56 protein-coding genes (1 of these 56 only partly in view) are annotated in these 55,062 nt (G+C 66.7%); 12 read left to right on the plus strand and 44 right to left on the minus strand.

All coding sequences use genetic code 11. The features are described 5' to 3' along the window. Window positions 1-1,353: methyl-accepting chemotaxis protein (locus KF871_RS02885; protein ID WP_291138041.1), on the minus strand; the 1,353-nt coding region annotated here is incomplete at its 3' end. Window positions 1,354-1,468: 115 nt separating this feature from the next. Here KF871_RS02885 and KF871_RS02890 point away from each other — a divergent pair. Next, entirely contained in the window at window positions 1,469-1,723 is a 255-nt protein-coding gene (locus tag KF871_RS02890; RefSeq protein WP_291138044.1) for a hypothetical protein, read from the plus strand. 29 nt (window positions 1,724-1,752) lie between these two features. Here the strand turns inward: KF871_RS02890 and KF871_RS02895 are convergent, their stop codons facing one another. The 7 genes from KF871_RS02895 to KF871_RS02925 all read right to left on the minus strand — a co-directional run bounded on the left by KF871_RS02895 (window position 1,753) and on the right by KF871_RS02925 (window position 6,487). Further along, window positions 1,753-1,929, minus strand: coding sequence for a hypothetical protein (locus KF871_RS02895; protein ID WP_291138047.1), 177 nt, complete (start codon window positions 1,927-1,929; stop codon window positions 1,753-1,755). 449 nt (window positions 1,930-2,378) lie between these two features. Continuing rightward, window positions 2,379-2,711: a hypothetical protein gene (locus tag KF871_RS02900; RefSeq protein WP_291138049.1), complete on the minus strand. Its 333-nt coding sequence runs from the start codon at window positions 2,709-2,711 to the stop codon at window positions 2,379-2,381. A 351-nt stretch (window positions 2,712-3,062) separates the two neighbouring features. Further along, window positions 3,063-3,230 carry a hypothetical protein gene (locus KF871_RS02905; RefSeq protein ID WP_291138052.1) on the minus strand — a complete coding sequence of 56 codons (168 nt, stop codon included), beginning with the start codon at window positions 3,228-3,230 and terminating at the stop codon, window positions 3,063-3,065. A gap of 80 nt (window positions 3,231-3,310) precedes the next feature. Beyond that, window positions 3,311-3,571, minus strand: a complete 261-nt coding sequence (locus KF871_RS02910) for a hypothetical protein (RefSeq protein ID WP_291138055.1) — start codon at window positions 3,569-3,571, stop codon at window positions 3,311-3,313. A 442-nt stretch (window positions 3,572-4,013) separates the two neighbouring features. Beyond that, window positions 4,014-4,406, minus strand: coding sequence for a rhodanese-like domain-containing protein (locus KF871_RS02915; protein WP_291138058.1), 393 nt, complete (start codon window positions 4,404-4,406; stop codon window positions 4,014-4,016). A 96-nt stretch (window positions 4,407-4,502) separates the two neighbouring features. Then, window positions 4,503-5,087 (minus strand): methionine biosynthesis protein MetW, encoded by a 585-nt coding sequence (gene metW, locus KF871_RS02920; RefSeq protein WP_291138061.1) that lies wholly within the window; start codon window positions 5,085-5,087, stop codon window positions 4,503-4,505. Beyond that, complete coding sequence (locus tag KF871_RS02925) at window positions 5,084-6,487, minus strand: homoserine O-acetyltransferase (RefSeq protein ID WP_291138064.1); 1,404 nt, start codon at window positions 6,485-6,487, stop codon at window positions 5,084-5,086. The genes metW and KF871_RS02925 overlap by 4 nt, the downstream gene beginning before the upstream one ends. A gap of 372 nt (window positions 6,488-6,859) precedes the next feature. Between KF871_RS02925 and KF871_RS02930 the strand changes: the two genes are divergently transcribed. Further along, entirely contained in the window at window positions 6,860-7,252 is a 393-nt protein-coding gene (locus KF871_RS02930; RefSeq protein ID WP_291138066.1) for an RNA-binding protein, read from the plus strand. A 70-nt stretch (window positions 7,253-7,322) separates the two neighbouring features. Here the strand turns inward: KF871_RS02930 and KF871_RS02935 are convergent, their stop codons facing one another. The 4 genes from KF871_RS02935 to KF871_RS02950 are packed head-to-tail and all read right to left on the minus strand — an operon-like array spanning window position 7,323 to window position 10,354. Beyond that, on the minus strand, window positions 7,323-8,126 hold the full coding sequence (locus tag KF871_RS02935; RefSeq protein WP_291138069.1) for an SDR family oxidoreductase: 804 nt from the start codon (window positions 8,124-8,126) through the stop codon (window positions 7,323-7,325). Then, window positions 8,123-8,806, minus strand: a complete 684-nt coding sequence (gene lptC / locus KF871_RS02940; protein WP_291138072.1) for an LPS export ABC transporter periplasmic protein LptC — start codon at window positions 8,804-8,806, stop codon at window positions 8,123-8,125. The genes KF871_RS02935 and lptC overlap by 4 nt, the downstream gene beginning before the upstream one ends. A gap of 10 nt (window positions 8,807-8,816) precedes the next feature. Then, entirely contained in the window at window positions 8,817-9,356 is a 540-nt protein-coding gene (locus KF871_RS02945; RefSeq protein ID WP_291138075.1) for an HAD family hydrolase, read from the minus strand. Between the two features lie 2 nt (window positions 9,357-9,358). Next, on the minus strand, window positions 9,359-10,354 hold the full coding sequence (locus KF871_RS02950) for a KpsF/GutQ family sugar-phosphate isomerase (protein WP_291138077.1): 996 nt from the start codon (window positions 10,352-10,354) through the stop codon (window positions 9,359-9,361). A 79-nt stretch (window positions 10,355-10,433) separates the two neighbouring features. On the opposite strand from KF871_RS02950, the gene KF871_RS02955 reads away from it, so the two are divergent. Next, window positions 10,434-12,419 (plus strand): cation:proton antiporter, encoded by a 1,986-nt coding sequence (locus tag KF871_RS02955; protein WP_291138080.1) that lies wholly within the window; start codon window positions 10,434-10,436, stop codon window positions 12,417-12,419. Between the two features lie 40 nt (window positions 12,420-12,459). Then, on the plus strand, window positions 12,460-13,005 hold the full coding sequence (locus tag KF871_RS02960) for an adenine phosphoribosyltransferase (RefSeq protein WP_291138083.1): 546 nt from the start codon (window positions 12,460-12,462) through the stop codon (window positions 13,003-13,005). 31 nt (window positions 13,006-13,036) lie between these two features. Here the strand turns inward: KF871_RS02960 and KF871_RS02965 are convergent, their stop codons facing one another. The 7 genes from KF871_RS02965 to rpmH form a co-directional block, all read right to left on the minus strand. After that, window positions 13,037-13,699, minus strand: a complete 663-nt coding sequence (locus tag KF871_RS02965; RefSeq protein ID WP_291138086.1) for a hypothetical protein — start codon at window positions 13,697-13,699, stop codon at window positions 13,037-13,039. Window positions 13,700-13,763: 64 nt separating this feature from the next. Then, the gene (locus tag KF871_RS02970) at window positions 13,764-14,252 is read right to left on the minus strand and encodes a Crp/Fnr family transcriptional regulator (protein WP_291138089.1); all 489 of its coding nucleotides are present in this window, start codon (window positions 14,250-14,252) and stop codon (window positions 13,764-13,766) included. Window positions 14,253-14,358: 106 nt separating this feature from the next. Further along, the gene (mnmE, locus tag KF871_RS02975) at window positions 14,359-15,738 is read right to left on the minus strand and encodes a tRNA uridine-5-carboxymethylaminomethyl(34) synthesis GTPase MnmE (RefSeq protein WP_291138091.1); all 1,380 of its coding nucleotides are present in this window, start codon (window positions 15,736-15,738) and stop codon (window positions 14,359-14,361) included. Window positions 15,739-15,854: 116 nt separating this feature from the next. Then, complete coding sequence (gene yidC / locus KF871_RS02980) at window positions 15,855-17,552, minus strand: membrane protein insertase YidC (protein ID WP_291138094.1); 1,698 nt, start codon at window positions 17,550-17,552, stop codon at window positions 15,855-15,857. Then, window positions 17,549-17,839 carry a membrane protein insertion efficiency factor YidD gene (yidD, locus tag KF871_RS02985; RefSeq protein ID WP_291138097.1) on the minus strand — a complete coding sequence of 97 codons (291 nt, stop codon included), beginning with the start codon at window positions 17,837-17,839 and terminating at the stop codon, window positions 17,549-17,551. Before yidD ends, yidC begins: the two co-directional genes overlap by 4 nt. After that, entirely contained in the window at window positions 17,829-18,236 is a 408-nt protein-coding gene (locus KF871_RS02990) for a ribonuclease P protein component (RefSeq protein ID WP_291138702.1), read from the minus strand. Before KF871_RS02990 ends, yidD begins: the two co-directional genes overlap by 11 nt. Window positions 18,237-18,262: 26 nt before the next feature. Continuing rightward, window positions 18,263-18,397: a 50S ribosomal protein L34 gene (gene rpmH / locus KF871_RS02995; RefSeq protein ID WP_006299042.1), complete on the minus strand. Its 135-nt coding sequence runs from the start codon at window positions 18,395-18,397 to the stop codon at window positions 18,263-18,265. A 226-nt stretch (window positions 18,398-18,623) separates the two neighbouring features. Between rpmH and dnaA the strand changes: the two genes are divergently transcribed. From dnaA to gyrB, 3 genes are all read left to right on the plus strand, one after another. Then, entirely contained in the window at window positions 18,624-20,051 is a 1,428-nt protein-coding gene (gene dnaA / locus KF871_RS03000) for a chromosomal replication initiator protein DnaA (protein WP_291138100.1), read from the plus strand. A gap of 109 nt (window positions 20,052-20,160) precedes the next feature. Further along, window positions 20,161-21,267, plus strand: coding sequence for a DNA polymerase III subunit beta (gene dnaN / locus KF871_RS03005; RefSeq protein WP_291138103.1), 1,107 nt, complete (start codon window positions 20,161-20,163; stop codon window positions 21,265-21,267). Between the two features lie 76 nt (window positions 21,268-21,343). Next, window positions 21,344-23,926, plus strand: a complete 2,583-nt coding sequence (gyrB, locus tag KF871_RS03010; protein ID WP_291138106.1) for a DNA topoisomerase (ATP-hydrolyzing) subunit B — start codon at window positions 21,344-21,346, stop codon at window positions 23,924-23,926. Between the two features lie 119 nt (window positions 23,927-24,045). Here gyrB and KF871_RS03015 read toward each other — a convergent pair whose 3' ends face one another. The 12 genes from KF871_RS03015 to KF871_RS03070 form a co-directional block, all read right to left on the minus strand. Next, window positions 24,046-25,023, minus strand: coding sequence for a tripartite tricarboxylate transporter substrate binding protein (locus KF871_RS03015; RefSeq protein WP_291138109.1), 978 nt, complete (start codon window positions 25,021-25,023; stop codon window positions 24,046-24,048). A gap of 26 nt (window positions 25,024-25,049) precedes the next feature. Next, on the minus strand, window positions 25,050-26,513 hold the full coding sequence (locus KF871_RS03020; RefSeq protein WP_291138112.1) for an FAD-dependent oxidoreductase: 1,464 nt from the start codon (window positions 26,511-26,513) through the stop codon (window positions 25,050-25,052). A 12-nt stretch (window positions 26,514-26,525) separates the two neighbouring features. After that, a complete protein-coding gene (locus KF871_RS03025) occupies window positions 26,526-27,497 on the minus strand; it encodes a tripartite tricarboxylate transporter substrate binding protein (protein ID WP_291138115.1) in 972 nt (323 codons plus the stop codon). Window positions 27,498-27,534: 37 nt separating this feature from the next. Continuing rightward, on the minus strand, window positions 27,535-28,512 hold the full coding sequence (locus KF871_RS03030) for a tripartite tricarboxylate transporter substrate binding protein (protein ID WP_291138118.1): 978 nt from the start codon (window positions 28,510-28,512) through the stop codon (window positions 27,535-27,537). Further along, complete coding sequence (locus KF871_RS03035; protein WP_291138121.1) at window positions 28,509-29,411, minus strand: sugar ABC transporter substrate-binding protein; 903 nt, start codon at window positions 29,409-29,411, stop codon at window positions 28,509-28,511. The genes KF871_RS03030 and KF871_RS03035 overlap by 4 nt, the downstream gene beginning before the upstream one ends. A 12-nt stretch (window positions 29,412-29,423) precedes the next feature. Further along, the gene (locus KF871_RS03040; protein ID WP_291138123.1) at window positions 29,424-30,146 is read right to left on the minus strand and encodes an SDR family oxidoreductase; all 723 of its coding nucleotides are present in this window, start codon (window positions 30,144-30,146) and stop codon (window positions 29,424-29,426) included. Between the two features lie 34 nt (window positions 30,147-30,180). Continuing rightward, entirely contained in the window at window positions 30,181-31,959 is a 1,779-nt protein-coding gene (locus KF871_RS03045) for a thiamine pyrophosphate-binding protein (protein ID WP_291138126.1), read from the minus strand. A 51-nt stretch (window positions 31,960-32,010) separates the two neighbouring features. Next, window positions 32,011-33,471 (minus strand): aldehyde dehydrogenase family protein, encoded by a 1,461-nt coding sequence (locus tag KF871_RS03050; protein WP_291138129.1) that lies wholly within the window; start codon window positions 33,469-33,471, stop codon window positions 32,011-32,013. After that, the gene (locus KF871_RS03055) at window positions 33,471-33,857 is read right to left on the minus strand and encodes a cupin domain-containing protein (protein WP_291138132.1); all 387 of its coding nucleotides are present in this window, start codon (window positions 33,855-33,857) and stop codon (window positions 33,471-33,473) included. Before KF871_RS03055 ends, KF871_RS03050 begins: the two co-directional genes overlap by 1 nt. A 23-nt stretch (window positions 33,858-33,880) precedes the next feature. Next, on the minus strand, window positions 33,881-36,415 hold the full coding sequence (locus tag KF871_RS03060; RefSeq protein WP_291138135.1) for a branched-chain amino acid ABC transporter ATP-binding protein/permease: 2,535 nt from the start codon (window positions 36,413-36,415) through the stop codon (window positions 33,881-33,883). 11 nt (window positions 36,416-36,426) lie between these two features. Next, window positions 36,427-37,302: a branched-chain amino acid ABC transporter permease gene (locus tag KF871_RS03065; RefSeq protein ID WP_291138138.1), complete on the minus strand. Its 876-nt coding sequence runs from the start codon at window positions 37,300-37,302 to the stop codon at window positions 36,427-36,429. Between the two features lie 83 nt (window positions 37,303-37,385). Beyond that, entirely contained in the window at window positions 37,386-38,636 is a 1,251-nt protein-coding gene (locus tag KF871_RS03070) for an ABC transporter substrate-binding protein (RefSeq protein WP_291138142.1), read from the minus strand. Between the two features lie 156 nt (window positions 38,637-38,792). On the opposite strand from KF871_RS03070, the gene KF871_RS03075 reads away from it, so the two are divergent. After that, window positions 38,793-39,728 carry a LysR substrate-binding domain-containing protein gene (locus KF871_RS03075; RefSeq protein ID WP_291138145.1) on the plus strand — a complete coding sequence of 312 codons (936 nt, stop codon included), beginning with the start codon at window positions 38,793-38,795 and terminating at the stop codon, window positions 39,726-39,728. Here KF871_RS03075 and tcuB read toward each other — a convergent pair. The 3 genes from tcuB to KF871_RS03090 form a co-directional block, all read right to left on the minus strand. After that, window positions 39,725-40,894, minus strand: a complete 1,170-nt coding sequence (tcuB, locus tag KF871_RS03080; RefSeq protein WP_291138148.1) for a tricarballylate utilization 4Fe-4S protein TcuB — start codon at window positions 40,892-40,894, stop codon at window positions 39,725-39,727. The genes KF871_RS03075 and tcuB overlap by 4 nt on opposite strands. Continuing rightward, on the minus strand, window positions 40,881-42,293 hold the full coding sequence (tcuA, locus tag KF871_RS03085) for an FAD-dependent tricarballylate dehydrogenase TcuA (RefSeq protein ID WP_291138151.1): 1,413 nt from the start codon (window positions 42,291-42,293) through the stop codon (window positions 40,881-40,883). The genes tcuB and tcuA overlap by 14 nt, the downstream gene beginning before the upstream one ends. Window positions 42,294-42,392: 99 nt before the next feature. Further along, window positions 42,393-43,346, minus strand: coding sequence for a LysR substrate-binding domain-containing protein (locus KF871_RS03090; RefSeq protein WP_291138154.1), 954 nt, complete (start codon window positions 43,344-43,346; stop codon window positions 42,393-42,395). A 242-nt stretch (window positions 43,347-43,588) separates the two neighbouring features. Between KF871_RS03090 and KF871_RS03095 the strand changes: the two genes are divergently transcribed. Then, window positions 43,589-44,083 carry a plastocyanin/azurin family copper-binding protein gene (locus KF871_RS03095; RefSeq protein ID WP_291138157.1) on the plus strand — a complete coding sequence of 165 codons (495 nt, stop codon included), beginning with the start codon at window positions 43,589-43,591 and terminating at the stop codon, window positions 44,081-44,083. A gap of 39 nt (window positions 44,084-44,122) precedes the next feature. On the opposite strand, the gene KF871_RS03100 is transcribed toward KF871_RS03095, so the two are convergent. Together KF871_RS03100 and KF871_RS03105 are read right to left on the minus strand one after the other, a co-directional pair. Next, window positions 44,123-44,521, minus strand: coding sequence for a DoxX family protein (locus KF871_RS03100; protein WP_291138160.1), 399 nt, complete (start codon window positions 44,519-44,521; stop codon window positions 44,123-44,125). A 178-nt stretch (window positions 44,522-44,699) separates the two neighbouring features. Then, window positions 44,700-44,999 carry a flagellar basal body protein gene (locus tag KF871_RS03105; protein WP_291138163.1) on the minus strand — a complete coding sequence of 100 codons (300 nt, stop codon included), beginning with the start codon at window positions 44,997-44,999 and terminating at the stop codon, window positions 44,700-44,702. A 144-nt stretch (window positions 45,000-45,143) separates the two neighbouring features. On the opposite strand from KF871_RS03105, the gene KF871_RS03110 reads away from it, so the two are divergent. Then, window positions 45,144-45,566: a PH domain-containing protein gene (locus KF871_RS03110; RefSeq protein ID WP_291138166.1), complete on the plus strand. Its 423-nt coding sequence runs from the start codon at window positions 45,144-45,146 to the stop codon at window positions 45,564-45,566. Between the two features lie 31 nt (window positions 45,567-45,597). On the opposite strand, the gene KF871_RS03115 is transcribed toward KF871_RS03110, so the two are convergent. Continuing rightward, entirely contained in the window at window positions 45,598-46,653 is a 1,056-nt protein-coding gene (locus tag KF871_RS03115) for a hypothetical protein (RefSeq protein ID WP_291138169.1), read from the minus strand. Window positions 46,654-46,827: 174 nt separating this feature from the next. Continuing rightward, window positions 46,828-47,271, minus strand: coding sequence for a VOC family protein (locus tag KF871_RS03120; protein WP_291138704.1), 444 nt, complete (start codon window positions 47,269-47,271; stop codon window positions 46,828-46,830). 140 nt (window positions 47,272-47,411) lie between these two features. Between KF871_RS03120 and KF871_RS03125 the strand changes: the two genes are divergently transcribed. After that, the gene (locus KF871_RS03125) at window positions 47,412-48,278 is read left to right on the plus strand and encodes a LysR family transcriptional regulator (RefSeq protein WP_291138172.1); all 867 of its coding nucleotides are present in this window, start codon (window positions 47,412-47,414) and stop codon (window positions 48,276-48,278) included. Between the two features lies 1 nt (window position 48,279). On the opposite strand, the gene KF871_RS03130 is transcribed toward KF871_RS03125, so the two are convergent. The 4 genes from KF871_RS03130 to KF871_RS03145 all read right to left on the minus strand — a co-directional run bounded on the left by KF871_RS03130 (window position 48,280) and on the right by KF871_RS03145 (window position 51,782). Then, window positions 48,280-48,888 carry a DNA-3-methyladenine glycosylase I gene (locus tag KF871_RS03130; RefSeq protein WP_291138175.1) on the minus strand — a complete coding sequence of 203 codons (609 nt, stop codon included), beginning with the start codon at window positions 48,886-48,888 and terminating at the stop codon, window positions 48,280-48,282. Between the two features lie 79 nt (window positions 48,889-48,967). After that, window positions 48,968-50,269, minus strand: a complete 1,302-nt coding sequence (locus tag KF871_RS03135) for a TRAP transporter large permease (protein WP_291138177.1) — start codon at window positions 50,267-50,269, stop codon at window positions 48,968-48,970. 12 nt (window positions 50,270-50,281) lie between these two features. Then, window positions 50,282-50,812: a TRAP transporter small permease gene (locus tag KF871_RS03140; protein WP_291138180.1), complete on the minus strand. Its 531-nt coding sequence runs from the start codon at window positions 50,810-50,812 to the stop codon at window positions 50,282-50,284. Window positions 50,813-50,828: 16 nt separating this feature from the next. After that, a complete protein-coding gene (locus KF871_RS03145) occupies window positions 50,829-51,782 on the minus strand; it encodes a PDR/VanB family oxidoreductase (protein ID WP_291138183.1) in 954 nt (317 codons plus the stop codon). A gap of 89 nt (window positions 51,783-51,871) precedes the next feature. Here KF871_RS03145 and KF871_RS03150 point away from each other — a divergent pair, with 89 nt between their 5' ends. Further along, complete coding sequence (locus tag KF871_RS03150) at window positions 51,872-52,813, plus strand: LysR family transcriptional regulator (RefSeq protein WP_291138186.1); 942 nt, start codon at window positions 51,872-51,874, stop codon at window positions 52,811-52,813. A gap of 38 nt (window positions 52,814-52,851) precedes the next feature. Here KF871_RS03150 and KF871_RS03155 read toward each other — a convergent pair whose 3' ends face one another. Beyond that, window positions 52,852-53,910 (minus strand): TRAP transporter substrate-binding protein, encoded by a 1,059-nt coding sequence (locus KF871_RS03155; RefSeq protein WP_291138188.1) that lies wholly within the window; start codon window positions 53,908-53,910, stop codon window positions 52,852-52,854. A gap of 52 nt (window positions 53,911-53,962) precedes the next feature. Further along, window positions 53,963-55,062, minus strand: the 3' portion of a protein-coding gene (locus tag KF871_RS03160) for an aromatic ring-hydroxylating dioxygenase subunit alpha (protein ID WP_291138191.1). Its footprint extends 103 nt past the window's final position; 1,100 of the gene's 1,203 nt are visible here — the last part of the coding sequence; the start codon falls outside the window, past its right edge — the gene reads right to left on this strand; it ends in the stop codon at window positions 53,963-53,965.

Here is a 55,062-nt window from a genome sequence, read left to right on the forward strand (position 1 = left end):
GCGCGCGGCGTCGGCGCTTTGGCGCACCGTGCTGGTGAGCTGCTCCATGCTCGCGGCCGTCTCTTGCAGGTTGCTCGCCGTCTGTTCGGTGCGCGCGCTCAGGTCCTGGTTGCCGGTGGCGATTTCGCTGCTGGCGGTGCCAATGTTGTCGGCCGCGCTGCGCAGCTGGCGCATCATGTCCAGGAAGCGCTGGCGCATGTTTTCCACTTCGCGCACCAGCACGCCGACTTCATCGCGGCGGTCGCTGTGGAAGGTCTTGGTCAGGTCGCCCTGGGCCACGGTGGTCACCGCGGTCGTCAATTCGCGCAGCGGCGCGCTCACGTTGCGACGGATCAGCACGAACAGGCCGGCACCGAGCAGTGCGGTACAGCCCGCCAGCAGTGCCCAGAACAGGTAGATGGTCTGCCAGTGCGAGGCCATGGCCTCGTCGTCAGACACTTCGGCCACGATCCACCAGCCACCGGTCTTGGCGGTTCGCTTGACGGCCCAGGGGCTCTTGATCGAAGCGTTGTACAGCGGCACCGACGACGGCACGAAGGCGTCCTCGCTGGCGCGCATGGCGGCCAGCATGGGGCCGGCTTGCGGGTTGACTTCCAGCACCTTCTTGCCAGCCGCGGTGGGGTGCGACACGAAGATGGCTTCGGCGTCGTTGGCGCGCGGCTCGATGATGACCGTGCCGCCGCTTTCGAAGAAGGTGGTCTTTTCGACCAGTCGGTTGAGCGAGGCCTGGAAGTCGGTGATGTCGAAACCGATGAACAGGATGCCGACGATCTTGCCGGCCGCGTCCTTCACGGGTTCGTAGTGCGTCATGTACGGCTTGCCGAACAGCACGGCGCGACCGGTGTAGGTTTTGCCGGCCAGCGTCAAGGCGTAGGCAGGGTGCGCGCGGGCGAGCAGGGTGCCCACGGCACGGTCGCCGTTTTCCTTCTTGAGCGAGGTGGCGATGCGCTCGAAGTCGTCGCCCTTGCGCATGAAGATGGTGGCCACGCCACCGTTGCTCTTGTTGAAGGTGTCGACTTCGCTGTGGTCACCGTTGAGCAGCATGCCCCAGCTCTTGAGCATGTTGGCCTCGGCGTCCAGCTCGAACACGTCGGCGAACTTTTGACGGAACGGGCGGTACGCGCGCTCGGTCATCAAACGGGCGGTCGCGTCGAACGCGTCCACGGAATCGGCGACAGCGGCAGCCTTGTCCCCTGCACCTTGTACCAATCGATCCCGCGAACGGCCTTCGGCGACCACGGCCATGCCGGTGCTGATCACGGCCAGCGTGATCGCCAGCAGGGCCACCGCCTGCAGGGAGAGACGACGTGCTATCGAGGCGCTGCCGTTTTGGTTATTGCGTTTGAAAAGCATGTCGTGCGTCTCCTTTCGGCGGTGAGGTGTGGGAAGGGCTTACTGCAGCACTTGGGCCGAATCCATCAGGCCCATGTCGGCTGGACATCAGCGTTTGATGTCCATGAGGATCAGCATGCAGTCAACGCTGGCGATGCCGGTGGATGAACGAGGTGTCGACCGTGTGTCTTATCTCGGCGGGACGGATGGCGTCGCCAGCCTCAGCTCGGAGCACGTCGGAGACCGAGTCGACGACGGCGCCGACCACGGCTGCGCACACCGCCGAGGCGCCGATCAGACGACCACCGCGAAACTGTTGTACTCAACCTTGTCGCAACCCAGTTTGATGCGCAGGTCGACGATCGGCGTCATCCACACCAGCGCAGATTGACCACGCCCTTGATGAAGCGTTCGGGCGCGTTAAGTAATGCGGGTCGGCTCTTCATAAGAGCGGGATTTCCTGCACGCGCAGGATGTCGCTGCTGTATTCTCGCCGCCAAGGCGGAAGGTCAGGAATTCGGCGCTGGTCGCCTGGGCAGCGGCTGCGCGCTGGCCTTCCCGGCGGGCAATGTGGGTGGCGTCGTGGCGCATGTCCATGGTCTCGGTCCTCGGTTGAAGGTAAGGCCAATAGGAATATCGGCCAAGCCCTCCGGGCTGAAGGCCGAAACAAAGGGAAGTGGCACGCCAATCCCGACCCGGGGTTGGCAGGGCCCTGATGGGCGGTTGTGGCGATCTGGCAAGCGCCTGCCGACTCGATCAGGTGCGAATGGGCGACGGCCTGCACCAGTCGGTCGGCCTCGCCGCCGCACGGCGGCGGCGGCGCTCTTCCACCAGCGCCGCATTTTGCTGCGGTCTGGATCCATCTGACTGACGCATATCGCCGACCTGCGCCAGACCCGTGCTTTGTTCACGGCTGGCGCCGCTGATGGCGTGCACCACCCGCGCTGATCAGCGGTCGATGGCGGTGCGCACGTCGCCCATGGTTCGCCCGGCCCGCTGGGCCAATTCCACGCCGTGGCCGTGGCTGGGTCTGAAAGCGGTGCCGATCAAGGTCTTGATCTCCTTGGCGGCACATCGGCGCTGCGCTGGCGCCAGCCGCGCACCTCGGAGGCCACCACCGCAGCTGCGGCTCTGTTTTGCCGTGGCACGCGCGCGGCTTCCACGGCGGCATTGCTTTTCGCCGTGATGTTGTCTGAAGGCGATGCCGGTCGATGCACGATGATGCCGATCTTCTGGCTGCTGGCGTTGATGCGCTGCACGCTAACTATGTCGGCCACCACCTCGCTCCCCCTTGGCGCCACGCTGGCGGCCTCGTGGGCCCATTGGCTGGCCTGCTCGGCGTGCCCGGCGTTCTGCGCCGCGCGCCCATCCTGCTCCATGGCAGGAGGCTGCCGTCTGTTGCAGGGCAGAGGCTCATGTTCTTCGGTGCTTGGCTCAGGTCCTGGTTGCCATGCGCGATCTGCGAGCTGGCACTGGCCACCGCGGCGCGTGCGTGTTAGCGAGCACGCGCCGACCAGACCAGATACGCCTCGGCCATGCGTCCGGCGGTCGATATCACACTGGTCGGTCATCGGGTCATGACGGGCACCGTTCAACTCGGGCTGCGGGCGATCGCCCGCACACCGCCTGTACTTCTGTGGGGCTCCTCAGCCGAGCGAGCGCACTGCGACGGATGATCCACCACGTGCGCCAGGGCAGCGCCCACGCAGGTGGCGCGCACCAGCAAAGCGTCACCATGCCGAACAAGGCCTCGCGCGGGCGTATCGCGCGTTCTCTTGATACAGATCGCGCGAGACATCGAGCTGCAGCTGGATCAGATCGCTCAGCACCGACTGCAGGGGATCGGAGCGCGGGTACATCTCGTGCGCCACCGAAACCATCTGTCCATGTCGTTGCACGCCATCAGGGCGTCGATGCGATCGACCGTGGCGTCAGCGGTGACGAACAGCGCTTCCGACTTGTCGATGAGACGCTGCTCTCACTCAGCTCGATCGCCGCAGGTCTTCCAGTGGTGCGAATGCTCGCGCGCTTCGGCCACCGCCGCGCGGGCCTGAGCCACCGTCACCGCCGCCGTCCAGCGCCCAGGCTGGCGTCCACGATGTTCACTGCGTACAGGTCGGACACCTTGGATCTGCGCCAGCGGCACCACGCGATCGTCGTACATGCTGCGCATATACTTTCTTGCATGGAGGAAGCCCAAAGCAACCACGGCCATCAGGGCCAACAGCAGCCCGCACATCAACATCAATCCGGGTACCGACCCGCATCGGCTGGCGCAAGGGGATTCATGTCAAACGCTCCTGGATTGGGGTGGGCCGGTCGCGTCAACATGAAGGAATCTCTTAAGGGCGACGATGACCAGCACGGTAGCAAACAACCGCTGATCGGTCAGAACTCCGCCGCGCTTGACCCGCTTGAGGCCAATCCGACCGCCAAACCGCGAAAACCGCACACCTTGAAGGGGAATTCGCCGCGTCGCCGAAGCGTCCCCTCTGATCGCCCCGTGATTTGCCACGTGCACGGATGCACACACTGATGCCCTGCCGCCTGGCTCCCGCGCCCACGCCCGCCATCGACAGAGCGCTGCCCTGCGGGCCCGCCAAAGCTGATGAAGCCGAGCTTGAGCCAGAAGCGCAGGGCCTGGCCAAGGGGAATGGCCGCGGCGGTGGTCTGGGGCGCGGTCATTGCGCGCCTCCGGCGCGGGGCATGGTGGGCAGCGCCACGGCGCGCCACTGGGCGATGTCTTCGGGCGCGTCCACGCCGTCTTCTCCCCCTTCAATGCCGCCGGCGAGCATCTGCGCCGGCCAGCCAGCCGAGCGCAGCGTGGCCGCGGCTTCGGCGCCCACCTCGTGGCCATACACGCAGTACACCACGACCTCGCGCGGCGCCTGGGTGCGGGCCAGGGCAGCCACGTCCTCGGGCGCGCAGCGCAAGGCGCCGGCCAGCATGCGCGGGCTTTCGGCAAAGCGGGCTTCACGCCGCACGTCCAGCAGCAGCGGGGCGTCGGTCCGGCCCAGGCGGGCCGCCAGTTGCTGGGGGGTGATGACGGAAACGGGATCGCGAGCGGTGTCCATGGGGAAACTCCAGAAGGTGAGTTGCCAGCACTTGGACGGGACACCGTCTATCCGCGAGGATTCGGGAGGCTGAGATCCCGAGTGACGGATGTTATCTCAGTCGCGCTCGAAGCGGAACACCGCCGTGGCGGCCCGCAGGTTGGGCAGCCAGCGCACCTCGCGGCCATCCTGCAGCCCGAAGGCGTCAATGATGTCCAGCGCGTTCTTGCCGGCCAGCACTTCAAAGTCCTTGAAGGTGCCCACGCGGATGTTGGGCGTGTCGTACCACTGGTAGGGCAGGCGCCGCGTCACGGGCATGCGCCCGCGCAGCACCGCAAGCCGGTTGGGCCAGTGCGCAAAGTTGGGGAAGGCCACGATGCCGCGGCGGCCCACGCGCGCGGTTTCGCGCAGCATGGTTTCGGCGTTGCGCAGGTGCTGCAGCGTGTCGATCTGCAGCACCACGTCGAAGGAGTTGTCGTCAAACATGGCCAGCCCCTCCTCGAGGTTGAGCTGGATGACATTGACGCCGCGCTTCACGCAGGCCAGCACATTGGCGTCGGCGATCTCGATGCCGTAGCCGGTGCAGCCGCGCTCGCGCTGCAGCAGGTCCAGCAGCGCGCCGTCGCCGCAGCCCAGGTCGAGCACGCGCGAGCCCGGCGGCACCAGCGCGGCGATGGATTTCATGGTGGCGGTATCGCTCATGAAGAAGCCACCCCCTCGCTTGCCACTTCGTGTGCTGCGCTGCCCCCCGAGGGGGCCTTCGCGCCTTGGGGCGGCCCGGCGTCGCTCAATACTTTTTCAAAGTACGAGCGCACCACGTTGAGGTAGCGCGGGTCTTCCAGCAAGAAGGCGTCGTGCCCGTGCGGCGCGTCGATCTCGGCGTAGGCCACGTCGCGGCGGTTGTCCAGCAGCGCCTTGACAATTTCGCGGCTGCGCCGGGGGCTGAAGCGCCAGTCGGTGCTGAAGCTGACCAACAGGAAGCGCGCATTGGCGCGCGCCAGGGCGGCGCTGAGGTTGCCGTCGAACTCGCGCGCGGGGTCGAAGTAGTCGAGCGCGCGGGTGATGAGCAGGTAGGTGTTGGCGTCAAAGTACTCGGTGAACTTGTCGCCCTGGTAGCGCAGGTAGCTCTCGATCTGGAACTCGACATCCTGCGTGGTGTACTTGTACCCCCACGCTCCACCGCTTTGCGGGTCGCTGCCCCCCGAGGGGGCTGACCCGCCTTGGGGCGGCCCGGCGGCGGTGTCCTGTGCCCCCACGCTCCCCACTTCGTGTGGTTCGCTGCCCCCCGAGGGGGCTGACCCGCCTTGGGGCGGCCCGGCGGCGGGTCGGCTGGCGCTGGCCAGCGCGTCGTTCAGATCAGCCGGCCGCAACGAGCGCCCGAACTTCTCGTTCATGACATCGTCGCTGAGGTAGGTGATGTGGCCGATCATGCGGGCGATGCGCAATCCGCGGCGCGGCAGGGTGCCTTCGCGCAGGTAGTGGCCGCCGTGGAAGTCGGGGTCCGTCACGATGGCGCGGCGCGCCACCTCGTTGAACGCGATGTTCTCCGCTGTGAGGTTGGGCGCGCTGGCCACCACCACCGCATGGCGCACCCGCTCGGGGTACTGCAAGGCCCAGCTCAGCGTCTGCATGCCGCCCAGGCTGCCGCCCATCACCGCCGCCAGCACATCGATGCCCATGGCGTCGAGCAGCCTGGCCTGCGCCTCGACCCAGTCCTCGACCGTCACCACCGGAAAGTCCGCGCCCCAGGCCTGACCGGTGGCCGGGTTGACATGGGTCGGCCCGGTCGAGCCGAAGCAGGACCCCAGGTTGTTGACGCCAATGACGAAGAAACGGTTGGTGTCGACCGGCTTGCCCGGGCCGATCATGTTGTGCCACCAGCCCTCGCTGCGCGGCAGCGGCTGGCCCTGGGCGTCGGCGTGGTGCCCTGCGACGTGGTGCGAGGCGTTGAGCGCGTGGCACACCAGTACGGCGTTGGATTTGTCGGCGTTGAGGCTGCCGTAGGTCTCGACCACCAGCTCGTAGGCGGGCAGCACCGCCCCGCTGCGCAGTTGCAGCGGCTGGTCGAATCGGTAGGTAACGGGGGTGACGATCAAGCGCATTCCCTGCGCAGGCAGGGCCAGAAAACAAAAACCCGGCACCACCAAAAGGCAGGCCGGGCGTCTCCGAGCTCCCCTTTAGCGGCATTTGTTGAGCGCCCGCAATCTGGATCAAATCGGCGCTGGGGCGGCAGTATACGCCCCGATTCGGGGCATTTGGGGGTGCCGGGCCTGTTGTACGCACGCATCGGGCGACGAGCCGTACAGCGCCGGCCCGCTTTTTGTCACCTTCGACGCGACAAACGGCGCATAATGCCCCGGCGTCCGTGGTAACCGGCCGCATGTCAAGTGATCGGTTGGTTTCGCGCGCTGCATTTGTGTGCCGGACGACGGGGCTCCATCGCTTCCTTCCAGTGTTTTGAGGAGTCCCTTTTCATGGGCAACAAGCTTTACGTCGGCAACCTGCCGTATTCCGTGCGTGACGAAGACCTGAGCCAGGCTTTTTCCGCCTATGGTTCGGTCAACAGCGCCAAGGTCATGATGGAGCGCGAGACCGGCCGTTCCAAAGGTTTCGGCTTTGTCGAGATGGGCAGCGACGCTGAAGCGCAATCGGCGATCGAAGGCATGAACGGCCAGTCGCTCGGCGGCCGCAGCCTGGTGGTCAACGAAGCCCGCCCGATGGAACCCCGCCCGCCCCGCACCGGTGGCGGTGGCTTCGGTGGTGGCCGTCGCGAAGGCGGCTTTGGTGGCGGCGGCCAGGATGGCGGCTTCCGCAGCCCCTATGGCAACGGTGGTCGCCGTGATGGCGGTGGCCGCGGCGGCTACTGATCCGTCAAGGCACCTGCCTGAAACAGGCCCCAAGGCTTCGCGCCTGGGGCCTTTTTGTTGCCTGCATGGTTCAGTGGCGACCCTCGCCCTCGCGGTGCTTGCGCGGGCGACCCGCCAGCAAACGGTCGAACCAGGCGTTGGGCAGTGCGCGCAGCAGCTTGGCCACCACACCCATCTGCCACGGAATCACCCGGTAGCTCATGCCCGCTTCGATGGCCTTGAAGGCCCGATCGGCAAAGACCTCGGGTGAGAGCAGGAAGGGCATGGCATACCGGTTCTCCTGCGTGAGCGGCGTATCGACATAGCCGGGCAGCAAGGTGACCACCGCCACGCCACTGCCACGCAGTTCGCCACGCAGGCTTTCGCAATAGGCCACGACAGCGGCCTTGCTCGCGCAGTAGGCCCCATGTCCGGGCAGGCCACGGATGGCCGCCACGCTGGCGATGCCGACCAGCGCGCCCTGACCGCGTGCGCGCATGGCCGCCACGAAGGGGTGAAAGGTCGCCGCCATCCCCACGTTGTTGGTGGCAAAAGTGCGCGAAAGCACCGAGATGTCCTCGCGCTGCGCGGTGTCCATACCCACGCTGATGCCGGCGTTGGCGATCACCACCTGGGGCACCCCCATGTCGGCCAGGCAGCGCTGACCCGCCTGCACGACCGCATCGACGTCGGCGACATCGGCGCGGTAGACACCGCAGGCCCGCTCGTCCAGCCCGCGCTCGGCGGCCCACCGACGCAGTTCTTCGTCACGCCGGGCGAACAGTGCCAAGCGGTAGCCCGCGCGCAGGTACCGGTCGGCCAGCGCCTGACCAATGCCGCTGGACGCGCCCGTGATGACCGCCAATGGACGAGAGTCGGTGTGTGAAGTCGTCATGGTGCGTTGCGTGGGGCCAGTTGCATGCGCACGCGGCCGTTGAATGTGGCCAGACGCGTCTGACTGTCATAGACCATGCGATCGGCGGTGATGCGATCGCCTTCGCGAATGACCAGCACGGGTTGATCGGAGCTGATGCGATCGTGCGGCTCCAGCTCGATGAGCAGGTACTCGCCCCGGAATTCGAGACGGGGCAGCGCGCCGCCACTGGCGTCGGTGCCGCCTTCACGGACCACCACCGCGTCGCCTTCGAGCACGAAACGCGTGTTGTCGTCGTTGGTGGTCAGGCGCTGCGACCGCGCGCTGGTGATCGATCCGTTTTCGGCCAGGTTGCGCAAGCGCGCGTTGTCGATTTCGACCCGGTCGTCGTCGGGGTGATGTCGCGCCTCGTCACCCAGCACCTCGGCGCGCAGGTTGCCATTGACGTCGAACGACTTCACCGAAAAACGGCGCATGAAATAGTCGGGCTCGCCGGTGACCGGGCGCTCGGGTTCCGGCTCGGGCGCGCTGGGCGTGGCCCGCAAGAGCCAGTACGAGCCCAGGGCCAGCAACCCCATGAGCAGCATCGGCAGGTAGATGGACAAACGGTCCCACCAAGGGGCACGTCGCAGCGTGGCAGTGACGGGCGGCGCGCTGCGATCGAGCCCGGGAATGAGGTCGAAGTCGTCCTCGGCGTGCACCGCTGCGCCTTCAGAGCCCGGCCAATTCGGCCGCGTAGGCGCCGCGCGCCATCAGCAACAGATCGCAGAACTCGCGCACGGCCCCCTCGCCAGCCGCCCGGCGGGTGACATGGTGGGCCATGGCACGCACTTCGTCGTGCGCCGCTGGCGGCGCAACCGCCAGTGCAGACTGGCGCATCACGGGCAGGTCGGGCCAGTCGTCGCCCATGGCGGCCGCCTCGTGCCAGCCGGCATCCAAGGCGGCGAGGATGGCTTCAGCGGCCGGGCGCTTGTCTTCGGTCCCCAGGTGCATGTGGGTCACGCCCAGGGCCTGCAGCCGCATGCGCAGGGGCTTGCCGTCGCGGCCGCTGATGACCGCCGGCACGATGCCGTGGCGCTGCAAGAGCTTCAAGCCATGGCCATCCAGCGTGTGAAAGCGCTTGATGGTTTCACCGGCTTCGGTGAAATAGAGCCCGCCATCGGTCAACACACCGTCGACATCAAAGAAGGCCACTCGCACGGCTTGCGCCCGCAGCAGCAAGGCCGGAGAGAACTGCAGCACCGGCGTCATGCTCAGATCACCTTCGCGCGCATGAGGTCGTTGCTGTTGACTGCGCCCACCAAGCGGCCGTCGCCATCGACCACCAGCACGCTGGTGATGCGGTGTGCCTCCATGAGGTCTGCCGCCTCGACGGCCAGGGCCTCGTCGCGGATGGTGCGCGGCGAAGGATGCATCACGTCGCGCGCGCACAGGGCACGCAGATCCACGCTGCTGCCGCTGCGCTCGATCAGGCGTCGCAGGTCGCCATCGGTGAAGATGCCCACGATGGCATTGCCGTCGACCACCGCGCACATGCCCAGGCCCTTGTCGCTGATCTCGCGCATGAGCGTCATCAAGGTGGCCTCGGGCGTCACGCGGGGCACATCGGCACCACCCCGCATGACGTCGCTCACGTGGGTGAGCAGCTTGCGCCCCAACGCGCCACCGGGGTGCGAGCGCGCAAAGTCGTCGGCCCGGAAACCTCGCGCATCGAGCAGCGCCACCGCCAGGGCGTCGCCCAGCGCCAGCTGGGCGGTAGTACTGGCCGTCGGCGCGAGGTTGTGCGGGCAGGCCTCCTTGGCCACCGAGGTGTCGAGCACCACGGCGGCGTGACGGCCCAGCGTCGATTCGGCCCGGCCGGTCAGCGCCACCAGTGGCACCCCCATGCGCTTGATCAGCGGCAGGATGGCGGTGAGCTCTTCGCTCTCGCCCGAGTTGCTCAGCGCCAGCACGGCGTCGACCTCGGTGATCATGCCCAGATCGCCGTGACTGGCCTCGGCCGGATGCACGAACATGGCCGGCGTGCCGGTGGAAGCGAGGGTGGCGGCCAGCTTGCGGCCAATGTGGCCACTCTTGCCCATGCCCATCACCACCACCCGACCGCGGCAGGCGAGCAGCAACTGCACCGCCTCGGCAAATCGGGCGTCCACGCGTTGCGCCAGCGCCTGGACGGCATCGGCTTCGATCTGCAAAGCCTCGACGGCGAGCTGCCTGACCCGTTCGAGGTCGATCTGGGGTGCGACTGACATGCGCCGGATTATCGCTGCGGGCACGCAAATCCCCGGCTGCTGCGGGCCAATGAACCGACCCGGCCCTTACCATCCGCCCATGACTTCGCTCGATCTGGCCTTGCTGTACCTGTTGGCTGCGGTGCTGGCCGTGGTGGCCTGCCGCAGCTTCAAGCTGCCGCCCATGCTGGGGTATCTGGCAGTGGGCGTGGTGATCGGTCCGAACGCGCTGGCCCTGGCGCAGAACTCCAGCGGGGTGCGCTACCTGGCCGAGTTCGGCGTGGTCTTCCTGATGTTCGTCATCGGTCTCGAGTTCAGCCTGCCCAAGCTGCGCGCCATGCGGCGCTTCGTGTTCGGCCTGGGCTTGTCGCAGGTGGTGCTCACCGTCGTGCTGACCACGTTGGCTTCACTGGCCATGGGCCTGCTGTTACCAGCGTGGTGGAACCTGTCGTGGCAGGCAGCGGTGGCGCTGGGTGGTGTGATGGCGATGAGCAGCACGGCCATCGTGATCAAGCTGGTGGCCGAGCGGCTGGAGCTCGAGTCCGAGCACGGCAAGCGGGTGCTGGGCATCCTGCTGTTCCAGGATCTGGCCGTGGTGCCGCTGCTGGTGCTCATCCCGGCGCTGTCGGCGCCGCCCGAGGAGCTGATCATGGAGCTCGGTCTGGCGGTGCTCAAGGCCGTCGTGCTGCTGGGCCTGCTGCTCACAGGCGGGCAACGGCTCATGCGCTGGTGGCTGACGCTGGTGGCCAGGCGCAAGAGCGACGAGTTGTTCATGCTCAACCTGTTGCTCATCACGCTGGGGTTGGCCTGGATGACCGAGCACGCGGGTCTGTCGCTGGCCCTGGGCGCTTTCGTGGCCGGCATGCTGATTGCCGAAACCGAATACAAGCACCAGGTGGAGACCGACATCCGCCCGTTCCATGACGTGCTGCTGGGCCTGTTCTTCATCACCATCGGCATGTTGCTCGACTGGCGGCTGGTGCTGGAGCGCTGGCCGCTGGTGCTGCTGATGCTGGTGGCTTCGCTGATGTTCAAGCTGGTGCTCATCACCACACTGACGCGGCTGTTTGGCGCACCCATGGGCACGGCCATGCGCACCGGCCTGTACCTGACCCAGGCGGGCGAGTTCGGTCTGGTGCTGCTCACGCTGGCTTCGCAGCACGATCTGGTGCCGCCGGCCTTGTTCAACCCGATCCTGGCGAGCATGGTCATCTCCATGCTGCTCACGCCGTTCCTCATCCTGTACAGCAACCGCATCGTCACGCGCCTGGTTGGCAGCGACTGGTTGATGCAGTCGGTGCAGATGACGGCAATTGCACGCAAGGCGATCAACGCCGACAAACACGTGATCATCTGCGGCTATGGGCGCTGTGGTCAGAACCTGGCGCGGCTGCTGGAAGCCGAGCACATCCCCTACATGGCCCTGGACCTCGACCCCGATCGGGTGCGGCAGGCGGCAGCGGCCGGCCATTCGGTGGTATTCGGCGATGCGGCTCGGCTTCAGGCCTTGATGGCGGCGGGTCTGCACCGGGCCAGCGCCGTGGTGGTCACCTACCTCGACACGCCCAGCGCACTCAAGGTACTGCACCATGCCCATGAGCATGCGGCGCATGTGCCGGTGGTGGTGCGCACGGTCGACGATGTGGACATTGACCGCTTGCGCACGGCCGGCGCCACCGAGGTGGTACCCGAAGCGATCGAGGCCAGCCTGATGCTGGCCAGTCATGCACTGGCGCTGGTGGGGGTGCCCATGCGGCGCGTGATCCGCGTGGTGCAGGATCAGCGCGACGCGCGCTACGAGCTGCTGCGGGGCTACTTCCACGGCGCCGACGACGATTCTGCCGACGAGTTGCTGCACGAACGCCTCAACAGCGTGACCCTGCCCGGCGCCGGCCGCTGCGTTGGCAAGACCGTGGGCAGTCTGGCACTGCCGGCAATGGGCGTGCGGGTGGTGAGCCTGCGCAGGGCTGCGGGCCGCCACGTGACGGTCGACGACGACACGGTGCTGGCGGGGGGCGATACGCTGGTGATCAGCGGGCAGGCACCCGCGCTGGCGCTGGCCGAGGACAAGTTGCTGGGAGGCTGAGCGGATGACGCCAGGGCGGCGGCGTCGATAATCCGACCCCATGGACACCGCCGCCTACCTTCGCTCCCACATCCGCACCGTCCCCGACTGGCCGGCCCCCGGTGTGATGTTTCGCGACATCACGCCCTTGCTGCAGGACCCCAAGGTGTTTCGGGTGTTGATCGATACCTTCGTGCACCGCTACATGGACCCGGCGTTGCGGCCCAGCGTGGTCGCGGGCCTGGACGCGCGGGGCTTCATCATCGGCTCGGTGCTGGCGTACGAACTGGGCGTGGGCTTTGTGCCGATCCGCAAGAAGGGCAAGCTGCCCTTTCACACCGTGGAAGAAACCTACGAGCTGGAGTACGGCAGTGCCACCGTCGAGCTGCACACCGATGCGGTCAAACCGGGGGACCGCGTGCTGCTCATCGACGATCTCATCGCCACCGGCGGCACCATGATGGCGGGGCGGCGATTGCTGGAGAAACTGGGTGCCACGGTGACCGAGGGCGCTGCGATCGTCGATCTGCCCGAACTGGGCGGCTCAGCCCGGCTGCGCGACAGCGGTCTGGCGCTGTTCACCCTGGTGGATTTCGAGGGCCATTGACCCTCCCAACTCAACAGGGCCGCAAGCCCCGTCAGAGCTTGCCGTGCTGGGTATCGCTGAGCGCAGCGAAGTCGCTCACGGCCTCGGGCATCGGCAACTGCGGGTCCAGCGGATGGCGATACACCGCCGGCGGGGGCGCAGCGATCGCGTTGCGAAAGGCCTGGACTTCGTCCGCACTGACGCGCTCGCCCGGGCCCTTGGTGGTCGACACGGGTGGACGCGGAATCGAGGTGTCTGCCGAGTCACGGCGGGTCTGCGCAACCATCGATGCACGCAACGCCTGGCCCACCTGTTCCGGGGTGGGCTTGCGTCGCCAGTAGATGGCGCGCACGTCCATGGTGTGGCGCGCCTTGGCGCTTTGTTGCACCCAGCGTTCGATCTCCAGCAGAAACTCGTCGGGCAGCGATTGCGCCGGCAGGGCAAGGTCGACCAGCACGATGAAGCTGTCGCCGTTGCTGTCGAGATTGAGCACCTTGAAGGTGTAGCTGGTGGACAGCACGCCACCGCGGATGAGGGATTCGCGCACCACGGCAAACAGCTGTTCGCGTCGCAGCAGGCGCCGTCCGCGGCGTGGCGAAATCAGCGGCATGGTGGTGGTGCGAAACGCATTGCGCGCGCGCGCCAGGGCACCTCGGCTGGAGTGGTTCTTCTTGGCCTTGAGCCAGCTCATCAGGGACATGGTCAGTGCGTGCACGCAGTGGCGAATCGTTGATGAAGCATTCGGCCGGCGCCTGGGCGCGTGGCCGCCGTCCGGGCTGTCAGGTGACCGCCACGCGCTTCGGTTTGTTGTACATGCGTCGGGCCAACACAGCCGACATGGCAATGGTGACGTCGAGTGCGATCTGCGGGTGGCGCACCCCCAGCTCGCGAAAACGTAGAGGTGTCATGCACCACAGGCGGCAGTCGCTGCCCGCATTGACGGTGGCGCTGCGCGGCAGGTGGCTGAAAAACGCGCCCTCACCCAGCAAGGAGCCAGCGCCAACCACTGCAATGCGCACCCGCTCCTTGGAATCTTCGTAATGCACGGTGAGCGTGCCGCTTTCAACGAAGTAGACGGTGCGGTCCTTGACGCCTTGCTCAATCAGCACATGCCCCTGCTGCAGCGCGACGGGCTGCAGGTAATTGGCCAGCGTCACCCAGTGCGCGTCGCTGAGGTTGAGGGGCACGGCGTCCAGCGCACTGCTGTGTCGCATGGCCTGCGACAGGTGCTGGATATCGAACCGTGTGGACGTGCTCGGGGCATTCATGAGCGAAGTGAACCGCAAGCCATGCCCCCGCGCAAGGCGCCCGGAACTGGTGGTTACAGTTCGGCTCCCAGCGGCACGCGGTAACCCCTGGGCGGCAGGTTTTCGCTCACTTGCCGATGCAAAAACGCGAAAAGATGACGCCCAGCAAATCGTCGGCGGTGAACTCGCCGGTGATCTCGCCCAGGTGGTGCTGGGCCAGGCGCAACTCTTCGGCGAGCAGATCGAGGTGTTCGCCGGCATGCGCCAGCAACTGATCGGCCTGTTGCAGATGCTGGCCGACTTGGTCGAGGGCGCGCAAATGGCGCTCGCGCGCCATGAACAAACCCTCACCACCACTTTGCCAACCCGCCAGTTGAAGCAGCCGTTGGCGCAACGCGTCGAGGCCCGTCCTGTGTTTGGCGGACAGGGCGATGTCATCGTCGCCGGCGGGTGCCCCTTCGGCCTGGTCAATCTTGTTCCAGATGTGCAGCACTGGCACACCCTCGGGCAGGCCGCGCAGGATGTTGGCGTCACCGTGCCGATAGCGCGGCTCGCCCCAGCGCGTGAGGTCGTGCAGGAACAGCACCGCATCCGCGCCGCGAATGCGTTGCCAGGCACGCTCGATACCGATGCGCTCTACTTCGTCGATGCCGGGCGTGTCGCGCAGCCCAGCGGTGTCGGTGACGTGCACTGGCACGCCTTCGATCTGGATGGTTTGTTGCACCACATCGCGCGTGGTGCCCGCGATGGGGGTCACGATCGCCAGCTCGGCGCCAGCCAATGCGTTGAGCAATGAGCTTTTGCCGGCATTGGGTTGGCCGGCAATCACCACTTGCAGTCCGTCGCGCAGCAGCGCGCCCTGTTGTGCCTCGGCCTGCAAGGTGGACAGCGATTGCCGCAAGCGCTGCAACTGGCCCTGGGCGTCTGCCTTCTGCAGGAAGTCGATCTCTTCTTCGGGGAAATCCAGTGTGGCCTCGACCAGCATGCGCAGGTTCACCAATGCGTCGCGCAGCGCGTGTACCCGTGCCGAGAAGGCGCCCGCCAGGGACCGGGCGGCACTGCGCGCCGCAGCTTCGGTGCTCGCGTCGATCAGGTCGGCGACGGCTTCGGCCTGTGCGAGGTCGAGCTTGTCGTTGAGGAATGCGCGTTCGGTGAATTCACCCGCACGCGCCAGGCGCAGGCCGGGCAAGGCGTCGCTGGCCACCTCCAGGCAGCGCGCCAGCAACAACTGCAAGACCACCTGACCACCGTGGCCCTGCAGTTCGAGCACGTCTTCACCCGTGTAGGAATGCGGCGCCGGAAACCACAGCGCCAGGCCGGTGTCGATGGGTTGGCCGTCGGCGGTTCGCCAGGGCCCCAATGTCGCTTCCCGGGGCCTGAGATCGCGCCCCAGCAGGGCGCGCACAAAGGGCGCCAGTCCCTTGCCAGACACTCGAACGATGCCCACCGCGCCACGCCCGGGCGCAGTGGCGATGGCAACGATCGGATCGGCGTGATGGGGCAGCATGTGGAAGCGAAGGTTCGCCTGCCCCAGGCCCAGGGCGCCGAGGTGCCGGCTCTACCGGTCCTCGGTCGCCGTCCCTCCTGCCGCAGGGGGGACGCCGTGTCAGCGGCGCAGGGGGGTCACTTGAATTTCGGCAGGTTGAACTTGATGGGCACGCCCATGCGGTGGTTGATGTGTGCCTGCTGCAGGATGGTGAGCGTGTTGTTCGTGATCCAGTAGAGCACCAGGCCCGACGGGAAGAAGAAGAACATGACCGAGAACACCAGCGGCATCATCCACATCAGCTTGGCCTGCATGGGGTCCGGTGGCAGCGGATTCAACGCCGTCTGGATCATGGTCGTGATGGCCATCACCAGGGGCAGGATGTAGAACGGATCGGGCGAGGACAGATCGTGGATCCAGGCCATCCAGGGCGCGTTGCGCATCTCGACGCTGGACAGCAGCACCCAGTACAGGGCGATGAACACCGGTATCTGGATCAGGATCGGGAAGCAGCCACCGAGCGGGTTGACCTTCTCTTCCCGGTAGATCTTCATCATCTCCTGCTGCATCTGCTGCGGGTTGTCCTTGAGGCGTTCGCGCATTTCCATGATGCGCGGATTGATCGCTTTCATCTTGGCCATGCTGCGATAGGCGCTGGCGTTGAGCCAATAGAAGGCGGCCTTGATGAGGACCACAAGCAGCACGATGGCCCAGCCCCAGTTGCCGACGAAGCCGTGAATCTTCTCGAGCAACCAGTAGAGCGGCTTGGCCAGGATGGTCAGCCAGCCATAGTCCTTGACGAGTTCAAGGCCGGGCGCCAGGCGCTCCAGCAGTTTTTCGTCCTGCGGCCCGACGAACAAGCGCGCCGAGGTTTTGACCGTTTGGCCTGGCGCGATCTCGGGCAAGGCACTGATGGCGCCCACTGCGTACAGGTTGTCGGCCAGCTTGCGCACGAAGTTCTCGCGCGCCTCGCCTTCGGCACCCAGCCAGGCCGTGGCGAAATAGTGCTGAACCATGGCCACGTAGCCATCGCTGGTGCTGCGGACATAGTTGGCCTTGTCGCCATCGATGTCCTTGAACTGCACCTTCTGGTACTTGTGCTCGGTCGTGTACACCGCGGGTCCGGTGAACGTCGAGTAGAACGGGGTCTGGCTCTCAACGGTGCTGCCATCGCGCACCAGCTGACGGTATAGCTGCGCTTTGACTGGAGCGCCGCTGGCGTTGAGCACCTCCTGGTCGACCTGAATGTCGTAGGCGCCCCGTTTGATGGTGTAGGTCGTCGCCAGCTTCACGCCGCCCACCTCGGCAGACTCGTAGCGCACCTGCACGCTGTCCTGACCATCGGCCAGCGACGTCGGCGTGCCGATCAACTGCATGGCCGTCTTGTGGTTGGGGAAGGCGCCACCAATGAGACCGGTTTGCGCCACATACGTGCGGCCGTTGTCGGTGGTCAGCAGGTGATAGGGCGTTTGCACCGCACGGTCCGTCCCGCCGGAGGCCTGTGAATGCTTGAGCAGCTCCGCCCCCACCAGGGCACCGCCTTCCGACTGGAAGGTCAGGGCCAGCACGTCGGTGCGCAGCGTCAGCCGGGTGTTGGCGGGCGCGGCAGGTGCTGCCGTCGCATCGGCGCCCGGCACGGCACTGGAGGAAGCCGCGGTGCCGGCCTGGGGCAACGCCGCAGGCGCTGCCGTAGCTGGTGCCTGAGCGGTCACGGCGGGCTTGGCGCTGGGAAAGAAGGTGGCCGGTTTGCCGTTGTGGACCTGCCATTTGTCCCAGATCAGGACCATGGCAAAGCCAAACACCACCCAAAGGATGGAGCGACGGATGTCATTCATGAGGCGTTCTTCTTGTCGGGGTGACGGGGAATGAGGCGAGTGAACAAGGCCGGCGGGCGTTGTTCGGGCACCGGATCGCATCCGCCTTCGCACCAGGGGTGGCAACGCAGCAGGCGCCCTGCCGCCAGACGGCTGCCCGCGAGGGCACCGTGGCGTTGCAGGGCTTGCAGCGCATAGACAGAGCAGGTGGGTTCGAAGCGGCAACCGTTGCCCAACCAGGGGCTGAGCAGCAAGCGGTAGCCCTTCACCAGGGCGATCAGGGTTTGTTGTGGCAGTTCACGCCACATGGGACGTGCCGCCCAGCGGCCCACGCGATTCGGCACCCAGCCAGAGTTGCAGCAACTCGGCGCGCACAGCGTGCTTGAGCGCCTCCGATGAAGCGCTCACAAAACGGGCCTTGTCGAAACCGCTGCGCAAGCGCACCACATGCGCGGCCCGCGGCAACACCGACGCGTCTGGCGCGCAGGCGTAGATCTGGCGACGGATGGCATTGCGCGTGACGGCACGACGCGCCCAACGCTTGGGCACAAGCACACCCAGCCAGGGACCTGGCTGGGCAAACAAGGTGCTCTCGCCCTCGACGGCATCGAGGGACAGGCGGTGCAGGGCGAAGTGGGGCGTCTTGGCCACGGGAGCGCTGGCCAATACGGCCTGGAACTGCTGCCGGGATCGCAGACGTTGGATCACCGGCGCACGAAGCGCTTGCGGGATCAGACAGCCAGGCGCTTGCGGCCTTTGGCGCGGCGGGCGTTGATCACCGCGCGGCCACCGCGCGTCTTCATGCGCACCAGGAAACCATGGGTGCGGGCGCGGCGGATCTTGGAGGGTTGATAAGTGCGTTTCATGTTGGACCAGTCCGAAATCGGGGAAACCCGCAATTATCGCCAGAAACGTCCGGTGTGGGCAAGCGCTGAAGAGTGACAGGGGTGGCGGCACTGGGAAATGCCCCCCGCCATTGTGATGTGATGAACGGTGCCCGGTCAGCTTGTGGATAACTGGGCTGCGTGCCTACAATGCGCGCCCGGGGTGCCACCCCTTGTCCACAACGATAAATCGCTTTCCCCATTTCCGATGTCCGAGGGCACCTCACCGTCCGTCGCTGGCAATGACGCCAAAAGTCAGCGCTCACTCTGGTCCGTTTGCATCGAGCGATTGGCCCAGGAAATTCCCGAACAGCAGTTCAACACCTGGATTCGTCCGCTGGGTGCGACGGAAGCCACCGATGGCTCCAAGGTCGTGCTGTCGGTGGGCAATCGCTTCAAGCTGGACTGGATCCGCGCTCAATATGCGCCGCGGATCAGCGCCTTGCTGGAGGCCGAACAAGGCCACCCTGTCACCCTGGAGTTAGCACTTGCTCCCCGTGAAGTTCCCGCGCGTACTGCGGTTATTTCCAGGCCTGTTGTTGACCTTGATAGCGAGGAACTGCCAGCCGCACCTGCGCTGTCCAGCATTGATACGCCCACCAACGCCGGCGCCCCGAAGTCGCGCCTGAACCCGGCGCTGACCTTCGGGACGCTGGTCGAAGGCTCAGCCAACCGCATGGCGCGCGCGGCCGCCATGCACGTGGCGGGCAGCCTGGGCCAGTTGTACAACCCGCTGTTCATCTACGGCGGCGTCGGCCTGGGCAAGACTCACCTGGTCCACGCCATCGGCAATCACCTGCTCGCCGAGCGCCCGTCGGCCAAAGTTCTCTACATCCATGCCGAGCAGTTCGTCTCGGATGTGGTCAAGTCCTATCAACGCAAGACTTTCGATGAGTTCAAGGCGCGATACCACTCGCTGGATCTGCTGTTGATCGACGACGTGCAGTTCTTTGCCAACAAGGACCGCACCCAGGAGGAGTTCTTCAACGCCTTCGAAGCGCTGCTGGCCCGCAAGAGCCACATCGTGCTCACCAGCGACACCTACCCCAAGGGCCTGACCGACATCACCGAGCGCCTGATTTCGCGCTTCGATTCGGGCCTGACCGTGGCGATCGAGCCGCCCGAGCTCGAAATGCGCGTGGCCATCCTGATCAACAAGGCGGCGGTGGAAGGCGCAGTGATGCCCGAAGAGGTGGCGTTCTTCGTGGCCAAGAACGTGCGCTCCAACGTGCGCGAGCTCGAAGGCGCGCTGCGCAAGATCCTGGCGTACAGCCGCTTCAACCAGAAGGACATTTCCATTCAGCTGGCACGCGAGGCCCTGAAGGACCTGCTGTCGATCCAGAACCGCCAGATCAGCGTCGAGAACATCCAGAAGACGGTGGCCGATTTCTACAAGATCAAGGTCGCCGACATGTATTCGAAGAAGCGCCCTGCCAGCATCGCGCGGCCGCGTCAGATTGCCATGTTCCTGGCCAAGGAGCTCACCCAGAAGAGCCTGCCCGAGATCGGCGAGCTGTTCGGCGGACGCGACCACACCACCGTGCTGCACGCCGTGCGCAAGATCTCCGGCGAACGGCAGCAAAACACCGAGCTGAACCAGCAGTTGCACGTGCTGGAGCAGACCCTCAAGGGCTGAGCCCCGGCAATCTGCAGAAACCAGCGGAAAACACTGTTCAAAAAGGTGAAAATACGGCGGTTTAGCCGTCCAGGGTGCGCCAGGCACCTTCACAACGAAAGAGCCGCCGATGATCGTTTTCAAATCTCCCCAGGACAAGGTGTTGGCCGCGCTGCAAGCGGTCTCCGGCATCGTCGAGCGGCGCCACACGCTGCCCATCCTGGCCAATGTGTTGATCCGAAAGACGGGCTCGCAACTGCAACTGACGACCAGCGACCTGGAGATCCAGATCCGCACCACCGCCGACCTGGGTGGCGACAGCGGCAGCTTTGCCACCACGCTGGGCGCGCGAAAGCTCATCGACATCCTGCGCACCATGCCGGGCGACCAGACCGTGAGCCTGGAGCACACCAGCGGCAAACTGGTGCTCAAGGGCGGCAAGAGCCGCTTCACGCTGCAGAGCCTGCCGGCCGAGGACTTTCCGCTGGTGCAGGAGGCCGCCAGCTTCGGCCCGGCCTTCAGCGTGCCGCAAAAGACGCTCAAGAGCCTGCTCGGCCAGGTGTCGTTTGCCATGGCGGTGCACGACATCCGTTACTACCTCAACGGCATCCTGTTCGTGGCCGAGGGCAAGAAGCTGAGCCTGGTGGCCACCGACGGCCACCGCCTGGCGTTTGCCAGCGCCGAACTCGACGTCGAGGTGCCCAAGCAGGAGGTCATCCTGCCGCGCAAGACCGTGCTCGAGATGCAGCGCCTGCTCTCCGACAAGGAAGGCGCGATCGAGATGCAGTTCGCGGCCAACCAGGCCAAGTTCAGCTTTGACGGCATGGAGTTCGTCACCAAGCTGGTCGAGGGCAAGTTTCCCGACTACAACCGCGTCATCCCCAAGAACCACAAGAACATCGTCACGCTGGGCCGTGCGCCGCTGCTGTCGTGCCTGCAGCGCACCGCCATCATGACGAGCGAGAAGTTCAAAGGCGTGCGCCTGAACGTCGAGCCCGGCACCCTGCGCGTGGCCTCGAGCAACGCCGAACAGGAAGAAGCCGTCGACGAACTCGACATCGACTACGGCGGCGACGCGATCGAGATCGGCTTCAACGTCACCTACCTCATCGACGCGCTGCAGAACATGGGGCAGGACATGGTGCGTGTGGAGCTGGCTGATGGCAACAGCTCGGCGCTGGTCACCAACCCCGACGACAACGCCTTCAAGTACGTCGTGATGCCGATGCGCATCTGAGCGCCGCACCCCAGCTTGCCCAGGCCCGACCCGCTCCCCAGCGGGTTTGGCGTTTTTTGCGATAGAGAAAGCCTTTATGTCCGACGCCGCACCGAGCCCCGAAAGCTCCAATTTCCAGCCCAAGATCGACCCCAACCAGGCGGGCGCCAGCGAGGGCTACGGCGAGGGTTCGATCCAGATCCTCGAAGGCCTGGAGGCCGTTCGCAAGCGCCCGGGCATGTACATCGGCGACACGTCCGACGGCACCGGCCTGCACCACCTGGTGTTCGAGGTGGTCGACAACTCCATTGACGAGGCGCTGGCCGGCCACTGCGACGACATCGTCGTCACCATCCACACCGACAACTCCATCAGCGTGGTGGACAACGGCCGCGGCATTCCCACCGGCATCAAGCTCGACGACAAGCACGAGCCCAAGCGCAGTGCGGCCGAGATCGCGCTGACCGAGCTGCACGCCGGCGGCAAGTTCAACCAGAACAGCTACAAGGTCTCGGGCGGCCTGCACGGCGTGGGCGTGAGCTGCGTGAACGCGCTCAGCAAGTGGCTGCGCCTGACAGTGCGCCGCGAAGGCAAGGTGCACCAGCTGGAATTCGCGCGCGGCTTCGTGCAGAACCGCATCCTGGAAGACCAGGCTGGTGTCGAGATCTCGCCCATGAAGGTGACCGGGGCCACCGAGAAGCGCGGCACCGAGGTGCACTTCCTGCCCGACACCGAGATCTTCAAAGAGAACAACGACTTCCACTACGAGATCCTGAGCAAGCGCCTGCGCGAGCTCAGCTTCCTAAACAACGGTGTGCGCATCCGCCTGGTCGACGAGCGCAGCGGCAAGGAAGACGACTTCTCCGGTGCCGGCGGCGTCAAGGGCTTCGTCGAGTTCATCAACAAGGGCAAGAGCGTCCTGCACCCGAACATCTTCCACGCGCTCGGCGACCGCGTGAGCGACCAGGGCACCAACATCGGTGTCGAAGTCGCGATGCAGTGGAACAGCGGCTACAACGAGCAAGTGCTCTGCTTCACCAACAACATTCCGCAGCGCGACGGCGGCACCCACCTCACCGGCCTGCGAGCGGCGATGACGCGGGTGATCAACAAGTACATCGAAGAGAACGAGCTGGCCAAGAAGGCCAAGGTCGAGGTCACCGGTGACGACATGCGCGAAGGCCTGTGCTGCGTGCTCAGCGTCAAGGTGCCCGAGCCCAAGTTCTCCAGCCAGACCAAGGACAAGCTGGTCTCCAGTGAAGTGCGTGGCCCGGTGGAAGACGTGGTGGCGCGCCTGCTCACCGACTACCTGCAGGAGCGCCCCAACGACGCCAAGATCATCTGCGGCAAGATCGTCGAGGCCGCGAAAGCGCGCGAAGCCGCCCGCAAGGCGCGCGAGATGACACGCCGCAAGGGCGTGCTCGACGGCATGGGCCTGCCCGGCAAGCTGGCCGATTGCCAGGAGAAAGACCCGGCGCTGTGCGAGATCTACATCGTGGAGGGCGACTCTGCCGGTGGCTCCGCCAAGCAGGGCCGCGATCGCAAGTTCCAGGCGATCCTGCCGCTGCGCGGCAAGATCCTCAACGTCGAGAAGGCGCGCTACGAGAAGCTGCTCACCTCCAACGAGATCCTCACGCTCATCACCGCGCTGGGTACGGGCATCGGCAAGGCCGGTGGCGGTGGTGGCGGCGAAGGCAAGGACGACTTCGACGCTGCCAAGCTGCGCTACCACCGCATCATCATCATGACCGACGCCGACGTCGACGGCGCCCACATCCGCACGCTGCTGCTGACCTTCTTCTACCGCCAGATGCCCGAGCTGGTCGAGCGCGGGCACATCTACATCGCCCAGCCGCCGCTCTACAAGGTCAAGAGCGGCAAGGAAGAGCTCTACCTCAAGGACGCCGCTGCGCTGGACGGCTTCCTGCTGCGCATCGCGCTCAAGGACGCCAAGGTGCTTACCGGTGGCAGCACCAACACCACCATCGAAGGCACCACGCTCGAGGAGCTGGCGCGCAAGCACCAGGTGGCCGAGCAGGTCATCGCACGCCTGTCCGCCTTCATGGACGCCGAAGCCCTGCGCGCCATCGCCGACGGCGTGGCACTCAACCTCGACGACATGGACACCGCCGCGGTGAGCGGCGAGGCCCTGCAGGCCAAGCTGCGTGAACTCACCACCACCGGCGTGCCCGCCACCGTCACGGCCGAGTTCGACGCCCGCACCGACAAGCCGGTGCTGCGCATCAGCCGCCGCCACCACGGCAACATCAAGAGCAGCATCATCACGCAGGACTTCGTGCACGGCGCCGACTACGCCGCCCTGGCCGAAGCCGCCAACACCTTCCGCGGCCTGCTGGGCGACGGCGCCAAGGTGCAGCGCGGCGAAGGCGACAAGCAAAAGGAAGAGCGCGTGAGCGACTTCCGCCAGGCCATGCAGTGGCTGATCCACGAAGCCGAGCGCACCACCGCGCGCCAGCGCTACAAAGGCCTGGGCGAGATGAACCCCGAGCAGCTCTGGGAAACCACCATGGACCCGAACGTGCGCCGCCTGCTCAAGGTCCAGATCGACGACGCCATCGAAGCCGACCGCGTATTCACCATGCTGATGGGCGACGAGGTGGAGCCGCGCCGGGACTTCATCGAGACGAACGCGCTCAGGGCGGGGAATATCGACGTTTGATGCCCCGGGGCGTCGCGCCATGCGCCAAGCCCCAGGCAGAAAGCGCCACCACAGTGGCCATGCGGTTGTGGAAGCGAAGCCGCAGTGGCGGTTCCTGGGCCGACAGGGCTTGAGCCCCGTCAATCTGCCTGGATGCCGGCATCCTTGATCACCTTGGCCCACTTCGCGGTCTCGGCGCGGGTGAAGGCTTCAAACTGTGTCGCCGTGCCGGCATCGACGATGGCACCGCGGGCCGCCAGTTGATCCTGCACCTCCTTGCGCGCCAAGGTCTTTTGCAACTCGGCGTTGAGTCGCTCGACGACCTCCGCCGGCATGCCCTTGGGGCCGACAAAGCCCCACCAAACGGTTGCATCAAGGTTGGGCCAGCCCAGCGAGGCCGTGGTGGGCAGGTCCGGCAGGCTGGCCACCGGCTTGGTGCCATAGGTGGCCAGCGCCCGCAACTTGCCGGCCTGAATGTGCGCCAGCACCTCCAGCGGATTGATGGACATGAAGGAGATGCGCTCACCCAGCAGATCCGTGATCGCGGGGCTGCCACCCTTGTAAGGCACGTGAACCGCCTTCATGCCGGTCTGCTGCAACAACAGCTCGCTGGCCAGGTGCCCCGAGCTGCCGTTGCCCGCGGAGCCATAGGTCAACGCGGTGGGGTTGCTCTTGCCATGCTCGATCAATTCCTTGAGCGTCTTGAACGGCGAGGCTGTCGGCACGACGACCACCAGCGGCGCGTAGCCGATCTTGCCGATGGCGGTGAAGTCGGTGGCGGGGTTGAAGGGCAGGCTGCGGAACAGCGCGCCATTGCTGGTCAGCGACGGTGAGGCCGTCAGCAGCGTATAGCCATCCGCCGCGGCCTTGGCCACCGCGCCCATGCCGATGTTGGTGGACGCGCCAGGCTTGTTGTCCACCACGAAGGACTGACCCAGGCCGGGGGCGAGTTCCTTGGTGAGGATGCGCGTGACGATGTCGACACCACCGCCCGGCGCATACGGCACCACGACCGTGATGGGTTTGGCGGGAAAGGCCTGGGCCTGAGCGGCCAGGGGGACCCCGAGACAGGCGGCTGCGGCCAGGAGAACGGTGGTTCTGCGGTTGAGGAATGACATGGGATACCCAGTGGTTGAAAAGTCGTTCAATGGCTGATCGCGGAGGCAGCTGCATCAGCGGCCGCGGCGGCCTCGGCACCGGCGCGCCGCCCGGAGACGAAGGCCCAGGCCAGGTGGTGGCCATGGCCCTTGAGCAGCAGGCCGCCCTGCCCGGTCGAGCCGGCGGCATAGAGCCCAGGGATCGGCGCCTCGCCGTCACCGATCACGCGGTGGTGGGCATCCACCAGTAGCCCACCTTCGCTGTGCACGAACACCGAGCGCACGGGTCCGAGTGCGAGGTAGGGGCCCGCGCCCAGTCCACGCGCCTGAGCGGATGCGCGCAGGGCCGATGGGTCCATGCCAAGCGATGCGGCCAAGGTGTCCAGCGTGGGCGCCTGGGTGCAGACATCGCGACGGTTGCGGCGGTAGTCGTCCACGTAGGCGTAGGCAATGCCGGGTGCCGTCGAGATGAAGTTCGGCCAGGCGGAAAAGCGTTGCGCAAGCGCGCGGTCGAGCAGGATGTAGCCTACCTTGTCGGGTTGGTCCGGCAGACGCCACGCAGGCCGGTCGCACTCGTCACCGAAGCGCTCACCGCGGCGATTGACCAAGGCGGCGCCGGCTTCAAAAAGAGCGGGCGACGGCGCCAGCGCGGTGGTGAGGAACTTCATCATCACCGGGCGCAGCAACCAGCCCGGCACGTGGTCCATGGACCATTGCATCAACATGGCCAACCAGCGCCAGGGCGGCAGCCGGCGCACGATGTTTTCGGTGGCTGGTGCGATGAAACGGACCTCGGGCCCCAGCGCCAGATCGCCATTGACGATGCGCGCACCCAGGGCCTCGGCCATGCGCTGGCCGTCGCCTGTGGCGGTGGGGTTCACCCCTTCCACCTTGGACTCCTGCTCACCCATGAAACGGCGCTTGAGTTCGGGGCTGTTGGTGAAGTCACCCGCGGCCAGCACCACACCGCCCCGGGCCTGAAAACGGACCGACGCGCCATTCACCTGCGCCTCCACCCCCGCCACGCGCTCTCCGTCCCGCCACAGCGATGTGACGCACGCGCCGGTGCGGATGTCGACCCCGGCGCGGCGTGCGCGGCGCTCCAGGTGGTAGATGAACGAACGCGAGTTGGGCAGCACGTTGTGCATGCGCGGCTGGCGGTGCGGTGGCTCGGGCATCGGGCCCATGAAGCGCACGCCCGAATCCAGCAACCACTGGAAGGTGTCGGGGATGTGGTCGCACAAGACCCGGCGCAGACCGGCGTTGTCGCGCGCGTCCAGATCACCCGCAAAGCCAGGCATGTCGACCCAGTGATCGGTGGTGTTGTCGGCAATGCCGCGACGTCGCTGGTGCGGCGTGCCGGTGGACGTGACCGAACCAATCGACCAGGCGGTCGATCCGCCCAGGCGATCGTTTTTCTCCAGCAGCAGCACGCGGGCTCCGCGCTCGCGCGCTTCGATGGCAGCGGCCAGGGCCGCGCCACCCCCTCCCACCACGATCACGTCATGCATGGAACACGGTCTTCATTCGATCTTGAGGTTGGCCGCCTCGATCACCGCGCTCCACTTGGCGGTCTCCACCTGGTTGCGCTTGGCCGCGTCGGCGGGCGAACCACCCAGCACCACCACGCCCAGGCTGTCCCAGCGTTTCACCAGCTCGGCGTCCTTCAGCACCGCGTTGATTTCGGTGTTGAGCTTGCTCATCACGGCCGGCGGCAATCCCCTGGGCGCGGAGATGGTGTACCAGGGCACCGACGAATAGCCGGCGACACCGGCCTCCGCCACCGTCGGCACATTGGGCAGGCTGGGGTTGCGCGCAGTGCTGGTCACGCCCAGCGCGCGCACCTTGCCGCCAGGCAGGTGCTGGTGGGCCGTGCCCAGGCTGTCGAAGAGGAAATCGATGCGCCCACCGAGCAGGTCCGTCATGGCCGGTGCGCCGCCCCGGTAGGGCACGTGCACGAAGTCGGTCTTGGTCATGTATCGGAACAGCTCGGCCGCCATGTGCATGGCCGAACCGTTGCCGGCCGAGCCATAGCTCAGCTTGCCAGGCTGGCTCTTCATGAGCGCCAGCAGTTCGCTCACCGACTGGGCCGCAAGGTCCGAGCGAACCAACAGAACACTGGGGCTTTCGGCCACCAGGATCACTGGCTGTAGCTCGTTGACGGGGTCATAACGCAGGTTGGTGTAAAGCTTGGCGGCGCCGTTGTGCGCAATGGTCGCCAGCACCAGCGTGTAACCGTCCGCGGGCGCGCGCGCCACCTGCTCGGCCCCGGTATGGCCACCCGCGCCGGGCTTGTTCTCCACCACCACCGACTGGCCCAGGCGCGTGGTGAGCTTCTCGGCCACGCCACGGGCCAGCAGGTCGGCCGGACCGCCGGCCGAGTACGGCACCACCAGCCGGATCGGCTTGCTGGGGAATGCGTCCTGCGCGAGGGTGGCCAGCGATGCGCCGAGCACGGCGACACCAGCCAGCAAGCGGATGAAGGTCTTGATCATGGTTTGTCTCCGGTTGTTCTGTGTGCGTTGCGCGGGGTCAGTCGAGCTTGAGGTTGGCTGCCTGGATCACGCGCGTCCACTTTTCGGTTTCGCTCTTGAAGAAGGCGTTGGCCTCGGCCGGCGTGTTGGGTTTGTGGCCCATCCCCAGCGTGTTGAAACGCTCCACCACCTCTGGCGAGGCGAGCAGCTTCTCGACGTCACGGTTGAGGCGGGCCACCAACGGTGCGGGCATGCTGGCCGGTGCGGCCAGGGTGAACCACGAGGTGCCGCTGTAGCCCGGCACGCCCGATTCCGCCACGGTGGGCACATCGGGGAATCGGGGGTCGCGCTGCGGGCCCGTCACCGCCAGCGCGCGCAGCTTGCCGCTGCGCACATGCGGCGAGCCAGAGGACAGGTTGTCGAACATCACATCCACCTGTCCCCCGATCAAATCAGTCAGTGCCGGGCCGCTGCCTTTGTAGGGCACGTGATTCATGCGCTGCCCGATGGCGAGCTGGAACAGCTCGGTGACCATGTGCACCGACGAACCCGGGCCAGCCGACGCGTAGTTGATCTTGCCCGGGTTGGCCTTGGCGTCGGCCAGAAAATCGGCAAAGGTCTTGTACTTCGAGTTCTCGGGCACCAGCACGATGTTGGGTGCTTCGCCCAGGATCATGATGGGCTGCAACTCCTTCGCGGGTTCGTAGGTCAGCTTGGAATAGCTGGCATAGGCCGCATGGATGCCGATGGTGCCCACCATGAGCGTGTAGCCATCGCCGGGCGAACGCGCCACGATTTGCGCCCCCACGTGGCCACTGGCGCCGGGCTTGTTGTCCACGATCACGGTCTGGCCATACGCCGGTTGCAGGCGTTCGGCCACGATGCGCGCCAGGATGTCGACCGCGCCACCCGGCGCGAACGGCGCCACGATGCGGATCGGTTTGCTGGGGTAGTCCTGCGCGAACGCAGCACCGACCAGCAATGGGGACGCGATCAGGGCCGCGCCGAGGTGGCGCAGCAGGTTCCGTTTGTTCATGGCGTGTGTCTCCGGAGTTCTTCGAGGGTGATGACCGGGCGCTGCTCGTAGGGCAGGTTCCAGGTCGCGTAGTTGCCGCGGTCGACGATCTGCACCGGCAATTCGATGGACGCAGGGATGGCTTCGCCACGCAGGTGGCGCACTGCGCACTCCGCCGCCAGGTAGGCCATCTGCATGGCGTTGAAGTCGGCGGTGGCCAACATGCGGCCGGCCGCGATGGCTTCGACCGCCTGCGGGATCGCGTTGACGCCCACCACCGTGGCCATCTTGCCCGCCGCTTCGAGTGCATCGAGCACGCCGATGGCCATGATGTCGTTGGCGACCAGGCAGGCGTCGGGTGCATCGTGGGTGTTCAACCAGGCCGCCGTGCGCTCGCGCGCCACATCGCGCGAGTAGTCGCCCGCCAGCTGGCCCACCCATTCGATACCGGGGCAGGCCTGCGTGGCGGCTTGAAAGCCGCGCAGGCGTTCCTGGCTGGTGTAGGACTGCTCGGGTCCGGTGATCACCAGCACGCGTGCGTGCCCGCCGTGATGCGCATAGAGGTACGTGGCGATGGATCGGGCCAGCGCAAAGTCGTCCGAGCTGACGTAGCCCACGCTGGGGGCAGCATCGATCGGGTTGACGAAGCCCACCATCGGAATGCCCGCGTCGGCGATGCGCCGGATCGCGGGGTCCACCTTGGTCGCGTGCACCGGCGACAGGACGAACACATCGGGCCGCGGGTTCAGGGCCAGCGCCTCATCGATCAGTGCGATCTGCTGGTCCGGGTCGTCTGGCGTTTGTGGCACGAAGTGCAGCACCTCGGCAACTCCCAGCGCCGCAGCCGCCCGCTCCGCGCCCAGGCGCGCCGCGCCGTAGGCCGGGTTGGTGAGGTTCTTGGTGAAGACAGCGAGTCTCATGGCCACGCGCCGTCAGACCATGCCGCCGTTGGGTTGCACGATCTGCCCATGAACCCACGAAGCCGCGTCCGACGCGAGGAAAGCCACGACGGCGGCCACCTCGTCTGGCTGGCCCACGCGGTTGAACGGGCTCATGCCGGCCGAGCGCGCGACGGCGGCCTCGTCCTTGCCGGCGCGGAACAGGTCGGTGTCCACCGGGCCGGGGGCCACGCCGTTGACGCGCACCTTGCGCGCAGCCAGCTCTTTCGACATCGATCGCAGCAGGCTTTCCACCGCGGCCTTGCTGGCCGTGTATGGCCCGCCACCTGGCACCGCCACCCGCACCATGGACGTGGTCAGGCCGATGATGTTGCCGCCGTCGGCCACGTGGCGCGCGGCAGCGCTCAGCACGTGGAAGGCGCCCACCAGGTTCACCTCGACCAGCTTGCGAAAGTTCGCCGGATCGAACGTGGCCAGCGGGCCGGGTGGCACGTTGATGCCGGCGTTGGCCACCACGCAGTGCACGGCACCGCCGAAGTCGCGCTGAACGTCGGCAAACACCTGCTCCACCTGCGCGGCCTCGCGCACGTCCACCGAGTAGCCGCGCGTGCGCGCCTCGCCGATGTGCTCGGGCAGGTCGGGTGCGCTGCTCACATAGGTGTAGGCCACGTCGTAGCCGCCGACGGCGAGCGCTTTCACGCTCGCCGCGCCGATGCCGCGCGTACCGCCGAAGACGAGGGCTGTTTTTCTGCTCATGGGGAGATCCTTGGTTGAATCCGTGATGGCCCGATCAGGCCTTGAAGGGCTTGCCGTAGATGGGCTCTTTGTAGGGAATGGGTGGTAGCTGCCAGGTGCCGGTGGACGGCGGGCGCACGTCGGCGTCGACGTGCACGTCGATCACGCAGGGGCGCTTGTTCTTGAGGGCCTGTTGCACGGTGGCCGCCAGGTCCTGCGGGCGGGTCACGGTGAATCCATCGGCGCCACAGGCGCGGGCCCAGGCAGCGAAGTCGGGGTTGTAGCGTTCGCCGCTCTCGCCTTTGTAGAAGGCAGTGCCGATCTCACGACCGTCGAACAGGCCGTATTGCAGGTCGCGAATGGCGCCCCAGGCGAAGTTGTTCCAGATGATCCAGACAACCGGCAGGTTGTATTCCACGGCCGTGCACAGCACGTACGGCGCCATGGTGAAGCCGCCGTCGCCCACCACCGCCACGCAGGGCCGGTCGGGCGCGGCGAGTTGCGCGCCCATGACCCCGCAGACACCGAAGCCCATGCTGGAATAGCCCCAGCTGTTGAGCATGCTTTGCGGCCGGCGCGCCTGCCAGAACTGCATGAACCAGTTGTGGTGCACGCCCGAGTCGAGCGCGAGGATCACGTCGTCCGGCAAGACCTTCTGCAAGGTGCCGACGACGAACTCGGGTCGCAGCGGGCTGGTGGAGTCGCTGAAGTGCGGCCGCACGAAGGCCTCCCACTGCGCCTGCCAACCCTGCACCTGGGCCAGCCAGGGCGCGAAGCGGCTGGCCGTGATGTCCGGGCGCTGCGCCAGCGCATTGAGCAGCTGCCGCGTGAACACCTTGACGTCGGCGATCACGCCGAGATCGGGCGCGTAGTTGCGGCCCAGCTCCTGCGGGTCGATGTCCACGTGCACCAGGCGCGTGGTGGGAAAGTTCCAGGAATAGCCCTCGTGCCAACTGGACGAGCTGCGGTCGTCGAACCGTGTGCCCAAGGTGATCACCAGGTCGGCGCGGCGGCCCGCCTCGTTGGCCGGGTAGGCGCCGTTGCGGCCGATGAAGCCCAGCGCCAGCGGGTGGTCGCCGCGGATGCAGCCCATGCCGTTGGGCGAGGTGATGACCGGAATGCCCAGACGTTCAGCCAGCTCGGTGATTTCATCGCCGGCTTCGGACAAGGTGGCCCCGTGACCGATGAAAAGCGCCGGTTGCTGCGCGGCGGCCAGCAGGTCCAGCGCGGTAGCCACGTCGGCGTCGTTGGCACCCGGGCGGTGAGCGCGGTGGATGTGCGAGGCGGGTGGCAGCTCGACGTCCGCTTCCTCCTGGTACACGTTGTAGGGGATGTCCAGGTTCACCGGGCCGGGCCGGCCCGTGACCATGGTGTCCATGGCTTGGCGCAGGGCCAGCGGCAACATGTCGACACGACTGGGCTGGAAGGCGCGTTTGACCACCGGGCGCATCACCTGCGCGAAGTCGGCCTGGTTGTGCTTGTACAGCTCCTGGAACGGCGCGCGGTTGTGCTGCGACGTGGGCACGTTGGAGGTGATGCACAGGAAGGCCGACGAGTCCGACAGCGCGGTGGCGCAGGACATCACCATGTTGGCCGAGCCAGGGCCGGTGGAAGTGAGCGTGGCCACCGGTTTGTGCTTGACGCGAAAGTAGGCGTCGGCCATGTGGCCGGCGCACTGCTCGTGGCGTGGCGAGACCAGCTGCAGCTGGTCTTTCACGTCGTACAGCGCGTCCAGGATGCCGACGTTGCCGTGGCCGCAGATGCCGAACACATAGGGCACCTTCTCCTGAACGAGGTACTGGGCGATCAGTTCGCCGCCTTTCATCTTGGGCATGGGAGTGTTCCGTTCTCTGTCAATCGTTCGCTGTCTGTCGTTCGTCGCCGGTCAGTTGGTGGTGAAGGTCACCACGCGCTCTTCCGTCATTTCGTGTACCGCGTAGCGCGGGCCTTCGCGGCCGAAGCCGCTGTCCTTGGAGCCACCGTACGGCATGAGGTCCACCCGCGAGCTGGATGTCTCGTTGATGTGCACCCCGCCCACCTCCAGTTGCTGCGCCGCCGCGAAGGCAGCGTCGAGCTGGTTGGTGAAGATGCCGGTGGCCAGACCAAAGGGTGTGGCGTTCACCCGCGCGACGGCCTGCGCCAGCGTCTTGAACGGCACGACGCACACCACCGGGCCGAACACCTCGCTGCAGCCCACGCGCATGTCGTCGCGAATGTTGGTGAGCAGCGTGGGCGGCACCACGGCACCCTGGCGCGCGCCGCCGGCCAGGCGTTTGGCGCCCGAGGCCATGGCCTCCTCGATCCAGGCTTCGATGCGAATGGCGGCGTCCTCGCTGATGACCGGGCCGACGAAGGTCTTGTCGTCGGAGGGATCGCCATACGCCAGGGCCTGCACCATCGACGCCAACCGCTGCTCCACCTCGGCTTGCAGGGATTCATGCACCAGCAGCAATTGCACCGAGGTGCAAACCTGACCGGCCTTGCGGTAACCCGCGTTGACGATCTTGGGCAGGGCCGCGTCCAGGCGTGCGTCCTCACAAAGAATGGTGCAGGCAATCGACCCCAGCTCCATCTGCGTGCGCCGCAGGCCGGCGGCCTGCTGGATCAGGCGACCCACTTCGGTGCTGCCGGTGAATGCGAAGAAGCGAACGCGCGGGTCGGCCTGCAGCCAGCCCACCACGTCACCGCTGCCGTGCAACACGCTCAGAAAGCCCGGTGGCAGACCGGCTTCCATCAGCACCTCGGCCAGCAGGCAGGCCGTCAGCGGCGTGTGGGTGGAGGGCTTGAGGATGACCGCATTGCCCGCGGCAAACGCTGGCGCGACCTTGTGCGTCACCGTGTTGAGCGGCGAGTTGAACGGCGTGATGGCCGCCACCACGCCCAGCGGCACGCGGATGGTGAAGCCCAGCCGACCGGCCGCGCCCGGCGCTCCCGCCAGGGGAATCACGTCGCCCGCCAGACGGCGCGCCTCGTCGGCCGACAGCTTGAGCGTTTGCAGGCAGCGGCGCACCTCGCCCATGGCGTCGCTCTGGGTAAAGCCCGCCTCGCGCTGCATGGCTCGCACAAACGCATCGGCGCGGGCCTCCAGCAAGGTCGCAGCGCGGTCGAGCACAACGCCGCGCTCGTAGGCCGACGGCACACCTGCCCGGAAGGCGGCGTGCGCCAGTTCCACGGCACGCTGTACCTGGGCCGCATCGGCCTGCGTCAGGGTCGCGAACGGCTGCTGCGAGTATTTGTCACGCACCGTCACGCGCACGCCCTCGCCATCCACCCATTGACCATTGATGAGCTGGCGCAGCACGCCATGGCGATCCGCTTCCTGTACGGCGTTTGCCTGGCGCTCCATCACAGCACCTCCTCTTCGTCCGACGCCGGCGTGGTGATCACGAGGAACACCAGCCCCGCGGTCCCGGTGTTGGTGAAGCTGTGGCGCACGCCCGGCGGCACGAACACATAGTCGTGCGGGTGCATGAGGTGACGCTGATCGTCCAGCGTGAGCACGCCCTCGCCTTCCAGCACGTAGTAGATCTGTTCCTGCACCTTGTGCACATGCTCCTGCACGCTAGCCATGGGCGCATAGCGCGAGATGCGGAAGTCCACCCGCGAACTGCCGGTGGTGTCGGGACCGGCGAGCTCCTTGGAGAGCGCACCACCGAAGTGGCCCGGATATTCCTTCCAGGGCAGGTGCGCCATTTTTTCCAGCAGCAGACGGGGGCCTTGTTTTTGGTTCATGGTTGTCATTCCTTGTCCGGGCCTCACAGCCACAGGATCTTCTTGCGGTAATCGAGGTCGGTGAGCAAGGGCTCGGCGGGCCCTTCGTGGAACACCGCGCCGCGCTCGAGGGCATACACGCGGTCGGCGAGGGCCAGCACGAGGTCGAGGTTGTGCTCCACGATGACGATGGACACATGCTGGCGCAAGCGGTCAAACACGGTGAACAGCTCCTGCACCACGGTGGGGGCCAGGCCTTCGAAGGGCTCGTCGAGCAACAGCAGCTGCACATTGCCCGACAGCGCGCGCGCCACCGCCACCATCTGCTGCTCACCACCCGACAGGTAGTCGGCTGCGATGTGCATGCGCTCGCGGATGCGCGGGAAGTACTCGACGATCTTCTCTTCGTCCCAGACCACACCGGTGCGCCCATCGGTGGGACGGGCCAGTCGGCCCAGTGCCAGGTTTTCGGCCACCGTCATGCCCGCGAACAGGCCGCGACCCTGCGGCACATAACCGATGCCCAGGCGCGCGATGTCGGGCGCAGCCAATCCGGCAATGTCGCGACCGTTGAAAACCACGCGGCCACTGGCCGGCGGCACCAGGCCCACCAGGCTCTTGAGCAAGGTGGACTTGCCCGCCCCATTGCGACCCAGCAGCGCCACGATCTCGCCCTGGCGCACCTGCAGGCTGGCGTCGTTGAGGATGTGACTCTTGCCGTAAAAGGCGTTGACTTGGTGGAAGTCGAGCACCAGGGGCCGTTGACCACTTGCGACGTCGCTGCGGCCAGTGACTGGGGGCGTGCCGCTGCCGGTGTAGATGGCCTGCACCCGCTCGTCGTCGCGCACGGCGTCGGGCGTGCCGCTCATGAGCACCTCGCCCTGGTTCATCACCGTCACGCGGTGAGACAGGGCGAGCACCCGGTCGATGTCGTGCTCGACGATGAGCACCGGAATGTTGCTGGCAATGGTGGCCACCAGGCGCGACACGCGCTCGCGCTCGGCCGCGGCCAGCCCGGCCAGCGGTTCGTCCATCAACAGCACCTGCGGCTTGGAGCCGAGCGCAATGCCCAGGTCCACCAGGCGCTGGCCACCATAGGAAAGATCCCCACCGCCCACCGATTCCATGCCCTCCAGGCCGAGGAACTTCATCAGTTCGGCGGTTTCTGCCTGGATGGTCGGGAAGCTGTCGATGTCGCGCCAGAAGTTGAAGCGCGCCGGGTGACGGGCCTGTAGCGACAGGCGCAGGTTCTCCTGGATGCTCAGCCCCTTGAACAGGTTGGTGATCTGGAACGAGCGCGCCAGGCCCTGCTGGCAGATGCGGTCGGGTGGCAAGTGGTGAATCGGCTGGCCGTGCAGGCTCACCGAGCCCGCGCTGGGCGCGAACATGCCGGAGATCAGGTTGAAGGTGGTGGTCTTGCCCGCGCCGTTGGGGCCGATGAGCGCGTGGATCTGACCGGCCTGCACCGCAAGGTTGGCCCCGCGCACGGCCTGGATGCCGCCAAAGCGCATGTCCACGGCCTGGGCTTCGAGCACCGTCCCTTCGCGGCGGGCGGGCCGCAGGAAGGCGGGCAGGGGCAGGCCCTCGTAGATCTTGCGCTTGCTCATGGCGGCGCTGTCGTTGGGCGGCGGGTGCAGGCGGCGCTGTATCTGGGCCCAGATGCCGGCCAGGCCTGCGGGCGAAAAAATGATGAAGCCGACAAAGATCAGGCCGAAGTACAGCAGCCAGTTGTCGGTCCACATCGAGAACAGTTCGCGGAACAGCAGGAAGAACAACGCCCCCAGTGCCGGCCCCAGGAAGCTGTGCATGCCACCAATGACGACCATGGCCAGCAGCTCGCCCGAAAAATGCACCGCCGTGGATTCGGCGGCTGCCAATCGGTGCAGGAACACCAGCAGCGAGCCGGCCAATGCGGTCACGCAAGCGGACAGCACGAAGGCCAGCAGCTTGTAGCGGTTCACGTCGTAGCCCTGGAACGTGGCGCGTTGTTGGTTCTCGCGGATGGCCACGAGCACGTGCCCGAACGGCGAGCGGACCACGCGGTACAGCGCGCACACGACCACGAAGGCCACGACCGCCGCAAACACGTAATAGCTCAGGTGGCCATTCAGGTCGATGGGACCGAACCGCGCGCGCTCAATGCCTCCCAGTCCACCTTCGCCACCCGTCAGGCTCGTCCAGCGAAACGAGACGGCAAAGGTCAGCGCGCACAGGGCCAGGGTAAGCAGCGAGAAGTAGACACCGCGCCGGCGCAGGATCAGGAAGCCGACCACCAGCGACAACGCCGCCGTGAACAGCACCGCGAACAACATGGGCAACAGCATCTGATTGGGAAACCAGTGCACCTGCGCCAACCCCGCGGCGTAGCTGCCGATGCCGAACCAGGCCGCATGCCCGAAGGAAACCAGGCCGGTGTAGCCCACGAGCAGGTTCAGCCCCATGGCCGCCAGCGCGAGGATGACGACAACAGTCGCGGCGTCCAGCGTCAGGCCGATGGCCTGGAACACCAGCGGCAGCAGCACCAGGGAAGCACCGGCGATCCACAGCACACGGTATTTGGGTGTCAGAAAGGCACTCATTCTTCTGTTTCTCACTCGAAGCGCTCGATGCGCTCACCCAGCAGGCCACGCGGACGGAACATCAACACCAGGAACATCAGCACGTACATCGACGCTTCGCTGGCGGCTGGCACAAAGTGCGTGGTGACGCCACGCACCACGCCCACCAGGAACGCGGCCAGCACCACACCCCAGAAGCTGCCAAGCCCGCCGATCACCACGACAACGAACGCCACGGTCATGATCTCCATGCCCATGGCCGGATGCACCATGGCAATGGGGCCGAACAGCACACCACCCAGCGCGGCCGTGGCCACACCCAGCACGACGATGGCGGTCATGTAGGGCTGCAGCCGGATGCCCAGCACCGCCACCATGTCGGGCTTTTGCACGCCCGCGCGCACCACGCGTCCGAACGCTGTCTTGTGCAGCAGCAACCAGATGCCCGACATCACAACGATCACCACCGCCAGGATGAACAGGCGGTAGCGCGAGAACAGGAACTCGCCCACCAACACGTTGCCCTTGAAGGCCGCCGGCATGTTCGATGGCAACGGGGCCGAGCCCCAGATCATGCGCAGCGCCTGCTCGGCAACCAGGGCCAGGCCGAAGGTGACCAGCAGGCTCAGGATCGGGTCGGCGGTGTAGAAGCGGCGCAGCAGGTAGCGCTCGAACAGGATGCCGAGCAGGCCCACGAGCAAGGGCGTGATGAGGATGCTGGCGCCGAAGCCCGCGAAGCGGATCACCTCCAGCGACAAGTAGGCACCCAGCGCATAGAAGGCGCCGTGCGACAGGTTCACGATGCCGCCCACGCTGAAGATCAGCGAAAGGCCCAGCGCGAGCAGCAGGTAGTAGCCCCCGAGCACCAGGCCGTTGACGACCTGTTCGAGCAAGAACACGATTTCCATGGAATGGCGGAAGGAGTGATGACGCCGACGCCGCAGACAAGCGACGTCGGCCGGTGTGAATCAGCGCATCACGTGGTGGCGCGTCACATCTTGCAAGCGCTCTCCGAGCGTGTCGGCGCGAGCTTCTCCAGCGGTTCGTTCGGTGCGGGCACCGCATCACCGAACAGCAGGAAGTCCTGCGGGCCCTTGGACTGGCCTTTGGGCTTCACCGTGAAGGGATAGGCTTCCTGCATGAGCTGGTGGTCCCAGCTGCGGAAGTAGGCCTTGCGCGACTTGAGCACGTCGAACTGCGCCTCGGACTCGAAGTACGCGATCAGCTTGTCGGTGTCGGTCGACTTCGTCTCCTTCATCGCCTGCACCATCATCATGAGCGAGACGTACTCGATCCACGCGTGGTTCTCAGGCATGCGGCCGTACTTCTTGGTGAAGCGCTCGACAAACGACTGGGTGCCCGGTGTCTTGATCTCGTGGTGCCAGACCGTGGGCCAGATGCCACCCAGGTTGCCCTCACCCGCGGCCCAGGCGTCGGCGGTGTTCAGGTTGAAACCCGCCACCGGGAACTTCAGACCGAACTCGGCGTACTGCTTGACGAAGTTGGTGACCTGGTTGCCCCCGAGGTTGGTGGCAATCAGGTCGGGCCGGGCCTGACGGATCTTGAGCAGCTGCGGGCTGAAGTCGGTCAGGTCGGTGGCCACGAGTTCGTCGCCAATCACCGTGCCGCCATTGTTGGTGAAGAAGCGCTTGGCCGCACGCGACAGGTCGTGCCCGAACAGGTAGTCGGAGGTGAGCGCAAAGATCTTCTTGTCCTTGACCAGGCCCTGGCGTAGCAAGGCTTCCCCTGCGGCGTTGACCATCACCGTGACAGGGATGTCCACGTGGAAGGTGTAGCGGTTGCAGTCCTTGCCGCGCAGGGCATCCGAGCGTGCACCGATGCTCATGAACAACACCTTGTTGCGCGCGGCCACCTGCGAGATGGTGAGTGCCGATGCGGAGTTGATCTCGCCCATCAGCACGTGCACCTTCTCGCGCTCGATCATTCGTTGCGCCTTGCTCGATGCGGTCTGCGGGTTCACCGAATCTTCGCTGGTGAGCTCGATCTGCCGACCATTGACGCCACCCGCAGCGTTGACCTCTTCGACCGCCATCTTGATGCCTTGCACTGCGTAGCTACCGAGTGCGCCCAGGAAGCCCGTCAACGGCGTGAGATGGCCGATGCGGATCGGTTCGTTGCCCTGCGCAAAGGCGGGAAGCCCCAGCGCGGTACTGCCAGCGACCAATGCGCCGGCCTTGAGCAGCGTGCGACGCTGCGTTCCCATGTCCTGTGTCTTGTCCACGTCTTGTCTCCTCGTTTTGGGGTTTTCACCTTGTTGCGGGAGGCATGATAGGAAGCACCAGTCAGAGTGAAAAATACTGTTTTCCGAGATTGGATAGAAGAAAATCCTATAGCCCTGAAAACCCTCACCGGACGCCTGCAGACGTCCGCCAGCCACATGGACTTTCGTCAGCTCAAATACTTCGTCCAGATTGTCGAGAGCGGCAGCCTCGCCAAGGCGTCACGCCAACTGTTCATCGCTCAGCCCGCCTTGAGCCAGCAGATCGCCAAGCTCGAAGCGGAGGTTGGAAAGCCCCTGCTGATCCGCACGGCCAAGGGCGTGACACCGACCGAAAGCGGCACCGCCTTGCATCACCACGCGCGCTTCATGCTGCGCCAGCTCGAGCAGGCCTTGAGCATCGCCCGGCAGGACCCAGGCTCGGTGCACGGCATGGTCTCGGTGGGCCTTGCCGCCACCACGGTGTGCGCGGTCGGTGTGAGTTTCATGCGGCGCATCCGCGAGAAGTACCCCGGCATCGTGCTGAACGTGGTGGAAGGCATGAGCGGCCACCTGGCCCAGATGATGCGAATGGGTCAGCTCGATCTGGCCATCCTGTTCAGCCGCGACGCGGTGCCCGACCTCCCGTGCGAACCACTGGTCGAGGAAGCGCTGTTTGTGATGCTGCCGCAGGACAGCGATCTGGTGCCTCAGCGGCGTGTGAAGATCAGCTGCGCAGAAACAGCGGCCTTGCCGCTGATCCTGCCGACCAGCATTCACGGCCTGCGTCGCCGTATCACCACCGAGTTTGAACAGCGCAGTTTGACGGCGCACGTGGTGGCGGAAATCGACTCCCTGTCGCTGTTGATGAGCTGTGTGCGAGATGGCCTGGGCGCCACCATCAAGCCCATGGCGGCGGCCTTGCTGGAGGGTCGCATGCGTGAGCGCTGGCGCACGCTGGCCTTCTCGGACGCCGACATGAAGCGGCCGAACTATCTCTATTCGGTGGAACCGGCGCGCCTGTCGCCAGCCGCAGCGGTGGTGCGCAGCGAACTGCGCGATACCGTGAAGGACCTGGTGCGCGACGGCGTCTGGCGCGGCGTGAACCTGAGCTAGTCCGAACCCAGACCGATCGGGTTGGGCAAGCGCCGCTCCACCGCGTGACGCAGCAGCGAGGCGGTTCGAAACACGCCGTGCGCGAACTTCCCATACGGCAGCGTGGCGAACAGGGCCATCACCGCGCCCAGGTGCAGGCACAGCAGCACCGTCATCGCAGGGGTGGCACGACCCCACCACAGCAGCAGGCCGCTGGCACTGGTCAGGAACAGCAGGGCGATGAAGCCCAGGTCCATCGGCTTTTGCGCGGCATCGCCGTGCAGCGGGTGGCGTCGCCGGTTAAACCGCCACAGACCCGCCGTGCCGGCCATCAGCATCAAGCCCCCGGCGCCACCCAGCAGCTTGGGCAGGCTGGGCAGGTCATAGGGCGCCACCCAACCGAACAGGTAGTGGTAGAGCGTGCCCACGCTGGTGGCCGCAAAACACAGCAGGAAGCCATAGAAAGTGAGGTGGTGCAAGCGCCGCCGCGAGAGCGTGTAGGCGTCGTCGTCGTTGTGGCAGCCATCGCCGTGGCCACCGTCCAGGTACTTCAGCCGCAACACATCGTGTGCGGCCTCGGCCGCCGCGGGCGCTTTCACGTCCACCGCACCGGTGACGGGTTTGATGTCGCGCCAGAAGCGGCGCACCCCCATGGCGAGCGCAAACACCACAAAGGCGAACACCGGCAGAAAGATCGATACCAGCAGGTTGTGTGGAAACACGCGGTAGAAGTCACCCGCTGAGGCGTGGCTCCACAACGATCCTTGCGTGGCGGCGGCCATCATCAAGAACAGCGCCAATGCCAGCGCCAGTGCCACGGAAAGCACCAGCCCGTTGCGCTGGTAGAGCACACCCAGTGCCGGCGGCCAGGCGTAATCGGCATAGGTCTGGCCACGCACCTGGGCCATGGCCTGCGGCACGTTCACGGCGAAGTCGTGCGGTGGCGCGTACTGGCAGGCATGCAGGCAGGCACCGCAGTTGTGACACAGGTTGGCCAGGAAGTGCACCTCGGCCTTGCCGAATTCGAGCCGGCGCGTCATGGCCGGGAACACCGCACAAAAGCCTTCGCAGTAGCGGCAGGCGTTGCAGATCTGCAGCTGGCGCGCCACCTCGGTCTCGGGTGCGGACAGCGGTTCTCCCTGCGCCAGCGCGCGCGCGTCACGCGCAAGGGCTTCAAGCGACTGCATGAGCCACCCCTTTCACGGCGGCCGCGGCGGCGCGGGTGCCGGCAATGCGACCGAAGGCCGTGCCAATGGACATGCCCACGCCCGCGGTGTAGCCCTTGCCCAGCACGTTGCCGGCCATCATTTCGCCGGCCACAAAGAGGTTGTCGCTGGGCACGCCGTTGAACCGCACGGCGGCGGTGTCGTCAGTCTTGAGGCCCAGATAGGTGAAGGTGACGCCCGGGCGCAGGGCGTAGCCGTAAAACGGTGCGGTGTCGATCGGCCGCGCCCAGTGCGTCTTGGCCGGCGCAAGACCATCGGTGTGGCAATCGTCGAGCGCGGTGTGATCGAACGTACCCACGCGGCAGGCGGCGTTGTAGTCGTTGAGGGTCTGCATGAAGGTGGTCTCGTCCAGGCCCAGCTGGCGCGCGAGTTCGGGCAGGCTGTCGGCCTTGACGCCCGGGAACACGGGCGGCATGAAGCGGCCAATGGCCTTGGCGTCGATCACGGAGTAGGCGATCTGATCGGGCTGCTGTGCGACCAGACGACCCCAGATGGCGTATCGCTTGGGCCAGAAGTCCTCGCCCTCGTCGTAGAAGCGGCGCGCGTCGCGGTTCACCACCACGCCCAACGACACGCAGTCAATGCGCGTGCAGATGCCACCGTCGTAGAGCGGCGCGCGCGCGTCGATGGCCACCATGTGGGCCTGCGTCGGGTCACCGATGCGGTCGGCCCCGTGGTCGTCGATCAGGTGCTTGAGCAACACGCCCTGGTTGAAGGCGGTGCCGCGGATCAGGAAGTTGTCGGCCGGCCACTCCCCGCGTTCGTTGCGGCCCCAGGCCTCGCGCAACCAGCCGCGGTTGGATTCGAACCCCCCGGCGGCCAGCACGCAGGTGCGCGCCGTGAGGCGCTCACCGTTCTTGAGGTGGGCCGCCAGAAAGCGACCGTCCTGCACGTCGATGCGCTCCACCGGGGCTTCGTAGCGGATCTTCACACCCAGACGCTCGGCGCTTCGGTAGTACGCGTTCACCAGGGCCTTGCCACCCCCCATGAAGAAGGCGTTGGTGCGCGCCACGTGCAACGCACCCGACAACGGCGGCTGGAAGTGCACGCCGTGGCTGCGCATCCAGTCGCGGCAGGTCGACGAAGCTCGAATGGTCAGTCGCGCGAGGTGTTCGTCGGTGATGCCACCCGTCACCTTGAGCAGGTCTTGCCAGTACTCCTCTTCGGGGTAGGCATCGACCAGCACGTCTTGCGGAGCGTCGTGCATGCAGCGCAGGTTGCGCGTGTGGGCGGAGTTGCCACCGCGCCAGGCACGCGGCGCCGCCTCCAGCAGCAGCACACTGGCGCCTGCTTCCCGGGCCATGAGGGCTGCACACAAGGCCGCGTTGCCGCCGCCGATCACCAATACATCGATATCCATGGCGCCTTCGGAATCAGCGCCGATGACCGTTCACCCGCGCTGGCGGCGACTCTATGCCCTGATCGAACGCCGGTGAACCCGGCCTGCGTCATGGGGGTATCAGTTTTCGTGATGCCACAGCCGGGTGCCCGGCCAGGTACCGCCTTCGATGAGCCGCTTGACGCAATCCACAACCACCACGCGCGTGGCCAGCGCTGCGGGCGAGAGCTCATCCTCTGACAGGCTGCACAGCAGGTTGGTGCGGCGAACCTGCGGGTCGTCGATGAGCGAGAGGCGAAACCGCTGCGCGGCGTCTGGGAATCCGTGCACGGCGGCATAAGGCTGCAAGCTGCTGCCCAGACCGGCATCCACGGCGGCCATCACCATGGAAAGCGAGTCGACTTCCATCACCACGTGCGGCGTGATGCCAGCGCGCTCGAACGCGGCGTCCAGCGTGAGCCGCAGCCCGTGGGGGTGCGTGGGCAGGATCAACGCCTCGTTGGCGAGATCGCGCAGCTTCAAGCGCGCCGGGCGACGACGGCGCCCCTGTGACACGAGGAACAGGTCCTCGGTGAACAAGGGTTGCCGCTCCAACAGGCGATCCACCGGCGCCTGCGCCCTGGCGCCCGAGCGCGGATCGAACAGCACCGCCATGTCGATCTCGCGCGCCTTGAGCTGTGCCGCCAGGTGACCCGACATGCCCTCCACCAGGTGCAGTCGCACGTCGGGGTAGCGCTCGCGCATGGCCTGCATCAACGGCAGGCCCAGCACGGCGGCGGTGGTGGGCGCCAGACCCACGCTCACGGAACCCGACAGTCGCGCAGCTTGCGCCGCGCGCACCGCCTGCTCGGCATGGCGCAGCGTGAGCTTGGCCTCGCGGAAAAACGCCATGCCGGCCTCGGTGGCCAACACGCCACGCGGCGTGCGCTGAAAGAGTCGCGTGCTCAGCTCGCTCTCCAGCCGGCTGATCTGCTGGCTGAGCGCGGATTGGGCCATGTCCAGCTCGGTGGCGGCACGGCTCATCGAGCCGAGCTCGACGACACGGACGAAATAGCGCAGTTGACGAAGTTCCATGGTGTCGAATGGTGCGCTGCGGTCGATGGGCCCCAGGCGCGCCGAGCGGCATTGTCGTTGCATCCGCTGCAGCGCAGTTGCAAGGCATTGCCCTGCGAACCCGATGCCTTGCCATCCATCGCGTCACGTGGCCAGAGGCCGATCCCGCGTTGATCCAGGTCAACACCTCCGCCACCACGAGGTCCAGCATGCCCGTGCGCCCATGTGGGCGCGCGATCCTCTCGAAAGGAACGACCATGGGCATGACACGCAGAAGCTGGGTGGCGTTGGCCGCCACGTTGGCGATGGGGTTGGTGGGCGGGCAGGCGCAGGCTCGCCCGGCCGTGGTGAAGGTCTCGCTCTGGGACCGGGGGGCCATGTCGATGGCCATGCTGGAACGTGGCCCGATGATGGGCATGGAAGCGGGCCACATGCCCAACGGGCCGATGGGCATCTCGGTATCGACAGCCACCGTGCCGGCGGGTGACGTGACCTTCAACGTCACCAACGACTCCACCGTCATGGAACACGAGATGGTGGTCTCGCCCGTCAAGGACGAACGCACGCCGCTGCCGTACAACAAGGCCGCGCAGAAGGTGGACGAAGACGCCGCCGGGCACCTGGGTGAGGTGGCCGAGCTGGCGCAGGGTCAGAAGGGCTCGCTCACGCTGAGCATGAAACCGGGGCGATACGTCCTCTACTGCAACATCGCCGGCCACTATGCGCTGGGCATGTGGACCCTGTTGACGGTGAAGTGACCGCGCGCGGCCATGGCCGCACCCGCACTGCCTGGCCGTTCAGCGCGTGCCGCCCAGGCGGTGCGTAAACGCCACCACCAGCGCCGACACCAGAAAGAAGGCCTGCAGCTCAAGCCGCCAGCCCCCGGAATTGCTCAGCTGCAGCCAGTGGCCCATGTGGGCCAGCCACAGCGCAATGACCATGTTGGTGGCGATCACCAGTGCGGCCGGCACGACCCAGAAGCCGGCCAGCAGCATCAGCGGCGCGAGCACTTCGCCCAGGTAGACGCCGTAAGCGATCCAGCCCGGCCAGCCGCGCGCCACCAGCATGCCTTCGATGCCGCCCACGCCGTTGGTGATCTTGGCCCAGCCGTGCAGCAGCAGGAGCAGGGCCAAGGTCCAGCGCAGGATGAGGGCGCCAGCGCGCGGGTGGTCGAAGAGGGCGTTGAGTTGGTTCATGAAGCGAGATGACAAAGGAAAAAGGCACCGAGCGATGCCGTCGGGTGACCCTGAAGGATCGGCCACCGGGGAGCCGGGTTCCCGGCTCGCGCGCATTGTCATCGCGCGCGGGCTTGCACACGGTCAGCCGGCGGCAGGGCGCGCCGCGCGGGCGTGACGGCAAGCTGCGCGGTGCGCCTCAGGCCTTTTCGTCGAACAGGCGCCCGAGCGTTCGGTCCACGGTCTCGATGACCTTCACATTGGCCTTGAAGCTGAGCGCCGCGGCCATCTGGTCGACCACCTCCTGCTCCAGCGACACGCCCGGGCTGGCTGCGCGCTCGGTGTGAGCCTCCACGCCACCTTCGGCGCGGGCGCTGGCCCTGACCTCTTCGCGCCGGAAGCCGGGCGTCATGGCGTTGGCGACGTTGTGCGCCGACGCGTCCAGGCGCAGCGAGGCGGCCTGCAGGCCCGAGGTGGCGGTGGACAGCGCTGAAATCATGGCGGGCTCCGTGGTCAGGGTGCGGCGCAGGCCATGCGCCGCCTACGGGGTGTATCGGCACGCGCAGCGCCAACTTGAGGGCGCGGGCCCACCGCCATCGATACACTGCGCACCGACCCCCGACCCCCACAACCAGGAGTCCCCATGGCGAGCTACGTTGAACAAGTGCTGACACAGGACGAACGCGTGGTGCACGTGGGCAACGTCAGCCTGTGGTCGATGTCTTCGTTGCTGCTGATCGGGCTGTTGCTGCTGCCGCTGTTCGGCGTGGGCCTGCTGTTCTGGCTGACCGCCTGGATCCGCTACAAGACGACCGAGCTGGCCATCACCAACAAACGCGTGATCGCCAAGTTCGGCTTCATCAGCCGGCGCACGGTCGAGATCAACATCAACAAGGTCGAGAGCATCCAGGTCGACCAGGGCGTGCTGGGCCGCATCTTCGACTACGGCACGCTGATGGTTTCCGGTGCGGGCGACCCGCAGGCGCCCATTCCCGGCATCTCCAACCCGATCGGCTTTCGCAAGGCGTTTGTGGAGGCCCAGGAGCAGGCGCTGGCGCGCCGCTGAACAGGCCCGCAAACGGGCCTGAAGCTACCGCTCAATTGCCGTCGGGAACTGGGTTGCGCCGCAACGGGCTGAACGCCGGCGCGCCGCGGATCGGTGATTGCTCCCCGATGGTCAGCGCATGGGTGGCCTCCTGAACCCAACGTTTGCGCATGGCCAGGGCCTCAGCGCACATGTGGTCCGGATCGAAGTGCAGGTCGCCACACGTGTAGACCGTGGCGCAGTCCTCCCGCAGCGCGTCCACCATCTGCCAGCCCCGCAGGCGCTGTCCATTGCTGGTGCACCAATGGCTTGGGTCGGCATAGTGCGCATCGGAGAGCATCTGCGGCGGTGGTTCTGACGATCCGGCCTCGGCCAGTGCATCGAGTTGCGCCAGGACGTCGCCGGGCAATGTATGCGGGTCCCGAATCACATCAAACGAATACAAAGACAGGCTGGCGCGGCATACCCCGTCGCCGGCCAATCCCAGCCTGGGGAACGGCACCCAGCTATCCACCAACACTGGATCGCCATCGCCCTTGACCACCACAAACACGTGCGCATCGTGCACGGGCCCACCCAGACGCTCTCCAGCGGTCGGATCAGAAACCATCTCCACCGTCGGTAAGTGCGCTCGCAAAGCTGGAAACTCGTCGTAAATGTGTTTCAAGCCCGCGCCGATGAGCACGAAATTGAGCGCAGCGTGGCGATCGCAGGTCCCGGTCCCGGCGTACAAAAGCTCTTTCGCATACCAGACTTGACGCGAATCGCCCTGTTTGACGGCCGCATAGCGGTTGGCAAACCTGCTGGCCAGCGCCCGCCCGCGGGAGAAGTCGTCCGCGGCGCTGCTCTTGTGATTGATGGACCGACGATCCATCGATTGGCTCAGCGCCCAGGCGCCGACCACGAACGCGACGTAGGTCTTCAGGCTGATCGTGCGAGTTTGCGGCTCCAGCGGTGCCAGGCCAAGGAACGCCCTGCGGGACACAACGTCGGACGGCAACAGCTGGTCCTTGAGTCGAGTCGCATCCGCCCGCGCCTCGGCGGTGCCGATGTCGGGTTCCGTTGCAGCAAGCGCAGACAGTCTGTCGACGATGGGGCCCCGGGGCATCGTTCCCCGCGCGGATTGAAACGGTCTCACAGGCCAACTTTCGTGTAGAGCGGCACATACCGCCTCGCTACGTAACGACCGATGACCGAGCGTTCCCCCAACGCACAACATTCAGAGCGGGTGAGCCCTCACGCGCTCACGAGCAGATTCATCCAGGGCCAGCTGGGCCGCCGCTCACTTGGCAAACAGCTTGTTGATGTCGCCAAAGGCCTTGACCTCGATGGCGTTGCCCGAGGGGTCGAGGAAGAACATCGTGGCCTGCTCGCCGGGCTGACCCTTGAAGCGGATGTAGGGCTCGATCACGAACGCGGTGCCCAGGCTTTTCAAGCGCTCGGCCATGGCTTCCCAGTCGGCCATGGGCAGCACGATGCCGAAGTGGCGCACCGGCACACCGTGGCCATCGACCGCGTTGGTTGCGGCACTGCCGCAGGCCTCGGGCGCCAGGTGGGCGACGATCTGGTGGCCATAGAAGTTGAAGTCAATCCACTCGGGCGAGCTGCGGCCTTCGGGGCAACCCAGCATTTCGCCATAGAAGTGGCGCGCGGCCGCCAGGTCGTGCACCGGGAAGGCCAGGTGAAAGGGCGACAGCGGTGCCGGGTTGGTGGTGGGTGCGGTCATGACCGGGCGGTCGGCGGTGGCGGTGGACATGGCGTTTGGGCGCGCAAGCGCAAGGGGGAGAAGAGGGCGTCGATGCTAGGCCTTGCCGAGCCAAAAGAAAATCAAACGATATTTGCACCGAGCATCAATAATCTTTGACCATGATCCGCGAACTCAAGACCCTGATGGCGGTGGCGCGCGAGGGCACCTTCGCCGCCGCCGGTGACGCCGTCGGGCTGACCCAGGCCGCGGTGAGCGCCCAGATGAAGCGCCTGGAGGACGAGCTGGGCTTCGCGCTGTTCGAGCGCACGGGCCGCTCGGCGCGGCTCAATGCGCGCGGCCTGCAGACGCTGGCCCAGGCGCAGGAGCTGTTGCAGCTCTACGGCCAGCTGGGCGCGCGCCAGCGCGCACGCGGCCCGGCCGCCTTCGTGCACCTGGGCGCCATTGCGTCGGTGCAGCAGTCGCTGTTGCCTGCGGCGATTGCGCGTTTTCACCGCCAGCGCCCGGGCAGCCGCACGCGGGTGGCGCCCGGTGTGTCGTCCGCCCTGCTCAACCTGGTCGACGCGGGCGAGATCGATGCGGCGGTGATCATCCGCCCACCCTTTGCCCTGCAGAGCGATCTGCGCTGGAGCACGTTGGCGCGCGAGCCGTTTCAGCTGCTGGTGCCGCGCAAGTACACCGGCAAACACTGGCGCCAGCTGCTGGCCGAGCTGCCCTTCATCCGCTACGACCGCACCTCGTTCGGTGGCCGCCAGGTCGACCGCTTCCTGCGCGCACAGCGCCTGAGCGTGCAGGAGGTCTGCGAGGTGGACGAGCCCGAAGCCCTGGCCCAACTCGTGGCCAGCGGCCTGGGTGCGGCGCTGGTGCCTCTCACCACCGGGCGGCGGCGCTGGCCCGCGGGCGTGCACGCGCTGGACCTGGGTGCGCACGCCTTCGAGCGCGAGATCGGCCTGGTGCACAGGGCCGACGCGGCCGAGCCGGTGCAGCAACTCGCGCAGCTGCTGCGCGAGGTCTACGGCGCCGACTGACTCAACGCGGCGGCTTGAACCGACGCCGCGCGCGCGCCACTTCGTCGCGCACCACGCAGCCTTCGGCGTGGTCGTTGATCAGACCCATGGCCTGCAGGAAGGCGAACACGGTGGTGGGCCCGACGAACTTCCAGCCGCGCTTCTTCAAGTCTTTGGACAGCGCGATGGAGGTGGGCGAGGTCGATGCGGTCTGCGGCGTGCCGAGCTCGTCGGCCCGGGGCTCGTGCCGCCAGAAGTACGCCGCGAGCGAGCCCTCCTGCGCGACCATGTCCTGCGCACAGCGCGCGTTGTGGATCACGGCCTCGATCTTGCCGCGGTGGCGCACGATGCCTTCGTCGGCCAGCAGGCGCTGCACGTCACGGTCGTCAAAGCGTGCCACGCGATCGAATTCGAAGCCGGCGAAGGCGGCGCGAAAGTTCTCGCGCTTGGCAAGGATGGTGCGCCAGCTCAGGCCCGACTGGAACGCTTCCAGGCTGAGCTTTTCGAACAGGCGCACGTCGTCGGCCACGGGGAAGCCCCACTCGCGGTCGTGGTACGGCAGGAATTCGGGCACGCCTGCGCACCAGCGGCAGCGCAGGCGGCCGTCGGGGCCGGGCAGGAGTGGGCTCATGGTGGGCTTTCGGCAAAGGAGGCGGGTGGGCCCCGCAAACCGGCCGAGTGTCGCCGCGAATCGCGGCACGCGTCTGCGATCAGCGCATGACCGTGGGCAACCAGGTGGCGATCACGGGGAACGCCACCAACAGGCCCAGCCGCAGGAAGTCGGCCAGCAGGAAGGGCATGACACCGCCATAGATGCGCCGCAGCGGCACGTTGCGCACCAGCCCGTGCATCACCATCACGTTCAGACCAATCGGCGGACAGAACAGGCCGATCATGATCACGGTGACGTTGACGATGCCCCACCACAGCGGGTCGTAGCCCCAGGAAATGATCAGGGGCAGCACGAACGGCAACGTGATCAGCATGGTGGCCACTTCGTCGAAGAAGGCGCCGAGCACGATATAGGCCACCAGGATCAGCGCGATCACGCCCCAGGGCGGCAGGTTGGTGGCGTTGACCATTTCCATGAACAGGTCGGCCACGCCGCTGACGGTGACGAAGTAGTTGAACGCCGAGGCGCCGATCACCATCACGTAGATCATGCCGGTGACGGACGCCGTCTCGCCGATGAGCTTGAACACCTCGTAGCGGTTCCAGCCGCGCCGCCACAGGTAGGCCACGAAGGCCAGCACCGCGCCCACCGAGGCCGCCTCCAGCGCGGTGAACACACCGAGGTAGATGCCACCGATGACCAGCAGCGCCAGCGTCACCACCGCCGTGGCCTGACGCACCGCCTGCCAGCGCTCGCCCCAGCCCAGCCGGGGTGCGGCGGGCATGGCGTCGCGGTGCATCAAGCCGTAGAGCAGCACCGCAGCGGCATAGAACAGCACCGCCATCAGCGCGGGGATCAGCGCGGCAACGTAGAGATCGATCACGAAGGTCTCGGCCAGCACCGAATACACCACCAGGATGATCGAGGGCGGCACCAGAATGCCCAGCGTGCCGCCGACCGCGATGGTGCCGGCCGCGAAGTGCGGTGGGTAGCCGCGCGCCAGCATCTCGGGATAGGCCACGCGGTGCATGGTGCCCACGGTGGCCAGCGACGAGCCGCACAAGGCGCCGAAGCCGGCGCAGCCACCCAGCGTGGCCAGCGCCAACCCGCCGCGACGGTGCCCGACGAAGGCGTCAGACAGGCGATACAGGTCGGTCGACAGCCCCGCCGCACTGGCGAAGTTGCCCATCAGCAGGAACACCGGGATCAGCGCCAGGTCGGCGCTGGAGAACGAGGCCGCGATTTCGCCGCCGAACATGGACAGGGCCGGGTCGATGCCGACGATGGCGGCAAACCCGGCCGCGCCCGCAACCATCATGGCCACGCCGATGGGCACTTGCAGCAGGATGAGGGCGAACAGGCCGGCGAAGCCGAGCACGATGACGGTGGTGGGTGACATGGGGGTCCCGGGTCAGAGCAAGGTGGCGTCGGCGCTGGCGCCCAGTTCGGGCGGACGAAGGCCCAGCGCGGTACCGAGCAATCGCCACAGGTTCAAGGCTTCGAGCAGGGCGTTGAAGCTCATCGCCATGGCCACCGCGAGCCAGAACGGCGCGACCTCGATCGGCAGCTGCGACAGGGTCTGGCGCACCGCGTGCAGTTCGCTGGTGTGGCGCCAGAGCTGGTAAGCCAGCACCAGCCACACCAGCAACAGCAAGGCAGACGCAAAAGCCTCGATGGCCGCGTACACGCGCGGCGGGCACTTGCCCTCGAAAGGGCGGATGGTGATGTGGCGCCGCTGCGAAGTGGCCGCGGGCACGCAGCACGCCGCCGCCAGGATGTAGACCAGCATCGACACATCGCTGAGCCGGTCGATTGGCGCGCTGAACAGAAAGCGGCCCAGCACGTCCAGCACGGTCGCAATGGCATTGAGGAACAACAGGCACAAACCCGCCGCCGCGAGGGTGTTGGCGAAGCGGCGCAGGGCGGGGTCCAGATGGCGCATGGGGTCTCCTGGGGGCTCAAAGGTCGAGCACGATCTCGGTCGTTTTGGCACGCGAGCAGCAAATCATCATGGTGTCGCCGCGCGCACGCTCCTGCTCGGACAGCACAAGGTCGCGATGGTCCGGCACGCCCGCCAGCACGCGTGTCTCGCACGCGCCGCAGACGCCTTGCAGACAGGAACTTGGCGGGTCCATGCCGACGGCCTGCAAGGCCTCGAGCACCGTTTGTTCGGGTGCCACCGTCACGGTGCGGCCGCTGCGTTGCAGCCGCACTGTGAAGACCGCGTCCCCGGCCTGCGGTGGTGGTGGCGCGGCGCCGAAGCGTTCCAGGTGCACCTGCGATGACGCCAGCGCCTGCGTCGCCTGCTCAAAGGCCACCAGCATCGGCGCCGGCCCGCAGGCGTAGATGTGGGCGCCGACGGGCAGACCGTCGATCAGGCCTGACCACCCGGCCCACACCCCGCCATCGCGCGCATCGATGTGCAAGTCGATGTGCGACGCGTGCCGCTGCAACCAGTCGCGAAACGGCAGCTGGTCTTCGCTGCGCACGCACCAGCGCAGACGCCAGGCGCGGCCCAGCGCCTGCAGGCGATCGGCCATGGCCATCAGCGGCGTGATGCCGATGCCGCCGGCCACCAGCTGGGTGAAGGGGCTGTCCTCCACCAGCGCAAAGTGGTTGCGCGGCAGGCTGGCCCGCACCCACTCGCCCACCCGCAGCTTCTCGTGCACGTGGCGCGAGCCGCCGCGCGTGCGGGCGTCGAGCGCCACCGCCACGCGGTAGGCCGTGGGCGCATCCCCAGGGTAGCCATCGATGAGCGAGTAGCTGCGCACCAGGCCGGGCGCGAGGTGCAGGTCGAGGTGTGCCCCGGCGCTGTAGCCCGGCAGCGGCGCGCCGCCCGCGGCCTGCAGGCGCAGCGACAGGATGCCCTCGGCCTGCCACTCGATGGCCATCACGCGCAGGCTCAATTCCATGCGCACCCCTCAGCGAAGCGATTGCGACAGAATCGCCGCCCGGGCGTGCCGCGATTCGACGCGACCACCCACCCGAACCCCAGGCCCGCATGAGCAAACCACCCCGCATCGATCTGCGCGCACTCGACATCGGCATGCTGCGCACCTTCGACGCGCTGATGCGGGAGCGCAGCGTCTCGCGCGCTGCGTCGCGTCTGTTCCTGAGCCAGCCCGCGGTCAGTGGCTCGCTGGCGAAGCTGCGGCGCACCTTTGGCGACCCGCTGTTTCGCCGCACCGCCAGCGGCGTCACGCCCACGCCACTGGCGCTGTCCATGGCCGAGCCGGTGGCCGAGCTGATCACCCGCATGGGGCGCCTGCTCGAGATCGGCCACCACTTCGACCCCACCGCGTCGGACCGCATCTTCCGGCTGGCCGGCAGCGACTACAGCAGCCGTTTGATCCTCTCGCCGTTGATGGAGCGGCTGCGCGCGATGAACGCGACCGTGCGCATCGCCTGGGAGCCGCCGCAGTTCCACACGCTGTTCGAGCGCATCCGCCGCGGCGACGTGGACCTGGGTTGCGCGCCTGAGCCGAGCATCGCGCCCGGCCTGCATTCGGCGGTGTTGTTCGAAGAGCATTTCGTATTGGTCACGCGCCAGGACCACCCGGGTTTTCGCACCGGGGTCGACGCGCTGGAATCGTTTTGCGGCTATCCGCATGTGTTCTTCGGTTTTCGCGATCCGCGGGTCGAGAGCGCGCTCGATCAGAGCGTGTCCCGGCTGGGCCGGCGCTGCTTCGTGCAGCTGTCCATGCCCAGCTTCGACCAGGCGGCCGACGTGATTGCGCGCAGCGACATGATCTCGGTGTTTCCGGCCCGGCTGGCGCGGCTGTTTGCCAATCGCCTGCAGACGCTGCCACTGCCGGTGCACATCGAGGGCTATCGCTCCTGCCTGTACTGGGACCGCGGCACCGAGGACGACCCGGGCCTGCGCTGGCTGCGCGACGAGATCCTGCAGGCGGCGCGGGCGGGCACCCAGGCCATCGCGGCCTGACGCCCGTCCGGTGGCGGCGACACGTCGCTCGCCACGCCTCACTTCATGCCCAGATCGGCCCGCACCTGCGTGCGGGTCTTGAGGAAGGCCTGCCAGAGCTTCTCGTTGTAGGCATCGCGCTGGCGCCAGGCGTCGCTCACTGTCGCCATGGCCTTGTCCCAGCGCTCGCGCTCGGCCGGCGGCAGGTCGATCACGGTGCGTTTGCTGTCGGCCAGGGTCTCCTTGTGGCGCACCGCGGTGTACTCGTCGAACATCTTGCCGGTCATGCGCACGAAGGGCTCACCGCTGAAACGGTCGATGGCCTCGCGCGCCTTGGGTGGCAGGCTGTCGTACTTGGCGCGGTTCATCGCAAACATGATGGTGGACGCGCCCATCGGAATGTTCACGTGGTGGCTCGCGGCGTCGGCAATGCGAAACGAGTGCAGGGCCAGCCAGTCCTTGGGCGTGCCGTCGACCACGCCGCGGCTGATGGCTTCGGCCGCCTCGCGCACCGACACCGTGCCGACCGGCGTGGCACCCAGGGCGCGCGCCAGTTCCTGTTGCTCGGCACCGCTGGCCTGCAGGCGCAGGCCGCGCAGGTCTTCGAGCTTGTTCACCGGCTGCTTGGTGTGCAGCACATTGGGCGGGTTCACCAGCAGGCCGATGATGTAGAACGACTTGTCGTCGTAGCCGCGCATCAGACCCTGCTCGTGCAGCTTCCAGAAGGTCAGCGAGCCTTCGGCCGCGCTCTCGGTCACCGGCAGGCCGAACAGGTTGTCGTCCGGAAAGCGCCCCGGCGTCGTCGACGGGATGACGAAGGCGATGTCGGCGATGCCATCGGTCACCAGCTTGAGCTGCGCGCCCGGGTTGCGCCCGGCCGCACCCAGCGTGCCGCCCGGCAGGATCTGGATCTTCACCGCGCCGCCCGACGCCTCCTCCACCGACTTGGCCCAGCGCCCCATGGCCCCGTCGGGCGCGGTGAACAGGCCACCCGGGGGCAGAAAGGTGGCGTAGCGCAGGGTGACCGTGTCCTGCGCCTGCGCCGAAGTGGCGCCGAGCAGCCCGGCACAGGCGCTGGCCAGGGCCATTGCAGCCCCCATGAGGTGTCGTCGTTGCATGCTTGTCTCCTGTCGTGGTTGTGGTGGGGCAATGCGTTGGGATCGATGGCGCTCAGGCCGGGTCGACGTACTGGCCGGCCTCGAGGCGCACAAAGGCCGAGGCCTCGTCGAAGTGCACGCCGATCGGGTCTTCGCCCCGTTCGACGGCATCGACCTGGCGCGCCAGCATGCGCCGCAGCATGACGATGCCGCGGTCGCTGGTGGCCATGTGTTCCTCGCCGTGCAGCGTGATCGGGCCCTGGCCGACCTGGGCTTCCCAGTCGGTGGGGAATTCGCGCCGCTGCTCGGGCGTCATGTCGGCCCAGCGCGGGCGCTTGGCGGCGTCGGGCGCGCGCGGAAGGATCTCGCCCGGTTTGGTCACGCGGGCGGCGGTGTAGATGCGGTAGTGCGTGTCGTCGATGGGCACGGTCCAGCCGATGGATTCGACCTTGCCGTACTTGCCCACATAAGGGTTGGGCACCACGCGCAGCGTGGGCAACACCACCTCGGTGGTGCGCCGCATCACCTTGCCGCCGTCGAGCTGGCGGGTGCTGAAGACCTTGACGCCGCGTTCGGTGGTGTCGAACTGCACCTGCGGCATGAGGTTCATGGCCGGCGTGAACTGGGTGCCGCTGAAGTTGCCGTGCAGCACCGGCACGTGAAACGGATCGACCACGTTCTCGTAGTGCTGCAGCCAGTTGCAGGGCGCGATGGCGCCACCGCCGCTGCCGATGCTGGTGTCGTCGACGTCGATGAACTCGCCGGGGTCGAGCTCTTCGAGCGCGTCGTAGCGCGGCAGCACCGGCTTGCGATCGGGCGGGCCCATGTAGGCAAATATGAGGCCGTAACGCTCCTGCACCGGGTACCAGGGCTGGCGCACGCGCTCGCGGTGCGGGGCGCCGCCGTCGGGCTCGCAGGGCTGCTCGACGCAGCGGCCTTCGGTGTCGAACAGCCAGCCGTGGTAGCAGCAGCGGATGCCCCGGTCCTCCACCCGGCCGTAGTACAGCGTGGTGCCGCGGTGGCAGCAGCGGTTGTGCAGCAGGCCGGCGCGGCCTAGCTTGTCGCGAAACAGCACCAAGTCCTCGCCCAGCATGCGCACCTCGCGGGGGGTGTCGGTGGCATGGGTGCTCAAACCCACCGGGTGCCAGTAGCGGCGCAGCAGCTCGCCCATCG

The sequence above is a fragment of the Hydrogenophaga sp. genome (assembly GCF_019635465.1).
Lineage (GTDB): Bacteria > Pseudomonadota > Gammaproteobacteria > Burkholderiales > Burkholderiaceae_C > Hydrogenophaga.

Excerpts from the sequence above, each read along its gene's own strand:
- KF871_RS03105 (WP_291138163.1), bottom strand. The coding sequence starts at position 44,999 with ATGATTTCAGCGCTGTCCACCGCCACCTCGGGCCTGCAGGCCGCCTCG.
- dnaN (WP_291138103.1), top strand. The coding sequence starts at position 20,161 with ATGATCGTTTTCAAATCTCCCCAGGACAAGGTGTTGGCCGCGCTGCAA.
- gyrB (WP_291138106.1), top strand. The coding sequence starts at position 21,344 with ATGTCCGACGCCGCACCGAGCCCCGAAAGCTCCAATTTCCAGCCCAAG.
- KF871_RS02900 (WP_291138049.1), bottom strand. The coding sequence starts at position 2,711 with ATGGAGCAGGATGGGCGCGCGGCGCAGAACGCCGGGCACGCCGAGCAG.
- KF871_RS03090 (WP_291138154.1), bottom strand. The coding sequence starts at position 43,346 with ATGGAACTTCGTCAACTGCGCTATTTCGTCCGTGTCGTCGAGCTCGGC.
- KF871_RS03040 (WP_291138123.1), bottom strand. The coding sequence starts at position 30,146 with ATGAGCAGAAAAACAGCCCTCGTCTTCGGCGGTACGCGCGGCATCGGC.
- KF871_RS03045 (WP_291138126.1), bottom strand. The coding sequence starts at position 31,959 with ATGCCCAAGATGAAAGGCGGCGAACTGATCGCCCAGTACCTCGTTCAG.
- KF871_RS02955 (WP_291138080.1), top strand. The coding sequence starts at position 10,434 with ATGACTTCGCTCGATCTGGCCTTGCTGTACCTGTTGGCTGCGGTGCTG.
- KF871_RS03095 (WP_291138157.1), top strand. The coding sequence starts at position 43,589 with ATGACACGCAGAAGCTGGGTGGCGTTGGCCGCCACGTTGGCGATGGGG.
- KF871_RS03015 (WP_291138109.1), bottom strand. The coding sequence starts at position 25,023 with ATGTCATTCCTCAACCGCAGAACCACCGTTCTCCTGGCCGCAGCCGCC.
- KF871_RS03055 (WP_291138132.1), bottom strand. The coding sequence starts at position 33,857 with ATGAACCAAAAACAAGGCCCCCGTCTGCTGCTGGAAAAAATGGCGCAC.
- mnmE (WP_291138091.1), bottom strand. The coding sequence starts at position 15,738 with ATGCTGCCCCATCACGCCGATCCGATCGTTGCCATCGCCACTGCGCCC.
- KF871_RS03060 (WP_291138135.1), bottom strand. The coding sequence starts at position 36,415 with ATGAGTGCCTTTCTGACACCCAAATACCGTGTGCTGTGGATCGCCGGT.
- KF871_RS02925 (WP_291138064.1), bottom strand. The coding sequence starts at position 6,487 with ATGCGCTTGATCGTCACCCCCGTTACCTACCGATTCGACCAGCCGCTG.
- KF871_RS03145 (WP_291138183.1), bottom strand. The coding sequence starts at position 51,782 with ATGGAATTGAGCCTGCGCGTGATGGCCATCGAGTGGCAGGCCGAGGGC.
- yidD (WP_291138097.1), bottom strand. The coding sequence starts at position 17,839 with ATGTGGCGTGAACTGCCACAACAAACCCTGATCGCCCTGGTGAAGGGC.
- KF871_RS02910 (WP_291138055.1), bottom strand. The coding sequence starts at position 3,571 with ATGTGCGGGCTGCTGTTGGCCCTGATGGCCGTGGTTGCTTTGGGCTTC.
- KF871_RS03130 (WP_291138175.1), bottom strand. The coding sequence starts at position 48,888 with ATGAGCCCACTCCTGCCCGGCCCCGACGGCCGCCTGCGCTGCCGCTGG.
- KF871_RS03050 (WP_291138129.1), bottom strand. The coding sequence starts at position 33,471 with ATGGAGCGCCAGGCAAACGCCGTACAGGAAGCGGATCGCCATGGCGTG.
- KF871_RS02895 (WP_291138047.1), bottom strand. The coding sequence starts at position 1,929 with ATGGACATGCGCCACGACGCCACCCACATTGCCCGCCGGGAAGGCCAG.
- KF871_RS03135 (WP_291138177.1), bottom strand. The coding sequence starts at position 50,269 with ATGTCACCCACCACCGTCATCGTGCTCGGCTTCGCCGGCCTGTTCGCC.
- KF871_RS03110 (WP_291138166.1), top strand. The coding sequence starts at position 45,144 with ATGGCGAGCTACGTTGAACAAGTGCTGACACAGGACGAACGCGTGGTG.
- KF871_RS03020 (WP_291138112.1), bottom strand. The coding sequence starts at position 26,513 with ATGCATGACGTGATCGTGGTGGGAGGGGGTGGCGCGGCCCTGGCCGCT.
- KF871_RS03115 (WP_291138169.1), bottom strand. The coding sequence starts at position 46,653 with ATGCCCCGGGGCCCCATCGTCGACAGACTGTCTGCGCTTGCTGCAACG.
- tcuB (WP_291138148.1), bottom strand. The coding sequence starts at position 40,894 with ATGCAGTCGCTTGAAGCCCTTGCGCGTGACGCGCGCGCGCTGGCGCAG.
- KF871_RS02950 (WP_291138077.1), bottom strand. The coding sequence starts at position 10,354 with ATGTCAGTCGCACCCCAGATCGACCTCGAACGGGTCAGGCAGCTCGCC.
- KF871_RS02930 (WP_291138066.1), top strand. The coding sequence starts at position 6,860 with ATGGGCAACAAGCTTTACGTCGGCAACCTGCCGTATTCCGTGCGTGAC.
- KF871_RS02915 (WP_291138058.1), bottom strand. The coding sequence starts at position 4,406 with ATGGACACCGCTCGCGATCCCGTTTCCGTCATCACCCCCCAGCAACTG.
- metW (WP_291138061.1), bottom strand. The coding sequence starts at position 5,087 with ATGAGCGATACCGCCACCATGAAATCCATCGCCGCGCTGGTGCCGCCG.
- dnaA (WP_291138100.1), top strand. The coding sequence starts at position 18,624 with ATGTCCGAGGGCACCTCACCGTCCGTCGCTGGCAATGACGCCAAAAGT.
- KF871_RS03030 (WP_291138118.1), bottom strand. The coding sequence starts at position 28,512 with ATGAACAAACGGAACCTGCTGCGCCACCTCGGCGCGGCCCTGATCGCG.
- KF871_RS03125 (WP_291138172.1), top strand. The coding sequence starts at position 47,412 with ATGATCCGCGAACTCAAGACCCTGATGGCGGTGGCGCGCGAGGGCACC.
- KF871_RS03100 (WP_291138160.1), bottom strand. The coding sequence starts at position 44,521 with ATGAACCAACTCAACGCCCTCTTCGACCACCCGCGCGCTGGCGCCCTC.
- tcuA (WP_291138151.1), bottom strand. The coding sequence starts at position 42,293 with ATGGATATCGATGTATTGGTGATCGGCGGCGGCAACGCGGCCTTGTGT.
- KF871_RS03140 (WP_291138180.1), bottom strand. The coding sequence starts at position 50,812 with ATGCGCCATCTGGACCCCGCCCTGCGCCGCTTCGCCAACACCCTCGCG.
- KF871_RS02960 (WP_291138083.1), top strand. The coding sequence starts at position 12,460 with ATGGACACCGCCGCCTACCTTCGCTCCCACATCCGCACCGTCCCCGAC.
- KF871_RS03120 (WP_291138704.1), bottom strand. The coding sequence starts at position 47,271 with ATGACCGCACCCACCACCAACCCGGCACCGCTGTCGCCCTTTCACCTG.
- rpmH (WP_006299042.1), bottom strand. The coding sequence starts at position 18,397 with ATGAAACGCACTTATCAACCCTCCAAGATCCGCCGCGCCCGCACCCAT.
- yidC (WP_291138094.1), bottom strand. The coding sequence starts at position 17,552 with ATGAATGACATCCGTCGCTCCATCCTTTGGGTGGTGTTTGGCTTTGCC.
- KF871_RS03155 (WP_291138188.1), bottom strand. The coding sequence starts at position 53,910 with ATGCAACGACGACACCTCATGGGGGCTGCAATGGCCCTGGCCAGCGCC.
- KF871_RS03075 (WP_291138145.1), top strand. The coding sequence starts at position 38,793 with ATGGACTTTCGTCAGCTCAAATACTTCGTCCAGATTGTCGAGAGCGGC.
- KF871_RS02945 (WP_291138075.1), bottom strand. The coding sequence starts at position 9,356 with ATGACGCCGGTGCTGCAGTTCTCTCCGGCCTTGCTGCTGCGGGCGCAA.
- KF871_RS03035 (WP_291138121.1), bottom strand. The coding sequence starts at position 29,411 with ATGAGACTCGCTGTCTTCACCAAGAACCTCACCAACCCGGCCTACGGC.
- KF871_RS02970 (WP_291138089.1), bottom strand. The coding sequence starts at position 14,252 with ATGAATGCCCCGAGCACGTCCACACGGTTCGATATCCAGCACCTGTCG.
- KF871_RS03025 (WP_291138115.1), bottom strand. The coding sequence starts at position 27,497 with ATGATCAAGACCTTCATCCGCTTGCTGGCTGGTGTCGCCGTGCTCGGC.
- KF871_RS03150 (WP_291138186.1), top strand. The coding sequence starts at position 51,872 with ATGAGCAAACCACCCCGCATCGATCTGCGCGCACTCGACATCGGCATG.
- KF871_RS02935 (WP_291138069.1), bottom strand. The coding sequence starts at position 8,126 with ATGACGACTTCACACACCGACTCTCGTCCATTGGCGGTCATCACGGGC.
- KF871_RS03065 (WP_291138138.1), bottom strand. The coding sequence starts at position 37,302 with ATGGAAATCGTGTTCTTGCTCGAACAGGTCGTCAACGGCCTGGTGCTC.
- KF871_RS02890 (WP_291138044.1), top strand. The coding sequence starts at position 1,469 with ATGCAGTCAACGCTGGCGATGCCGGTGGATGAACGAGGTGTCGACCGT.